This window comes from Rhizobium sp. N122, from assembly GCF_002211295.1.
Classification (GTDB): Bacteria; Pseudomonadota; Alphaproteobacteria; order Rhizobiales; family Rhizobiaceae; genus Rhizobium.
This window is the reverse complement of sequence record NZ_LOKU01000034.1, coordinates 55,454-110,113: the sequence shown is the minus strand read 5'-3', so window position 1 is coordinate 110,113 and position 54,660 is coordinate 55,454. Positions and strand designations below refer to the sequence as shown.

Genomic DNA, 54,660 nt, shown 5'->3' with positions numbered 1-54,660 from the left:
TGAGAGCCATGCTGGTTGTGCCGAGCATCCGCACCTCGCTTCGCCGCATCTCGGCCTGCTTATACTCGATGATATCGGTCACGTTTCAATGCACCGTAAATCTGGCCGCGTCGGCCCGGCGCCGCTGCAGGCTGCGGATCAGCATCGCGGCCTCCCTGACGATCGCCGCAAATGTCGTATCGTCGGCCTCGGCGATCCTGCCCGTCATGTCGCGGATGATTGTCGTCAAATGGATGATCGAATGGCGATGTTGCACTTCGTCCGGCCCAATTTCGGCATCTGCCATGGCAAGCAGCGTCTCTACCAAACGCTCCATGGTTTGCCGGCGCCGGCTCCTCGGGTCGGCATTCGGATCTTCGCTGAGCCGCAGGAGATCGTCGATGATATCGGACATTCGGCTTCCATTCACATCGCGAAAGCCGGCCGCGCGAAAACGTTGCGCCTTCGATCGCCGGCGCGCATCTTCAAGGCGTCCAGCAGCCGGTAGCCGGTTCGCCAGCGGCCAAAACCGCTGGCGATATTGATGTGGCCGGCAAGGCCGATATTCCTGGTCTCGGCCTTCCACAGGCGACCAAACAAGGTCAGCCGATCGACCGTCATATAGGCGTCGTTCATGCTGCCGACGACGATGCTCGGAAATGGCAGAGGCGCCGTCGGCATGCCACCGAAAGAGATATGCCCGGGATGCAGAATGTCCGTGGCCGGCAGATCGCAGGGAGCAACGAGCAATGCTCCCTTCACCCGACGGGCAACACTTCGCCCGGCCAGCCGGGCGGCGAGCAGGCATCCGAGACTATGGGCAACCAGATAGGCCTCACCGGCCTCTTCGAGCGCGCTTTCCAGGCGCGGCAGCCAGCTGTCGAGGTCGGGATGGCTCCAATCGTCCTGAGCAACATAACGGCTGCCCGGTTGATCCTGCAGCCAGTGCTGCTGCCAATGCCCCTCTCCCGAGCCGAACAATCCGGGAAGAATGAGGACGTCGCTCATTGGATCAGCCCGATCACCAGCGCGAACAGGAAGGTGAAGGAACCGACGACCGTGCAGATCCCGGCCGCATGCCTGAACTGCGACATGACGCTTGCCGTCGCTCTTTTCGTTTCGTGCCGGCGGAAGCCGGTCTCAATGACGATCGCCATCCCGCATCCTCCTCAATACCAAAGTCCGGGCATCGCGCCCCAATAATGGAGTTCGTATTCGCGCGCCGACCGGTCCCGCTCTTCGTCGCGGAGAAGCCGTCCGTTTACAGGCTGCCGCCTAGCCGGACTTTTCGGATCGAGAAAACGGCCGATCGCGCGTTTCAGCCGGAAATAGAAATCAAGCTTCATGCGAACCTCCTGTCAGGAAGCGATGGTTAGGAAATCAGGCAATGACGTCGGGCATTGGCAAGGAGATCGCGAAGCGATGCGGTCGGGCCGTAAAGCATCAGCAAGCGGTTCTCTTCCCGTTTGGCGAGGCGATATCGTCGCGCGAATTCGAAGACGCTCCACAATTGTTCGCCCGGCCCCGAGCCTTCCGTACCGTCTGCCGTTGTGTCCTGAGATAGAACCATGGCGATGTTCCTATTCGGCCGCCGCTATTGCCGGGCCTGCTCCGGGAAAGAAGGCCGCCAATTCGCCGACCACTTCGCTGATGCGGTTCGAAAGCTGATCGGATGAGACCGCGTAGTCCGTGAAATCGCGATCGGAGGCATAAACGGCCGTCGGCAATGTATGGGCCATGAAAAAGCCGAACAGCGGCCGAAGCTGATGCTCGACCATCAGCGCATGCCGATCGCCGCCGCCCGTCGCTGTAATGATGATGGGTTTCGCTCGCAGTTCCTGCGGGTCGATCAGATCGATGAGGTGCTTGAAATGACCGGGATAGGATCCCTTGTAGGTCGGCGAGCCGACGACCAGCACGTCGGCGCCCACGATCTCGTCGACGACACGCCGGGCCTGATCGTCGAGGTCCTTGCGCCACAAGGCGCTGCCCAGCGACGGACCGACATCGTGCAAATCATAGGTCTTGCTCGCAAAGCCGTATCGGATGCTTGCGCGTTCGGCGACGTGGCGGACCAGCGCCAATGTCTTCGATGGACGGTTGAAGCTGCCAGCTATGCCGACGAGTTTGAAACCTGACATGGTTTTTCCTCTCTGTAGTTGCTTCAAATATTGTCTATAAAATTACTGGATTAAAGGAATGTGTGTCTCTCCTTCCGCACTCGGTTGAAAAAAACATTCATCTCAGCGTCCGCGCGCATAGGCTGCGGCGATCGTCAATCGCCCAGTTGCGGGCTTGGCCTCTGGATGGCAGACGTCTTTGGGCGTGTGAAATCCGGCGACAAATGGCTTTGCCATAAGCCCGAGTATTTTTGGTATAAGATTTCCGGTTCGGCCGGACGATTGGATGACGCGCCCTGCCTTTTCCGCCGGAGAAAATATAGCTTTCTTATAGATTTTAGCGGGAGCTTTTCATGCCAATGCAGACGGCTGATGTCATCGACCTTCAGGCTTACCGGCAAGCGCGTAGCAAGCATGCGCCTGACGCGGCGAAGGTTGCCGCGCCGGTATCGTTTGCGATGCAGCCGGTTCTGATGTGGGTGCCCTATTGGGGCTTCGTCCCGGTCATGGCAATGGGCATTGCGGGACATGGCGTCTGATCAAGCGCTTCGTTCCGACGTCGAAGCGAAGGATGCCGCTGACGAGATTACGGTTCAGACGGGACAGAACTTGCGGCGTATCCGGACCCGCCGCGGCTATTCCCTGGACAGGCTGGCAAAGATCGCCGGCGTCAGCCGGGCGATGCTCGGCCAGATCGAAACGGGCAAGAGCAGCCCGACGTTAAGCATCCTGTCGAAGATCGCGCTTGCTCTCGGCATTCCCTGCGCCGCATTGATCGCCGAACGCGGCGAAACTCCGATCATTGCCGTGCCGAGGGCACGATCGAAAATCCTCGCGTCTTCCGAGGGGCGCTTCCAGACACGCGCACTCTTTCCCTTCGAGGGCGAGAGGAAGGTGGAATTCTACGAGCTCCGGATCGCTCCGCACCATACCGAAAACGCCGACGCCCATCAGCATGGAACGGTCGAAAATCTGGTCGTTGCTCAAGGCACCGTCGAAATTATCGCCGGCAAACAGCCGCTGCATATCCTGGGTGAAGGCGATGCCATCGTCTTCGATGCGGACGTTCCCCACGTCTATCGAAACATGACAGGCACGGAAGCGATCCTCTACCTCGTGACGACATATCTTGAGGACATCAGGGTCTGATGCAAGAAAGCCTCCGTCTCCGGAGGCTTTGTCGTCTCTTTCGGGATGTGAAAGGCTCAGGCGGCCATCGTGCAGCACATCATCATGCCGCCGCACATCATCATCATCGGCATGCCGCCCGACATCATCGACATCATGCGCTTGCAGCATTCCGTGAACATGTCCTTGTCCATGCCTTCCATCGGCTTCATTTCGCAGACCATGCCGTCAGCGGTCATGCTGCACTTCATCGAGCCCATCATCATCATCATCGGCATAGAGGCCATCATCGGCATCATCGCGCCGTTCATCATGGGCATGCCGCCCATCATCGGCATCATTCCACCACCCATCATCGGGTTCATCATGGCGGGCATGTTGTTCATCATCGGCATCATGTTCATGGCGGGGTTCATCGTCTTTCTCCGATCAATGCTGCGCGTTTCGCATTTTGATGAAACGGGAGATAAAAGACCCAATTGAAGCAAACAATGTAAAAAAATCTTCCCTTATCTTTTCCTCCAATAGAATGGAACGGTTTCGATGGGAATGCGCAAAACCGTCAGGATAACGGAATTTCCTCCGCTATAGCAGGTCGGACGCCGCTGGCTCCGAGCCGGTGACCTGCAGGCGCGGCTGTCGCCGCCGTCACGAATGACGGGGATGCGTAGGGTCGTCGTGCGGCTTAAGGAAAAACCGGCGTGCGACATCCCAATAACCGTCATAGACGAGCTCGCCGTTCGAACGGACCAGCATCTCGCGATTGTGGCGATAGACGGTGGACAGACGATACCAGGAGATGCCGGGACGGCGATGGTGGAGAACATGCAGATTGTTGTAGAGAAACAGCAGGCCGAAGAGATGGCTGTTTTCGACGATGGCGGTGCGCTCCTCATGGCTTTCCGCATATCGGTGCTCGGCATAGGATCTAAGCCGCGTCATCGCCGCACCGATATAGACGAAGGCGAAGAGATAGAGCCATAGCGGCATGCCTGAGATTACCGTCACCCAGAAAAGGACGAGGGCGACACCGATGCTGTGGACCGCCCATACCCGCCGTCTTCCCGGTTCGTTCGCCCGCACCAGCCGCCATTCCTGCCCGAGGAAACTCAAGAGCTTCACGGCAGGGCCGATCGTCAACCGGCCGAAAAGCGTCGTGTTCCACCGCGCCAGCAGCCTGCCGGCAGGGCCGAGCCGCTCCCAGGCGGCCCGGGTGACGTAGGAGGATTCCGGATGCTCGATCGGGTCGGTCAGATATTCGTCTCGATGGTGCTCCAGATGGCTTTCCCTGTAGATCGGGTAAGGCAGCCACAGCGACAGGGGCACCGATCCGATCAAGTCGTTCACCCACCGTCTTCCTGTCGGATGGCCGTGAATGACCTCATGCTGAAGCGACCCGTGCCAGGCAATCAGCCAGCCTCCGACGATCACGACCACGATCGTCGGCAATGATTGCCACCACCAGGTCAGCGCCAGAAACCCGCCATGGATGACGATCGCGAGAATAACGGTCGGCCATTCCGTCGGATACGGCGGAATAGCCGCGTCGTCAGATGTCCTGTCGAGCATGCGTGCGATTTCCCCTTCAATCACAGCAATCTAGCGAACGGCATCAAAGGCAAGAAATAATGTCTATCTATCTAGAGTTACTTGGAAAAATCCGTCTCAATCGAGGTGCCACTCGGCTTAAGGCCTGTCGCCGCCAAGATGGCGCTCCAGGAAAGGCAGATTGTCCTGTCCCCAGTAAATCTCGCCGTCATGGACATAGGTGGGGAAGCCGAAGACGCCGCTGTCGCGCGCATGCGTGCGGTCTGCCGACCATTTGTTCTGGACATCTTCATCGGCTTGCCGCCGGAGAAGCGCTGCGCCATCGAAACCGGCTGATGTCACGATCGCCTCGCGTATATCGGGCTTGCCGATATCCCTCGCCTCGGCCCAGAAGGCGTGCTGCAGGGTTCGGGCGACACCGATCCAGTCCTGTCCGTCGAGATAGGCGGCAATGACGAAGAGGGAGGCCGGCGCCGGATCGCTGAGCTCCGGGCGATGTTCGAGCCGCAATTCCTTGCCCCGCACGCGCGCCCAGCGTTTGAGGTCCCGCGTCCAGTAAGCACGCCGGATTTCGGGCCGGTTGCGCGAGAAGATCCCGCCATTTTCCTCGACCACCGTCGTCAGATAAGGCGTGACGACGACGTCGTTCTTCGCCGCCAGTTCGATGAAGGCGTCGAAACCGATGTAGGACCAGGGCGATCCAATCGAAAAGAAGTATTCTACCGTTCTCGTCACTGGTGATTGTTCCTCGTGAATGATTGTTCTGATGTCGAATGAGGGCTTGACCGGCGCGGCCTGCCTCAGGAAACGCTCCGAATTTCGGGCTGCGCTTTCCATCCGAGCTGCGGCGCGATCCTTGTCACGAAGTCGTGAAGGATCTGACGGTATTCCTCGTGCTCGAACTCGTAAGGAAGCTCCAGCCGCAGCTCGCCGACCTCAGGCAGGATCGGATCGGAAAAAAGCTGTTCCAAGATCTCCTCCGACGTGCCGACGATATCGCGGGCAAACAGGGTCCGCCGCTCGCCCTGGGGCGAAAGCGTCCGCTGATGGCGGCCATCGGCATAATCGCGATAGCGGCGGCGTGTCGCCGCATCGGCGCTGTCGAAAGGCACGATGACGCGGCCGAGCGCGACGCGGCGCTGAGGTCCGGCGGCACGGTAGGTTTCGATCAACCTGGATTGGGCGACGAAGAAGTCGTCGGTCCCCTCCCCCGTTATCACGTTGCCGGTCAGGAGATTGAAGCCGTTGCGCCCGGCCCACTCGGCCGAGCGCTGAGACCCGCCGCCATACCAGATCCGATCGATCAGGCCTTTGGCATAAGGTTGCAGCCGCGGCCGCTGCGGGCCGAAGGGCGTCTTGATCAAGGTCTCATCGTCGCCGAGATAGGCGCCGCGCAGATTGTCGGCGAAGCGCAGTACGCGGTCATGCGAGAAATCGTAGCGCGTCCAGTCGCCGTCGAAGGCGAGCGGGGCAATCAACTCGGCATGCAGCGGCCGGCCGGCGCTGACGCCGATATTCAGCCGCCCGCGTGAGAGGACATCGACCGTGGCGAGGTCTTCGGCCAGCCGGTAGGGGTTTTCATAGCCGATCGGAATGACCGCCGTTCCGAGCTGGATCCGGCTGGTCCGTTGCGTCGCCGCCGCCAGAAAGGCGCTCGCGGAAGAAATCCCGGGCTCCAGGTGTCGCTGGCGGACCCAGGCGCTGTCGAAACCCAGCTCTTCGCCATATTGCAGCTGCTGGAGCGTCTGCTCCAATCCTGACAGGGGATCGTCGTCGCGATAATTGCCGGGGGTGAGGAAACCGATATGGCTGATGGACATAATGCCGCTGCTCATGTCACGCCTTCCGCAGATCAGTATTTCGGCAGGCCGGGCGGATTGGTCTCGGATGCGGGCAAGGCCTCCTCGGAAAGATGCCAGTGGTCTAGGATTTTGCCGTAGGTACCGTTCTTGATCAGGCCGTTGGTGGCGACGGTCAGCGCATCGGCAAGCCCTCCTCCCTTGCGGGTGGCGATCGCAACGTCGGAACGATCAGGCCAGCCGGCGCTGAGCGTGCCGACGCGCTTGATGTTCTTGTCGCGCGCAGCGATGAAGACCAGCTGCGCATGCGGCTGGACGATGACATCGGCCCTGCCCGACTGCAGCGCGAGGAGGCTTGCCGCCTCGTCGTCGTAATATTGCAGCTCGATCGGCTTCAGGCCCGCGGCGACATCCTCGTCGCTCCACTTCACCAGGATGCGCTCCTGATTGGTTCCGGCCCCGACGATGATCCTCAAACCCGCCGCATCCTTCGGCTGTTTGATCGAGGTGACCGGGCTGTCGGACTTCACGAAGAAACCGTGCAGGCCCTGGCGATAGGTGGAGAAATCGAACTTCTCCTTGCGCTGCTCGGTGACCCCGACATTGGAGATGACGGCATCATACTTGCCCGAGGCCAGGCCAAGCGGCCAGTCGATCCAGGCGACGGGCACGATCTCCAGCGTCAGGCCGAGACTGTCGGCGATGGCATAGGCATAATCGGGATCCGCCCCGACCACGGTCTTGGCATCGGTGGCATAGGTGGAAAGCGGCGGCCCGCCCGGACTGACGGCGATGGTGAACTTGCCTGGCGTGACGAACTTGAATCCCTTGGGGATCGCCGCGATCGCCGCATCGTTTTTGGCGGCATGCAGCCTGCCCGGCTGCTGCGGGCTCAGGTCGAAATCGTCGGCCGCACGGGTCGCGCCGAAGGAAAGGCCGGACGCCATGGCGGCGATCAGCAGGGTCCGCAATGCCGGAAAGGCAATCATCGTCTTCAATCTCCGAAATGTCAGGCAGGAATGGCCGGCAGCATACTGCCGGCCGGATGGGATCAGGAGCCGCTCTTCGGCAGGCCGGGCGGGTTGGTCTGCGCCTTGTCGATCGCCTCCGGACCGAGATTCCACGCATCGAGGATCTTCTTGTAGGCGCCGCTGGCGATCAGGTCGTTGACGACGTCGGTCAGCGGAGCCGCCAGACCGCTGCCTTTGCGGGTGGTGACCGCAATCTCGGCGGTGATCGGCCAGCCGCCGCTGACAGTGCCGACGAGCTTGGTCTTGCCGTTTATCCCTGCCGAATAGGCCTGCGTCGCATTGACACTGAAGACGGCGTCGGCTCTGCCGGACTGCACGGCGAGATCCTTGACCGCGTCGTCGTCATAATATTGCACCTCGATCGGCTTCAAGCCGGCGGCGACATTCTCGCGGTCCCATTCCAGCAGGATCTTCTCCTGGTTGGTTCCGGCATCGGTGATGACCTTCAGGCCGGCAATATCCTTCGGCTGCTTGAGCGCTGCGATCGGGCTGTCAGCCTTGACGTAGAAACCAAGTTCATCCTTGCGATAGGTCGAGAAATCGAATTTCTCCTTGCGCTCTTCCGTGACGGTCACGTTCGAGATCACCGCGTCGAATTTGCCGGAGGTCAGCCCCAGCGGCCAATCGGCCCAGGCAACGGAGACGAGGTTGAGCTTCAGGCCGAGGCTGTCGGCAATGGCCTGCGCCAAATCGACGTCGTAACCAATGACCGTCTTGGAATCGGAGGCATAGTCATGCAGCGGCAGATTGCCGCTCGAGCTGATGCCGACGGTGAAGACGCCGTTTTCGACGAACTTGAAGTCCTTGATTTCAGCGATGCGTTTCTCGTTCTTTTCCACCCGCAGCCGGTTCGGCTGTTCGGGGCTGAGATCGAATTTCTGCTGCGCCTGAGCGGAACCGAAACCGATCGCGCCGATGGTGACGGCTCCCGCTATGAGAAGCCTTACTCTATCTGCAAATGCCATGCCCCTTCTCCATTTCATCTTCGGGTTGTGGTTATTGTCGTTCGACCGGAGCAGCCCGTCGCGGCCCGGCATTTCACCAGCGCCGATCGGCGCTAGAGAACCTTGGCAAGGAATTCGCGGGTTCGGGGATGCTCGGCCTGTGTGAAAATCCGGGCCGGCGGACCAACCTCCAGAATACGGCCGCTTTCCATGAAGACGACCGTGTCGGCGACTTCGCGGGCAAAGCCGACCTCATGGGTGACGATGACGAGCGTCGTGCCGGTGCGGGCGAGGTCCTTGATGAGGTCCAGCACTTCGCCAACAAGCTCCGGATCAAGTGCAGAGGTCGGCTCGTCGAAGAGCAGCACCTTGGGACGGAGCGCTAAGGCCCGGGCGATCGCCACACGCTGCTGCTGGCCGCCGGAGAGCTGGCGCGGATAGGCATTGATCTTGTCGCTGAGGCCGATACGGGCCAACAGCTCCTGCGCCAGTTGCACGGCTTCCTCGCGGCCGAGCCCACGAACCTGGATCGGCGCCTCGATGAGATTTTCGAGCACGGTCAGATGCGGGAACAGATTGAAGCTCTGGAAGACCATGCCGATATCGGCGCGGCGCTTGAGGATCTCTTTTTCCTTGAGTTCGTAGAGTGTGTCGCCCTTGCTGCTGTAGCCGACGAAATCGCCGTCGACGGAGATGAAACCCTCATCGACACGCTCCAGATGGTTGATGGCGCGCAGAAGCGTCGATTTGCCGGAGCCGGACGGACCAAGGATGGCGGTCACACTGCCCGAGGGCAGGCTGAGCTCGACCTTGTCGAGCACCTTCAGCGAGCCGAAACTCTTCGAAATCGTTTGCACGCGCACCGCCCCGCCCGCAGTCCGCAGCGAGGCCGCATCCCGGAAGCCGACCGTGCGCACGGGCTCGACCGTCGTATCGAAGGCAGGAAGCGGGCGACGGAAACGCTCGAAGAATGCCTGAAAGGGCAGCGGCGTCGGATTGCGCACGGCGCCCTTGGAGAAATAGCGCTCGATATAATGCTGGGCGACCGACAGCACCGTCATGATGATCAGGTACCAAACGGTGGCGACCATCAGCAGCGGAATGACTTCGAGATTGCGGCGGTAGATCACCTGCACCGTGTAGAACAGTTCCGGCAGCGCCAGCACATAGACCATGGATGTGCTTTTCGCCAATCCGATGAGTTCGTTGAAACCAGTCGGCAGGATCGAGCGCATCGCCTGCGGCAGCACGATGCGGAAAGCCTGGCGCCGGCGCGGCAGGCCGAGGGCGGCGGCGGCCTCCAGCTGGCCATGATCCACCGAAAGGATACCGCCGCGGACGATCTCGGCGAAGAAGGCCGACTGGTTGAGTGTCAGGCCGAGGAAGGCCGCGGCAAACGGCGTCAGCAACTGCACCGTGGGATAATCGATGAAGACCGTGTTGGTGAAGGGGATGCCGATCCTGATCGTTTCGTAGAGATAGCCGAGATTGTTCAGGATCAGCAGCAGCACGATCATCGGGATCGAGCGCAACAGCCAGATATAACCCCAGGAAAGACCTGACAGCAGCGGCGACTTGGAGACCCGGGCAAGCGCCAGGGCCGTCCCGAGAATGGACCCGGAAACGGCGGCAAGCGCGGTCAGCAGCAACGTCCTGCCGAGGCCGACGAGCACCGGCTCGGCAAAGAACCATTCGGCAAAGACGTTCCAACCCCAGCGCGGATTGGTGAAGGTCGAATAGAGCACGGCGACGATGACGACGGCGGCGAAGATCGTGCCGGCCAGACGACCGGGATGGCGTGCCGGCACGATGCGGTAACGGGAGTGATCCGGCTTCGATTCCACCGTCCTGCTGCCGGGCGCGATGCCGGCGAAATCCGTCGTCAGTGCCATTCTTGCTTCCCTTTTATGATTGTCGGTCTTTGCCGTTTTCAGTGATTTGCGCCGGCCACGCGCAGGCGCGGTTCGGCCTCTTCGAGAGCCGATTGCGCGAGATGGGTGATGTCCTTCTCGAAGGGCAGGCTCTTGTAGATTTCGGGATCGGCTGATGTGTCGAAGAGAGCCGTATAGCCGTCATTCAGATAGAGGCCGACGGCCTCAGGCTGGCGGAAACCGGTCGTCAGGTAAATGCGGGTATAACCCTGACGACCGGCCTGCGCCTCCAGCTCCACCAGCACCTTGCGGGCAAGACCCTGACGCCGCAGGTCGGAGCGCGTCCAGATGCGTTTGAATTCGGCGGTGCGCTCGTCGTAATGTTTGAAGGCGCCGCCGCCGATGGTTTCGCCATTGCGGAGCAGCAGCAGAAAATTGCCGTGAGGCGGCGCAAAGGCTTCGGGAGGATAGCGGTTGAGCTCTGCCGCAGCACCTTCGGCATTGAAATAGGTGCCGTAGCGGCTGTCATATTCATGGATCAACTCATCGATCAGCGGCTTGGCGCGGGGGTCGAGGGGGCTCGTATAGAGAAACGTGTCGCTCATATCGTTCGTCACCCATTGTCATCCGTGAGGAAGGTTTCGGTGAGCCGCACCCAGTAGCGGGCGGCCTGTGCAATGATCGCGTCGTTGAAATCGTAGTGGGCGCTGTGCAGAGGCGCGCTGTCGCCATTGCCGACGAAGAGGTAGCTGCCGGGATTGGCCTGCAGCATGAAGGCAAAATCCTCGCTCGCGGTGCGCGGGCGGAAATCCTTTTCGATCGCCGCAAGACCAAGCGCGTCATAAGCGACATCCCGGGCAAATGCCGTTTCCTTGGCGTGGTTGACCAGCGCCGGAAAACCGAGCCGGTAATTCACCTCCGCCACCGCGCCGAAGCTTTCGGCCTGGGCGCGGGCAAGGGCTGGAATGCGCTCCTGCAGCAGCTGACGAACCGTCTCGCTGAAGGCCCGCATGGTCAGCTTCATCTCCACACTCTCGGGGATGACATTCGAGGCGGAGCCGGCATGGATCGAGCCGACAGTGGCGACCGCCATGTCTTGCGGATCGACATTGCGGGAGACGACGCTCTGCAGGGCGGTGATGAAGGATGCGGACGCCAGCACCGGATCGACGGCGCGGTGCGGCTCGGCGCCGTGGCCGCCCTTGCCGACAATCTTGACGACCGCCTGATCGACCGAGGCCATGGCCGGGCCGGCGACGAAACCGAACTGGCCCGCCGGCACACCCGGCCAGTTGTGCAGGCCGAAGACCGCATCGACGGGAAACCGTTCGAACAGGCCTTCCGAGATCATCTTGCGGGCGCCCGCACCGATTTCCTCGGCGGGCTGAAAGATCAGCCTCAACGTGCCGCTGAAATTGCCGCTCTCTGCGAGATAGCGCGCAGCCGCCAGCAGGATCGAAGTATGGCCGTCATGACCACAGGCGTGCATGACGCCCGGATTGCTGCTCGCATAGGCAAGACCGGTCGCTTCCTCGATCGGCAGCCCATCCATATCGGCGCGAATACCGATCCGTTTCTTGCCTTCGCCGCGTCTCAAGGTGGCGACGATGCCGGTGCCGGCAATGCCCGTCGTCACCTCGTAGCCCCAGGAGGACAGGCGGGAGGCCACGAGCTTGCTGGTCCTGAGCTCCTGGAAGGCAAGCTCGGGATATTGGTGCAGATCGTGGCGAAGTGCGATGATCTCGTCGAGATAGGCGGCGATGCCCTTCTCGACCGGATCGTTGCTGCGCGGGTTCCGAGCGATAGTGTCCATGGCGGTTCGCCGACGCCTCAGGCGCCGACAGCCCTTCCCTGCTCGAGCTGATCGACGCCGGCCGCATAGCGGCTTTCCCGGAAGGGCAGGCCCAGATGATTGCGCAACGTCTCGCCCTTCAGGACCGGATCGAAATAACCGCGCTCGGTCAGGACCGGCAGGACGTATTCGGCGAAGTCGTCGAAGCCTTCGGCGATGACGGGAAAACCGAGGATGAAGCCGTCGGCGGCGCCATGGTCCACCCAGCGGATGATCTCGTCGGCGATATGTTCCGCCGTACCGATGAAGGCCGTGCGGGGTGTGGCGACGTCGAGCGCGGTTTCGCGCAGCGTCAGCCCTTTTTCGCGTGCCGTGCGCTTGATGCGGTCGGTGGTCGCCCGGAAGCTGTTCTTGCCGATATCACCAAGATCCGGGAAGGCCTCGTCGAGCGGATAGATGCTGAAATCGTGATGATCGAAGAAGCGGCCGAGATAGGCGAGCGCTTCCTCGATGGTCACGAGATTGCGGATCGCCTGGTACTTGGCTTCCGCTTCTTCGGCCGTCTTGCCGACGATCGGGCCGATGCCGGGATAGATGCCGACTTCGGCTGCCGGGCGCCCATGGGCGATGACGCTGTCCTTCAGCTGCCGATAGAAGGCCTGGGCCTCCTCGAACGGCCCGCCATTGGTGAAGACGGCATCGGCATGTTTGCCGGCGAGCCTGATGCCGGAGTCCGAGGCGCCGGCCTGGAAGATCACCGGTTGCCCCTGCTTCGAACGGCCAATGTTGAGCGGTCCCTCGATGCGGAAGAAGCGGCCCTTGTGGTCAAGGCGGTGCATCCTGGTCTTGTCGGCATAGACGCCGGTTTCGCGATCGCGCACGAAGGCGTTGTCATCCCAGGAATCCCAGAGGCCCTTTATCGCATCGATATAGTCCTCGGCGATCTCGTAGCGCAGCTCGTGTTCGGGATGTTGGCGACTGTAGTTGCGCCCGGAGCCTTCGAGCGGCGAGGTCACCGCATTCCACCCTGCCCTGCCGCCACTGATAAGATCTACCGAAGCAAACTGACGGGCGATGGTGAAGGGATCGCTGTAGGAGGTCGAGACCGTACCGACGAGGCCGATTTTCGAGGTCGAGGCCGCCAGCGCCGAAAGAATGGCGATCGGCTCGAAGCGGTTGAGGAAATGCGGGATCGACTGCTCGTTGATATAGAGCCCGTCGGCCACGAAGGCGAAGGCGATGCCGGCGGCCTCCGCCTTGCGCGCCGTCTTGACGAAGAAGTCGAAATTGACGCTGGCATCCGCCGGTCCGCTTGGATGCTTCCAGGCATTCATGTGACCGCCGGGACCCTGCAGCATGATGCCAAACGTGACGTGTTTCTGAGGCATGGGATTGATCTCCTTGAAAACGGTCAGGCGACGAGGGAAAGCCGCTCTTCGGCGAGCAACTCGATGGAGGCCAGGCGCTCGGCGACCGACAGCGCCGGCGTGTCGAGCACGAATTCTTTGACGCCGTAGCGGCGGTGAAGCTCGTCCAATTCCTTGCGGATCTGCTTTGCCGTGCCGTGCAGTACGCTCGGCACCTTCTCCTCGATGCGGTAATCGGTGACGCCGGCCTGGCGGGCAAATTCGGCCGCCTGCTCCTCGCTGCCGACATTGACGGTCTGGCCGTTCGGCAGGAACAGCTTGACGATGCGCAGATTGCCGATCCTCTCGCGGGCATAGTCCTCGCTTTCGGCGGCAAAGGCTGCGAGCGCCAGGATCGGCCGCTTGCCGCCGGACGCCCGCTCATAAGCCTCGAAGGTCCTGCGCAGATTGTCGGGATCGCCGTTCAGGTGACCGGCAAAGACCAGTTCCCAGCCCTTCTCGGCCGCCAGTTCGGCGCTTTCGACGCTGGCGCCGAGCAGGAAACGATCGGGCGCCGTCGGCGGGAAAGGGGTTGCCTGCGCACCGTCATAGTTCGGATTGGCAGCAAGATAGGTGTTGAGATCGGAAAGCTGGCTTGCAAAATCCGGCTTTCTCGCCGGATCGACGGCAAGCTGCAGGGCTCGCGTCGATAACGGAAAACCGCCCGGTGCCTTGCCGACACCGAGATCGACACGGCCGGGCGCTAGCGATGCCAGCAAATTGAACGTCTCGGCAACCTTATAGGCGCTGTAATGCTGCAGCATGACGCCGCCGGAGCCGATGCGGATCTTCGAGGTTCTGGCGAGGAGATAGGCGATCAGCACCTCCGGCGCGGAGCTTGCCAGATTGGACATGTTATGATGCTCGGCCACCCAGAAGCGGTGATAACCGAGTTCCTCGGCGCGCGCGGCAATCTTGACCGTTGCCCGCAACGCATCCGCGGCGGTGAAACCCTGTTCGATCGGGCTTTTGTCGAGAAGGCTGAGGAGATAGGTCATGACATCACGATCCGATCGCTGGTTGCAAAGTATAATCTATAAAATCAGTAGACAAACTTCATTATAAGAAATGGCTTTCTCTTTCGCGGAGGTTGCGTGAAAAAAAGCGGTGGTGCCAGAAATGGAAAATCGGAGGCTCGGGTCGGGCCGCCGCCGTTGGAAATATTCCGAAAGAGCTCACCGCTATCGGCCTCACCGAATATCGCGAACGGCACCATAAGCCCTGGCGCATGATCTATCGCATCATCGGCAGCGACGACGTCGTCTACTGTGCCGTAGACGGGCGCCGTGACATGCAGACCTTCCTGGAGCGAAGGCTGATCCGCTGACTTCAGCGGTTGCACAACCCTCGAACCTTATCCAGCTTTTCGGCCGGCCGGCGCATTTGCCCGCAAGAGCGCCATCAGCATCGGGCCGATCGCGAATTCTCCCCTTTCGCTTCGCCGCGTCAGGTCGCGGAGGTAACCACCGGCCGAATTGATATGGCCGCCGCGCTCCAGGATGCATGCCATCACTGTCGCGGCATTTTCCGGCCCCATCGCATTTGCGGCCTCCTCGTAGGCTGACGGACTGACGCCCAGCATCGACCGCACAGTTACGGCTGCACTCATCAAGTCACGCCAGTTGCGGATTTCACCATTCGGCCCGTAGGCGAGGATTTCGGGGCAGGCCTGCAGAACCAAGCCCAGCGGGAAGGATTTCAACCCGCCGCCATCCTCTCGACCGCCGGGCCGTCGACCCCGCTGTTCTGGCTGACTATCCGAACGGATCGCCTCACTCCTTCCCTCTCCCAGCGTCCCGGTCCCTCGCCCGTTGTCTTGCTCGGGCATCGCGCCCTGCTTCGTTTCGAAGCTTGGTTCAAGTTCAGAAATGGATTCGGGGTTTGAATTCTGTATGTGACGCTCGATATAAGCGGCATTGCCGCGCTCTTTTGTCGATTTAACTCGAATTTCCAGCCGGTTAAGAACGTCCGCCCTGAGCATCGTCAATTCGTCCAGCAATTGTTCGAGCTGTGCCGTCGTCGGCGACCGTGGCAGGCCTTCGATCATATCCCGAAACTCTTGGTGCAGGCCCTGCCAATCCGCTTGAACATCTTCTTCGATAGCCGCTTCGATCAGCTTGGCGATATCGCGGCGGCAAAGCGTGATGCGTTCGCGCAGACGCTGGACGTGCAGCCGCTCGGCCATCACTTCGGCGGCTAGCTGCTCGATCTCTTCGGCACGGGCAAGCAGCGGCGCCAGCGAGAAGCCGAAGGCCTCGTTGACCTCCCCTGCCCTGTCCCTGCGGACATAACGTTTGCCGTTCGGACTATCCTTGCGCAGCAGAAGTCCCGCCTCGACGAGTGCTGCAAGATGGCGCCGCACCGTCTGTTCGGCCATGCCATGCGTTCTCAGCGAAAGCTGGATATTCGAGGGGAATACGATCAGTCCGTTTTCCTGTGCCAGCTCGTTCTTGGGATAAAAGCTTAAGAGCGCATTAAGCACCGCAAGCGCCCGATCGCTGATGCCGAGCAGCGGCTTTGCTTCGCACAGCGCACGAAACAATTTCCATTTGTCGACCGACTGATCAGGCTTGATTTCGCCTGCCATCACCTGGCTGGCGAGCATGCCAAGCGTCATCGGCCGCCGCCCGAAGGGCGTCGTTACACTTCCGGTTTCCATCTCTTCCACCTCGACAAGGCAAAAGAAGTCTGCTCGCCAGAACGGCGCCAAAAACTCTTGACAGCGATTCTCGGAAGTGCGATTCTCGGAGGTGTTCAAGACTACGAGGAAAGCTTCCGCGACGGTGACGTTCGGGGGCTTTTTTCTTTTGCGCGTTATCTCCTATCCGAATTGTCAGCTGACAATCGGTCCAATTGGTTCATTTTCCCTCATTTTCCTCTTCAAACTCGGCGGCGAGACCAACCAACCGCCGGGCCAGGAATTCCGAAAACGCCGCCGATTTGACGGTGATGCGAAAGGTCTTTCCGGAGTGGGTCACCGAAGCAAGCGTCCCCCCGCTTTGGGTGCGAAGTGTCTGCTCGGCCCGCTGCGGCGCGCTCTTTTCCTCAAGCGCCTTCCAGATGAGATCGAAGCGACTATTGCTCTCCAGGGCCTGAAAAGCTGTGGCAGCAATTGCGGCCTGCGCCTTCTTCTGCCCGCCTGCATCTCTGAATTTCTCGGCGAAGGCCAGCCAGCGCGGCCGTCCGACCTTGGGCGCCGGTCCGATGGCGAGAATGATCTCGGGGTCGATCGTTTGCGCCACCTGCAGCAGCCTCGACGTTTCCGGCTTATCCGTCGCCAGCGCCTGGGCAATCATGTCGCGGCTGAAGCCGTGTTCATCCATGCGTCGTGCAAACAGCGCCCGCTCAATGAAGCTCAGGTCGACACGCGGGCCGTTCTCCTGACCCTGCGCGAGGATCAATTCCTCATCCGTAAGCTTGCGCACGACTGCCTTGATGGGAACGCCGATCTCCGCAGCCGCACGCAAACGCCTGTGGCCGTAGGCGGCCTGATAATGCCCGGCCTTGACGGGATCCGGCCGCACCAGGATCGGAACCTGCTGCCCGCTTTCCTGGATCGACTGCTTCAACCGCTCGAACTCGGGATCCTGATCAACGGGAATGCGGTCGCGGATAAAGGACATTTCGACGGCGGCCGGATCTAACTCCAGCACCTTGTCGCCGGAGGCAAGCGATTCACGCAGCGCCTTGGCCGCCGCCGCTTCCTCCCCCAGCCGTCCCAGCGACAGGTTCATCGCCTTGACCGCGCCCGATGGACGATGCGGCGGCGGCGCGCTCGGCGCATCCGGCCGTGCCGGCTCGACCGCGCCCACCATGCTCTTCAGGATATCGCGACCTTTTGGGCTCATGTCCTGCTCCATGCACTGCGAATGAGTTGCTCGACCTCGGCATTGACGTTGTCGACCGATTCGACGCCGCGGTCATAGGTTTGGCGATGCATTGTCTCGCGTCCCGCCTCGTAGATCGTCTGCTTGGACAGGCCCGCATCTGAAACCGCCGTCGACTTGACCATCATCGAGGTCAGCACCCGTTCACCGAACAGGCTGCGCAGGAAAGCGACGATCTGCGCCTGCGGGCCATCATTGGCCTCATAGCGGGTAACGAGATAGCGCATCCAGTCGTAATCGAGATTGCCGCCGGCCTCCTTGACCACGGACAGAAGGTCGGAGGTCATCGTCAGGAACTGGTTCATCGACGCGACGTCGAGCATCTGGGGATGAACGGTGATCAGCACGGCAGTGGCGGCGCAGAGAGCAGACAGCGTCAGGAAGCCGAGGGTAGGGGGGCAATCGATGATGACGACGTCGTAGCTCTCTTCCAGCGAATGCAGCGCATTGCCGACCCGCATGAAGAACATGTCCTTGTCGTCGCGGTTGGTGTCGGCCAGCGCCTTTGGAGTATCGTGTTCGAACTCGTGCAGTTCGAGATTGCCGGGGATGAGATCGAGGCCGGGGAAATAGGTCTGGCGCACGATGTCGGCGACGTCGCGGCGCGTCTCGTCATATTTGATGGCGCCGTAAAGCGTCTCGTTTTCCCCGACGTCGAATTCGGGTTGATAACCGAGCATCGCCGACATCGACGCCTGCGGATCGAGGTCCACGGCCAGCACGCGATAACCGCGTAGCGCCAGGAACTGCGCCAGATGGATGGATGTCGTCGTCTTGCCGGAGCCGCCCTTGAAGTTGGTGACGGCGATCACCTGGAGATGGTCGCCCGGCCGGCGCATCGGCAGATAGGAGGGTTTGGTGCGCCCGAGATGCTGGCGCATCGCATGGATTTCCTCGAGCGAGAACACCCGCCGGCCAGACGCCGTCTTTTCTGGATTGATGCTTTCCACCTGGGCGGCGAGGTGGCGAACATAGCTGTCGGTGACACCGAGCAGCTTGGCGGTCTCGGTGCTGCTGAAGCGCCGCAGCGATTTGCGGGCATCGGGCGAAAACAACCGCTCGAACAGCACCTGGAGCTGGCTGCTGAGCATCGTCGAGTCCTGCGCAATCGTCTCGTCGATCGAGACTTGACTCGCTCTCTTGGCTTTCTCAACAATCGCGGCCTTGGTCGGCATTCACGCAAATCCTGATAAATCGGGTAATTTTGCGCAAATGATCGTGAGTCTGGCAATGACGTCAAGCGATTTCTTGGTTAGCGAATGGATAACAAACCGGTTTCGCCGAAAAAATCATGTGTAATTCCGGAATCTTAGCGCTGTTGTCAGCTGACAACGGCGGTCGTCTCCAGCTTTGCCGACGCTAGACTTCACACATTGGATGCGACTCAGCATGGGCGCCGACTCGGCGAAGTGTTTCTGATCGCAGACCGGATGGAGCAATCCACCTGTCATTTATAGACGGACGAATGGTACAGGTTTTCGGCTTCCGGCCCGCGGACGGGGCCATTGCCTGAGGACTTGCCGTTTGCGTCCTGGGTTTCAGGATCGCGACGTGACGGGGCAAGGCCGAGCATTTGTTCGAGACGACCGGCATTGAGCGGAGCGCTTATTCCCTTGAAGTTCATAATCCATCTTTCGTCTACGCATGGTGTACGCCGCAGAGATAAGCGCAATTTGAACCCGCCGAGAACAACCCGCCGGGCGTTATCACCATCTTTTCCGACGCGAAGGAGAAAAGGGGAGGGCCTCCAACTTTCTGCCGCCGCCCCGCATGCGGCATCCGAAGGCGACGCTGAAGGTCCCGGATCATGTTCAGCGCCATATGCCGACAGTTGAGCGCGAGGCGACGCCGGGCCGTGATCACATCACAGATCGTATCGGTACAGGCTAGGCGAATCAGGTCTCGGTGGGTATCCTCGGCTGCGTTCGCACGATTGCGATGTCGCAGAGCTGCCGCCAGCCCGACCCGATTCTCATTTCCATCTGGAAAAGCCAACCGTTCCTAACGGAACTTATGGGTTGATTTGCTTCCGCCTGCGGAAATCCTTGTTGTTTACCTGTTATTTACCATAACGCGCCGCAACGCCGGCCGAGCCTATGATTGGCGGCGTAGCAGGAGGTGGCGCCGAGCCTTATCGCGCCTTCGTTGTCTCACGATTGGTAAAATGCGCATTGCCCAAACCCGTACCGATCGTCAGCACCGCCCACCGCGACACGTCGGTCATGAAAGGGATCTGCGACAATCCCTGCACGACGGCATCGTTGTGCATCATCACAAATGTGCTGTCGTCGCCAATTTCAGGAATGGCCTTCATCAGCGCGGCGGGAAGGTTGAAGCTGTCGCTCTCCCAGTTTCCCCCCGGCAAGTTCTGCCCGCCGCGTTCTATGGAACCATCGGCTTTGATGATGCCGGGGCAGGCGATGCCGATGATCGGCGCGGGCTTGAGATTGGCCTTCTCGGCTTTCCCGATCAGATCCTGCAATATCGCGGCCAGCCTCTCGACGGTTGCGGTACGACTTGGCTCGTCGTCGGCATGACGCCAGATCGCTGATTCCCAGACGCTTGCATCCGCGAAGTTCGGCACGTCGTCCTTGCCGAATTTGACGACGCCGGCGCGAACGTTGGTGCCGCCGATATCGACGGCCAGGATCGCCTCGTGGCCTTTAAACATCCAGCGCGGCATCAAATGGACCGAGCCGATCAGTCCGGCCTCATCAGGGTGGTGAACGATCGGCACGACCTCGACGTCGATGCCGGTGGCCTTGAGAATAACCATGGTCCTGGCGATCGTCAGCTCGCCAAAGCGGCTATGCCGGAAGCCGCCGCCGACGACGATGCGTTCCGTCTTCACCCAGCGCTTGTCCTTCAGAAACTTTCCAATCACATCCGCGAAGTCCTGAGCGAAGTCCTCCACCGCCCCCATGACCAATGCCGCTGCCTCCATATCGTCGCCTTTCAGAAAGGCGTCGATCTTTTTCTTGGAAAGCTTCGCCGTCGCGGTCTTGCCGATTGGGTCGTCTCCGACTTTGCGGATGCGCTTTCTCCAATCGTCGAGCTTCGTTTGAAAAGTCTTCTTGTTGGCGTTGTCGCCAACGAAGCCATCCTTGTCACGCAGTTCGTTGTTGTAGTCGTCGACGGTCACCAGGGGCAGGTTTAACGCGCCATGTGCCAACGGGGCATTGACCTCATCACGGGGCTCGGAACTGCTTTTGGCCATCAAACTACCTTCTGTGGCGCGAGGGGTCGAACGGGCGGCGAGATACAACGCGGACTGGCCCCGGATGTTCCGGCGCCTGAAAGGTCACCTTGCCCTCGTCGGCCGGTGACCTAGCTTCAATGATTGCAGAGTTTGGAGAATGCCGTGCAGGACGACGCCGCTACCCAGGAAATGCTTTCACTGGTCTTGGAAGAGCCGGAGCGCTGGGCGATGTTTCTTGACATCGACGGGACGCTGCTCAATCTCGCGCCGACGCCGGATGCGATCGAAGTCCCGAAGGCTCTTCCCGGACAGCTTCACCGCCTGTCGAACAAGCTCGGCGGCGCCTTGGCGCTGGTCACCGGGCGATCGCTTGCCTATGCGGACGCACTGTTCAAACCCTTTGCATTTCCGACGGCAGGCCTTCACGGCGCGGAAATCAGAAGCGCTGCCGGAATGCACACGCTTGAGGCCAGTCCAGAATTTCAGGCGCTGAAGCACGCCTTGACCGAGGAAGCCGAGCACTATCCGGGCGTGCTGATCGAGGATAAGGGCGCGGCCGTTGCCGCCCATTACCGGCTCGCGCCCGAATATGAAAAGGTGCTCGAAGAGCGCATGCATCACTATGCCAAGGTTGCCGGGCCGAACTGGGCGCTGCAGCTCGGCAAGATGGTCTTCGAGCTGCGGCCGGCACGCTCAAGCAAGGGCGATGCGCTGGAGCGGTTTTTTCAATCCGATCCTTTCAAGGACCGCTGCCCGATCACCATCGGCGATGATCTGACCGACGAGTCGATGTTTGCGATCGCCAACGCGCGCGGCGGCGTTTCGGTGCGTGTCGGGGCGATCGGCGCCCCGAGCTGTGCCACGAGCCGGCTATCCTCGGCTGCGTTGGTCCGGAACGTCATTGCCGCTCTGGCCGCCTGAGATCGGTTCCTGGATGATGCCGGATGCGGATTGCGGGTGTCTTTTGCATCGCCTGCGCAGCGTCAATCATCAAAAAAGTATCAGTTTTGACCGGGAATCGTGGTGGCGGGCGTGAAACGAGCCCACTACACTCCCCTTCAACAATAAAAGCCAAAAAGGGAATTTGGCGTGCGGGATTAGAACCCGTCCTCGGAGGAGGAAACAATGGAACCGGACTTGGAAGTCATTCAGATCAGGCCGGGCGAATCCTTCGCAGCGAAGGCGCATGGCTATCCCTATCATACGGTTCGCTGGCATTTTCATCCGGAATACGAACTGCATCTCGTCGTGGCGACGACCGGGCGCTATTTCGTCGGCGATTTCATCGGCGAATTCGAGCCGGGCAATCTCGTGCTTGCCGGCCCCAATCTTCCCCACAACTGGATCAGCGATGTTCCGAAGGGATCGAGCATTCCGCTGCGATGCCAGCTCATCCAGTTCAGCGAGAATTTCATCAGCGACACGATGAAAGTGCTGGCCGAACTCGGCCCCTTCGAGCCGGTACTCGAAGCCTCCCGCCGCGGTGTGCTCTTCGGCACGGAGACCAGCCGGGAGGTCGCGCCGCTGATGGACGAGGTGCAGCGGGCACAGGGTGTGCGGCGCATCGAGCTCTTCATGATGATTGTCGGCCTGCTCAGCCGGGCGCAGGATGCCCAGCTTCTCGCCAGCCCGAGCTATTTGCCTGATCCGTCGGGCTACATGTCGGCCGGCATCAACAAGGCGCTCGCCTATATTAGGGAGAACCTAACGAAATCCTTCGACGAAGCCGATCTCGCCCGGATTGCCGAACAGTCCACCGGCGCCTTTTCGCGCGCCTTCCGCCGCCATACCGGCATGTCGCTCGTGCAATATGTGAAACGCCTGCGTATCAATCTCGCCTGTCAGATCCTGATGAGCGACGACCACGCATCGATCACCGACATCTGCTTCGAAGTCGGCTTCAACAATCTGTCCAATTTCAACCGGCAATTTCTCGCGGAAAAGGGCATGACGCCGTCGCGATTCCGGCGACTGTTGGGCGACAATATCAACGTGGCGAAGGCGGCTTAAGCAAACCGGACGAGCACCGTTGTCGGCAATATGACGAAGGTCCGCCGAAGACGACGATAGGGAGGACGAGGAGGAGGAGCCAAAAACGGACATCGATTTGGACGCGAGCGCGCAACGGGCGGTTCGCGAGAGGAGACGCTTGTCCTCAGAAAACTGCAAACCGCCGGGACAGGCGTGGCTGTTCGCCAACCGCACGGCCGCAGCAGACCACTGCAATGACGAAGCTACACAATTTTTCCAATGGGAGGAGATGGAAATGACGAAATTCTCGACAAAAGCGGCAGGCGCGGCACTTGTCCTGTCCTTGCTCGGCGGTACTTCCGCCTTTGCGCAAACCGCCGTTGCGGATGCGACGGTCGCATTCCTCATGCCCGACCAGGGCTCGACACGCTATGAAGAGCACGATCATCCGGGCTTCGTCGCGGAAATGAAGAAGCTTTGCGCCTCGTGCAAAGTGCTCTATCAGAATGCCGACGCCGATATCGCCAAACAGCAGCAGCAGTTCAACTCCGCCATCACCCAGGGCGCCAAGGTCATCGTGCTCGACCCGGTGGATTCGGCAGCCGCCGCTTCCCTCGTCCAGCTGGCCCAGAGCCAGGGCGTCAAGGTCATCGCCTATGACCGGCCGATCCCGAAGGGCAAGGCCGATTTCTACGTCTCCTTCGACAATAAGGCGATCGGCAAGGCAATCGCGGAATCGCTCGTCCAGCATCTGAAGGCGAAGAATGTGCCGACCGATGGCGGCGGCATTCTACAGATCAACGGTTCGCCGACAGACGCGGCCGCCGGGCTGATCAAGGACGGCATTCACGAGGGTCTCGCCAGCGGCGGCTACAAGACGCTTGCCGAATTCGACACGCCGAACTGGCAGCCGGCTAATGCCCAGCAATGGGCGGCCGGCCAGATCACCCGTTTCAGTAAACAGATCGTCGGCGTCGTCGCCGCCAATGACGGCACCGGCGGTGGCGCCATCGCCGCCTTCAAGGCAGCCGGTGTCGATCCCGTGCCGCCGGTGACCGGCAATGATGCGACAATCGCCGCGCTGCAGCTGATCATATCGGGGGATCAATACAACACGATCTCCAAGCCGAGCGAAATCGTCGCCGCGGCCGCGGCCGACGTCGCCGTGAAGCTCCTGGCAGGAGAGACGATCAAGGCGGAAATGACGCTTTACGACACGCCGGCGCAGCTCTTCGTGCCAGCCGTCGTTACCGCCGAAAACCTTAAGGCCGAGATCATCGACAAGAAGATCAACACCGCCGAGGAGCTGTGCACCGGCCGTTATGCCGACGGCTGCAAGAAGCTCGGCATCACCAAGTAATCGAGCCAAGGGAGAGCGCGGCCGGATCGCCGGTCGCGCTTCCGGTTTCGCTTCGGAAAGGCTAGGCGATGTCTGACACCTCTCACATTCTTGACGGCGCCCGCCAGCCCGTCCTCAGCCTGCGCGGAATATCGAAGAACTTTGGGGCCGTGTCGGCGCTCACCGATATCGAACTCGACGTGCATGCAGGCGAGGTCGTGGCGCTCGTCGGCGATAACGGCGCCGGCAAATCGACGCTGGTCAAGATCCTGGCCGGCGTGCATCAGCCGAGCTCGGGAACGATCCTGTTCGAAGGCAAACAGGCAGACCTGTCGAGCCCGAGTGCCGCACTCGATCTTGGCATCGCAACCGTGTTTCAGGATCTGGCGCTTTGCGAAAATCTCGACGTCGTCGCCAATATCTTTCTCGGCAAGGAGCTCAACCCTTTCCAGCTCGACGAGGTCGCCATGGAGATTCGCGCCTGGAAGCTGCTGAACGAGCTTTCGGCCCGAATCCCAAGCGTGCGTGAGCCCGTTGCCTCGCTTTCCGGCGGCCAGCGCCAAACCGTGGCAATCGCCCGGTCGCTGCTGCTCGAGCCGAAGCTGATCATGCTCGACGAACCCACAGCCGCGCTGGGTGTCGCCCAGACGGCGGAAGTGCTGGACCTGATCGAGCGTGTGCGCGAACGCGGCCTCGCCGTTATCATGATCAGTCACAATATGGAGGATGTGCGTGCCGTCGCCGACCGCATTGTCGTCCTTCGGCTTGGACGCAACAACGGCACCTTCATGCCCGATGCCTCCAATGAAGAGCTGGTCAGCGCAATCACCGGCGCGTCCAACAATTCCGTCTCCCGCCGCGCCACGCGCCGCAAGGCGCAAAGCCGAGAGAATGAGGAGGGCAGGGCATGATGAAGACCTTGCAGAATGAACCGGCGGCACCCGCACTTCTCGACCGGCGTGACGAAAGAGTGCGCCATGACGACAGCCTTGCCGGCTCGATCCGCGCCTTTTGGGATCGCATCCGCTCCGGCGACCTCGGCTCGCTGCCTGTTATTGTCGGCCTGGCGATCATCTGGACGGTGTTCCAGGCGCTCAATCCGGTGTTTCTCTCCAGCGCCAATCTCGTCAACATGCTGTTCGACTGCTCGACGGTCGGCGTCATCTCGCTCGGCATCGTCTGCATCCTGATGGTGGGCGAGATTGATCTTTCCGTCGGCTCGGTCAGCGGTTTCGCCTCGGCGCTGGTCGGCGTCTTCTGGGTCAATCAGGGCTGGCCGGTGGTGCTCGCAGTCCTCGCCGCGATGATCGTCGGCGCCCTGATCGGCTCGCTCTACGCCTTCCTGTTCAACCGCTTCGGCATGCCGAGCTTCGTCTCCACGCTGTCGGGCCTGCTCGCGGTTCTCGGCCTGCAGCTCTATATTCTGGGAGCGACCGGCTCGATCAATCTCCCCTATGGCTCCTGGCTGGTGAATTTCGGGCAGATCATGGTCATGCCGGATCCGGTCGCCTATCTGCTGGTGGCGCTGGCCGGCATCGCCTTCTTCTTCGCAAGCTACCGCACATCGGCGCGCCGGCGGGCAGCCGGCCTGTCGTCGAAATCGACCGGCGGACTGTTACTGCGCGCCGTCGTCATCACGGTCGCCCTGGAAGCGGTTGCTTTCTATCTTAACCAGTCGCGCGGCATCCCCTGGATGTTCGGCCTCTTCGTCGGCCTCGTCGCCGCCATGAACTACGCGCTGACGCGCACCAAATGGGGACGCTCCATGCAAGCCGTCGGCGGCAACAGAGAGGCCGCACGGCGCTCGGGCATCAATGTGTCGCGCATCTATGCGAGCGCCTTCGTCGCCTGTGCCCTGCTTGCGGCGACCGGCGGCGTGCTTTCGGCTGCGCGGCTGGCGACTGCAAGCCAGCAGGCCGGCACCGGCGACGTCAATCTCAATGCCATCGCCGCGGCAGTCATCGGCGGCACGAGCCTCTTCGGCGGGCGCGGCAGCGCCTATTCGGCCCTTCTCGGCATCATCGTCATCCAGTCGATCGCCAGCGGGCTGACGCTCCTCGATCTGTCGTCATCGCTTCGATACATGATCACCGGCGCCGTCCTTGCCGTCGCCGTCATCGTCGACTCGCTGGCACGCCGATCGCGGATCTCGCACGGCCGGGCCTGAATCACTCAAGATAACAGAGGAAGAAAATGGGACAGGATCTGTCTGGAAAGGTCGCGGCCGTCACCGGAGCGGCATCGGGTATCGGCCTGGAATGCGCCAAGGCCTTGCTGGCCGCCGGCGCCCGGGTGGTGCTGGTCGACCGAAACGAGGAAGCATTGAAGCAGATCTGCTCGACACTCGGCGCCAATGCCATTGCGCTGGTCATCGATCTCACCGATCCGGAAAGCGTCGCGGGGATGATGCCGCAGATTCTGGCGAAGGCAGGCCAGCTGGATATTTTCCACGCCAATGCCGGCTCCTATATCGGCGGCGAAGTGCTGGGCGGCGATCCCGACGCCTGGGACCGCATGCTCAACCTGAACATCAATGCCGCATTCCGTTCGGTGCATGCCGTGCTGCCGCATATGGTCGAGCGCAAGACCGGGGATATCATCCTGACGAGTTCCGTCGCCGGGCTGGTTCCGGTCGTCTGGGAGCCGATCTATACCGCCTCGAAGCATGCGGTCCAGGCCTTCGTCCACACGCTGCGGCGGCAGGTGGCCAAACATGGCTTGCGGGTCGGGGCGGTCGCGCCGGGCCCCGTCGTGACCGCTCTTTTGAGCGATTGGCCACAGGAAAAGCTGGACGAGGCGCTCGCCGCCGGCGGCCTGATGGAGCCGAAGGAAGTGGCCGAGGCGGTGCTCTTCATGCTGACGCGCCCGCGCAACATCACCATCCGCGATCTCGTGATCCTACCGCAGAGCACCGACATCTGATCAGTCGCTTGCCGCCTCTCAAAACCAGGAAGGAACCGCCATGATCTTCGATAGATTTCGCCTGGACGGGCAGGTGGCGCTGGTGACCGGCGGCACGCGCGGCATCGGGCTTGCGATCGCCGAGGCACTCGGCGAGGCGGGCGCCAAAGTTGTCATCTCGGGAAGGACCCGCCATGCGGCGGCGGAAGACCGGCTCGCTAAGGCCGGCGTCGATTGCGATTTCATCGCCGCCGACCTGACGAAAGACGATGCCGCCGACGCGCTCGTCACCGAGGTCCTCTCACGGACAGGCCGGATCGACATCCTCGTCAACAATGCCGGCATCGCCATTCATGGCGACAGCGGCGAATTCTCCGATGCCATCTGGCGCGAGATCATGACCGTCAATGTCGACGCCGTCTTCCGCGCCTGCCGCGCGGCACTCGCTCCCATGCGCCGCCAGGGCGGCGGCGCCATTCTCAATATCGGCTCGATTTCGGGCATCGTCTCCAACATTCCGCAGAACCAGGTCGCCTACAACACCTCCAAGGCGGCGGTTCATATGATGACCAAGAGCCTGGCAAGCGAAGTCGCCGCCGAGAATATCCGCGTCAACGCCATCGCGCCCGGCTATATCGAGACCGATCTGTCGCGCGGCGGCATCGACAATCCCGATTGGTTCCCGATCTGGCGCAGCATGACCCCGATGGGACGCGTCGGGCAGCCGGAGGAGGTGGCGGGCGCTGCCTTGTTTCTCTGCTCGGCGGCGGCAAGCTACGTGACCGGCGAAGTGCTTGTCATCGATGGCGGCTATACCACGCGGTGACGAACGGACCCTGAGCGGGGAGGGCGTCCCCGCTGCACATGCTCACGCGAGACAATCGAGCATCCACTGGACGCCAAAACGATCGGTGAGCTTGCCGTAATAGCTCCCCCATGGCTGGACAGCCAGCGGCGTCGTGATCCTGCCGCCGTCGCCAAGCCGGGCGAAAAGCCTTTCGGTCCTGTCGCGATCATCCATGATCAGCATATGGGCGGAGCCTCGCATCGGCTCGGCATCGTGATTGTCGGAGGCGAAGAACATGATGCCTGGTCCTTCGAAACGCGCATGCATCACCTTGCCCCACATGGCTTCGCTGGCAACGGGCATTCCATCTGCGCCATGGCGCTTCAATAGCGTGACCCGGCCAAGCCCGCATTCGGCATAAAAGGCGAGCGCCTCCTCGCAGCCTTGGGAAAAGAACAGATAGTTGGCAAGCTGCATGGGCTGGCTCCGTCCGGACTGCGGCGCATTGCTGTGTCAGGTCTGAGGTTTCACAGATGTGCCGCAATCGTTACAACGCGGCGGCCGCGCCCTGGATGGCGCCGACGAAGTCGGCATTGCTGTAACTGTCGCCGGCAATTCCCCAGGCACCCTCGGGGGCATAGACGATGTTCGACCATATATGCTCTCGCTTGAGCCGGCCTTCGGCGGCTTGCTCGACGACATCGGCCGCTTTTTCGATGAAGGCCTGCTTCGCTTGCGCGCTCGCCAGCGCGACCTCCGGCAATTTAAGTTCGACGAACGCCGCAGCGATAGGCTTTCCCGCCGCCAACACGTGCTCGCGCGGCAGCACGTTGATGGTGCCGATGACATTGGCGGTCATGAAGGCATTGCCGGTCAAACCGGTGACATCAAGCAAGGCGTCCGTCAATCCGGCAAAGGCTCGCGCCTGCGCCTCCGGCGAGAGCAAGCCTTCTGGCACGGTAAGTGTGATAGGCATCGGATATCTCCCTCTTTGAATCGTGACCGCTTCTGATATACCGATCACTCTTTATGGATACACACCGGTCGCTCTCTTAGCAAGCAATAAAGAGAGATCGCTCTCTAAATGAGGTTTTCATGCGTTACAGCGCCGAACACAAACTGGAGACCCGGGCCCGCGTCATCACAGCCGCGGGCCAGGTGTTCCGCAAGGACGGTTATGGCGGCGCCGGAATCGACGCGCTGACGAAGGCTGCCGGCGTGACGAACGGCGCCTTCTACGGACATTTCAAATCGAAGGCCGAAGCCTTTCGTACAGCCGTGCTGGAGGGGCTCGAAGAGCTGCGGCAGGGAATCGCCGCGCTGAAGACCAATCAGCCGAAAGACTGGCTGCCGACGTTCGTCAGCTACTATCTCGGCTATAAAAGAACCTGTGATTTAGGCGAGAGCTGTGCTCTGCCGAGCCTTTCGCCCGACGTGATGCGCGCGGATGATGAAACGCGAAGCGCCTACACGGCTGAGATCAAACGCCTCGTCGAAGAAGTCGCCGCCGGCCTGCCGGAGCACAGGATCGAGGGCCGATCCGAAACAAGCCGGGAAGATCAGGCGATCCTGCTTCTCGCCATGCTGAGCGGCGGTGTCACCCTTGCGCGCGCTGTGTCCGACCCGGCGCTGTCCGAACGCATTGCAGATATCATCGCGCAGGCGGCGTTGACGGCAATAACACCGCACAACTGATCCGCTTGCAAGCAAGCGGTCGGCACCAGGTCCAGACGGTCAACTGGGAAAACCTTCGGACACAACGGAATCTCTTCCCAATCATATGAGAATTACACCGGTATGGTGATTTCGAACTCGGCTCCTGCGCCGCTCGTCTGCAGCAGGCGGATCGTACCGCCATGGGCGCTCAGCATGGCGCGAACGATGCCGAGACCCATGCCGGTGCCGCCTTGTTCGCGGCGGGTTGAAAAGAACGGCTGAAAGATACGTTGGCGATTTGCCTCGGAAATACCGCCGCCGTCGTCACGGACGAGAATAACGGTTGTGCGGGCATCGGCTGACACGCTGAGCTCCAATAGCGTGGCGCCATGCTGAAGGGCATTCTCGGCGAGGTTGGCAAAGATGATGCCGGCTGCTTCCCGGGGAAGAGCAACCGATATATCCGGCCCACCTTTGCCTGAGATATCAAGGGCCGGAAATTGCCCGCGCAGCGAGGACAGAATGTCGGTGATGCTGCTTCTGCCATCGGCGACAGGGATTTCCGCCTGCGCAAGTTCCCTCAGCCGCTGCAGCAATGCATCGAGCCGGGCTGCATCGGCGACGATATTGTCGAGAAAGTGCAACCGCTGCGCCTTTGTCATCGCCTTTTCGGCATCGTCGTCGCGCAAAAGCTCTGCAGCGCCGCGGATGGCCGTCAGCGGCGATTTCAGTTCGTGGGAGACATGGGCGGCAAAGGAGCGAACATATTCGGTGCGATCGACCAGTTTTCCGGCGAGATCGAGGAAGCTTTGCGACAGGACGGCGATCTCGCGCGTTCCATGGCTTTCAAGCTGCCGGATTGCCCTCTTGCCGCCGCGGGCGATCTCGTCCGTGCGGGCGATCAAGGCGTCGATCGGGCCGGTGATGGTGCGCGTCAGCACGTAGGCAATGCCGAGCGTCAGTACGGCGACGAAGGCAAGCGCCCCGATTTCCGCCGGCGCCATCCGGTTCGAACTCACCTCGACGGCGCGAAACCAGACGAGGATCAGGATCGGCAGCGCCATGACGGCGAGAAGCACGACATAGACGATCAGCGCCAGAGTCGGGCGCCATTTCGTCCTGACTTTCGGTGCCGGCATCAGGCCTTCCTTCCGATTTCACCGCCGAGTTTGAAGCCGATACCGTGAACGGTCGCGATGATCCCTCGGCCGCCGGCGGCCAGGAATTTGGCTCTGATGTTGCGGATATGGCTGTCGATCGTCCGGTCGGCGACATAGGTCCCGGCGCCATAGGCCGCCTCCATCAGTCGTTCGCGGCTGAAGACCATGTCGGGGCGCGACAATAATGCGTCCAGGATGGCGAATTCGAGCACCGTCGTCGTGATGGCGCTCTCGCCGAACGTGACCGTCCTGCCGTGGCGATCCAGGCTGAGCTCGCCCTCGACAAAGGTGGCGCGGCGCCTGTCAGGCACCGCGTCATTGCCGCTGCGCTTCAGGATCGCCTTGACTCTGGCAACGAGTTCGCGCGGGCTGAATGGTTTGGTGACGTAGTCGTCCCCACCGATTTCGAGCCCCAAGACCCTGTCGATCTCCTCGTCGCGCGCCGAAAGAAACAGGATCGGCAAAGCCGAAGTTTTGCGGATCTGGCGGCAGACCTCCAGACCATCCATATCGGGCATGCCGATATCGAGAGTGATGAGATCGATGTTGCCGCGGCGGAAGGCCATCATCGCCTCGGTGCCATTGCTGGCTGCCATCGGCATCATGCCGGCGCGCTCGAGGGCAAAGCAGATCACATCGCGGATATGAGGTTCGTCATCGACGACGAGAATGCGTGGTGCCATCACCGATCCTGCGTTGTTTGCCGTTTCTGTTGTTATCGTTCTCGTTCTATCTTGCAATGGCTGCAGGAGACAGAAGATAGGTCTCAAGCCGCGCAGATCGGAAGGTCCAGCTCCGCCAGTCGCGCCGGCGCATCTCAAAATTCCTAGCGAGGTAATCCCGAACGGTTACCGCTTCACTCCTTTGGCCGATCAGGTGGTCCGGCAATTTAAGGAGGTAGAGATCGAGCGCCGGAATGACGGACGGGCCGAGCGACGAGAGGTAAGAAAGGTCGAGCGGCGGGCCTTCCTGGCTGATCTCCTGGCTGTGGGCGACATTGAAGCGGGCGATGAAAGCCGGGAAATCGATGAAGGAGCTGATGTAGAAAACCATAAGGAGGGAGGCGAGATTCGTCGCGACCAGCCACGCGTTGGACCGGTTGAGCAGAATGCGCAGCAGGATCAAGACAAGGCCGATGGCGACGATACCCATCCAGAGACCGGCGGCAACGCGCAGTTCGGTCAGCGAATAAACCTCGACATAGAGAGCAAGCCGCAGCATCGACGACAGACATAGCAGGACGTTCTGAGCGATCCAGGCGTGAACGAGACCGCGGATCAGCGGGCTGCGATCGCCGGGGCCGCCGCGCCGCATCGCGACGAGAACAAAAGCTGCGGCAAGAAGCGCTGTGGCAATCAGCGGATAGGCCCCGCGATGGGCATACTCGGCATGGCTCATGTGCTCTGGCAGATCTGCGCCGCCCCAGAGATAGACGAGATCGAGAAGCGTCTGCACGGCAAAGAGCGCATTGAACAGGACGAGCGACCGCAACAGCGAAGCATGGCCGAACGGCGCATTTTTGACGGGCACGATCATGAACGCCCTGGCGGCCTGCGACCTCTTGGTCCAACGCTTCAGGCGCGGCCGCAGCATCGCCCAGACCACAACGGCAATCATCATCCAGAAGCCGATCCGCCAAAGATCGAGGAACTGAAGCAGAGCGGCAAAATTAATGCTGCGCAGCGCGATTTCGATAAGCGGGTTCGCCACGGCAAAGAGAGATACGAAGACCGCTGCAAGGATGAGCGGCATGATCCAGAGGCCGATGCCCTGTCGCACCGCGGTGAAAGAGACACGTTTTCCCGGTGTCGCAAGAGACTTCCTGATATCTTCGGCAAGCCGCAGGGGAATAACGAGAGCGAAACGGAAGAATACAAGAGGCAGGGCGGGCAGGCGGCGGGGCAGCAGCCCGGCGCTGATGAGCGCCACCGACATCAGCGCCCCGATGCAAAGAGAAACGCCCGTCAGCGAAGGCGATTCCATCAGGGGTGCCGACGCCAGAACCGAAAAGCTGAGCAGGAAAGCGGCGGCCGAAAACCGAGTTCTCCTCCTGGCCGAAAGCAGAATGCCGGCGCAGACGGCAAGCGCAAAAAGGAAAAGGTTTATCCCGAACTCCTGGCCAAAGATCAGAAAATCCGCAAGTGCCACGAGCGCAAGCAACGCGACGGTCCGGCCGCTGCCGCGTCTGATCGGCATCGGTTCTGTCAAAGTATCGGCTGTATCCATTGCTGCTCCTCTCGCAATTGCTGCGTTTCGATCACGATGAGCCTGCGTCCCAACCTCGCCGCGGCGGGGGCGTCTTCAGGCCCCTCCGCAAGCCACCACCCGTCATTGCGAAGGCGTTCCGGCAAAACGGAGGGTGCGGGACGGTGCTGGATGTCGTTTTTGCTCATGGCGGCAACATGCCGCGCCGGATTGCAGATTTTGTGCAGAAGGTGAGGAGCTATTCAGGAATCGTCCGCGGCTCGAAAGATACGGAAGAGGCTTGCGAAAGGCGCGCAGGCAGGCGCCACCCGATCAAGGGATATCTGGCGCAGCCTCGTTCAGCGACCGACCGGTTGGCATTTATGAGAAGATCAACGCGGTAATAGAGACGGGCTCATCTGAATCGTGGTGCGCGCTTGGCATTGTGGAGCAGTTCGCAGGCTGTCGCGAATGGCCCGAAAAGTTTGAGCAACAGTGCCTGTTCCTCTGCGTCTATCCGATGGCGCGCGCAGAACTCGGTCACTGACCAGACTTTCGTCAGATCATCGGTCTCAATTTGCTTGGGTTCGATGTGTTCGGTCAAGGGCGTGTCCTCCGAACTTCGAGACTACCCTTCCCCGGCATATATAAGAACTAGCTAAAAATAATTATTTTGCCGGTCCAGCCAGACTTTGCCTAAAGGCAGGCGGATAGACGAAGACGCCCGCCGATTGCGCGGCGGGCGCCGTATTCCCTGATCTATCGTTGTCGATCAAACGATATGGGACGAGTCAAAATCCGTGCCGGTGATGTTGAGCGTCACCTTGGCAGTGTCCGTGTGGCCTTCGCCGTCGGAGATCTTGTAGTAACGGAGAACTTCCGTGTAGGTCTGACCCGCAACCAGATCAGTATTCAGGTCGTAGGTGAATGTGCCATCCGACTTGACATGGAAAGTGCCGTAGGTGCCGGCAACGTCGGTAACGGCGTCAGTCTTGGCGTCGACCTGCGTGCTCAGGAACTGGCGGAGGAACATCTTGCCGTTGTCGCCGGCAATGTCGTTGTCCAGCACGTTGCCGCCGATGGCATGCCCTTCGGTGAAGCTGAAGACATCGTCGACAGCGACCGGCTTGATCTGGGTTACGCCCTGAATGTTCAGGGTGAACAGGCCGACATCGGTGTGACCGCTTCCGTCGGAGATCTTGTAGGAAACCTTTTCCTGGTACGATTCGCCGTTGGCGAAGCCGATCTTGGCGGCATCGCTCAGGACATAGGTGTAGCTGCCGTCCGGCTTGACGAAGAACGTGCCGTAGTCGCCCTGGATCTCGGTGATCTGGCTGTTGCCGCCCTTGGCGTTAACCGTCGCGCCGTCGAAGGCGCGCAGGAACAGGTGGCCGTTGTCGGATGAATCGTTGGAAAGCAGATTTCCTGAAATAACGTCGGTTTCTAGAAATGTTGCACTATCATCGGTTGCGTGTATCGGCGAAGCCATCGCTCTCTCCTTAAATTATTATGGCGGGTCAGTTTTGACCTCTGCAAGCGGCCCCTTTAACAACCTATTAATACTGCAAGTCAATAGGTTATTTAATGAAAGGTTAATGCCGTCCCCGATATTGTCATTGCTTCATTCCCGACGGAATATTTTCAATTTCAAGCCAAATTGAAGAAAATCCGACTAAATCTATACCCGGCTAACTTGAAGATCGGCAATGAATATATCTAAGGGCGATTCCCGGCGCCGAACCCGGCCATGCCGGGCTATACGTTGCAATCGCGTTCGCCGACGACTATTTTAGGGCTGAAGCGGAACTCGAAGCCGTCACGGCTTGGGAACGAGACGCTTGTACATCGGCTGAATCGACGCGCCCTTGAGGCAACGCGATGGTCAAACCCACAACGATCGATGATGCCGGCAATTGCCGGTAAAGGATTTTTTTTGAACGATACAAATACAGCCACCGCGGTTGCGGTGGCCAACCCGCGGGAGCGTGACGAAGCCGTCAGCCGCAAAAGGACTTGGAAGCCGTTTCCCTGCCTTCTTACCCGCCGCGAATTGCAGGCGCTGATCGCCGAGCAGCTCGGCTGATCGCTGGGCATATCTTACGAAAAGGAGAATTCGAAATGCAGGTACTCGTCAGAGACAACAACGTCGATCAAGCCCTCAGGGTTTTGAAAAAGAAAATGCAGCGCGAAGGCCTGTTCCGCGAAATGAAGGAACGGCGCGCCTATGAGAAACCCTCCGAACGGCGCGTCAGGGAAAGGGCGCAGGCGATCAGCCGGCAGCGCAAGGCGGCACGCAAGCAGTTGCAGCGTGAAGGCCTGATCGCCAGACCGAAGCGGGCGGCCACCCGTTAGAGCATTCCAGCCAAAGAGGGTACGACCGGCTTGCCAAGCTTCGACGGTTGCATTCCCTGGAAAGGACAGACAATGGACGAATTGAATAGCCTCACTGTTTCAGAAGAGCGCCTCGAGGATTGCCGCGATGTCGTGGAGCCGGATCTGCAGGATCTCATCCATCGCGCATTGACCTCAGGCTTTTCCCGCGAGGAAATCCTCATCGCCGTCAGCGAACTGGTCGCTGAAGACTTCGCCATGGTCATGGAAACCCCAAGCGTGCATTAAGGCACCAGCGCAGCGGATGTGTCCGTTGTCGAATATGCGGAACATTTGGCCCGGGCAAATGGTTACGTCGTCTCCTCTGGCACGAAGGGAGACGGCGATGGCCGAGCATGACGATGCGACACGGGTATGGGAACTGATCGACAAAATAGGGTTCTGCATGCTGACGACCCGCAGTGGTGACGATCTGCGCGCCCGCCCGATGTCCGCCTATAGTGCGCAGATCGAGAACGCGGTCTATTTTCTGACCGATGTGACCAGCCACAAGGACGATGAGATCGCCCGCTGGCCAAATGTGTGCCTTGCCTTTGCCGACACCAAGGGACAGAAATATGTTTCCGTGTCGGGCACTGCCGAGGTGCAGAACGATCGCGGGAAGATCCGCGAGTTATGGGCGACGCCGGCCAAGGCCTGGTGGGACAATCCCGACGATCCCTCCATCCGTGTCCTGAAGATGACACCGTCCTCGGCCGAATATTGGGACAGTCCGGGCACCATTATCAGCTATATCAAAATGGCGGCCGCAGCGGTTTCGAACAGCAAGCCTGATATGGGCGACAATGCCGAGGTCGAGCTTTGACATGCAAGCGCTATTCAAGCCTGCTTGGTCGAGGCTTTGACGAAATCGATGAATGCCCTGAGCGGCGCTGGCACCAGCCGCCGTCCGGGATAATAGAGGAACGGCCCGGAAAAGCGCTGCCACCACGGCTCAAGGATCGGCTCGAGGGCGCCGCTGTCGAAATGCGGGCGCAGCCAGTCCTCGAAAACGCAGACGACCCCTGTGCCCGCTATCGCTGCGTCGACGGTCAGATCGGTCGCCCCGCCAACCCTGACGATCAACGGTCCTGAAGGGTCGACCCGCACCATTTCGCCTTCTCGCTCGAACTCCCATGGCGTCGTCAGCGCACCGCTGGCAAAACGGCCGAGCAGACAGGCGTGGCGAAGAAGTTCGCCCGGATGCTGCGGCCGGCCATGGCGGTCGAGATAGTCAGGGGAGGCGGCGGTGGCAAAACGCTGGACGCGCGGCCCGATCGGCACGGCGATCATATCCTGCTCCAGCCGTTCGTCATAACGGATGCCGGCATCGCACCCGGCAGCAAGCACATCGACGAAGCTCTCCTCGGCGATCACCTCGAGGCGAATGTCGGGATAGGCGGCGAGGAACGGCGGAACGATGGCGGGCAGCACCAGCCGCGCGGCGCTGACCGGCACATTGAGCCGCAGCGAGCCGGCCGGCCTGTCGCGGAATCCGTTGACCACGTCGAGCGCAGACTCCACCTCCCTCAAAGCCGGGCCGAGCCGCTCCAGCAAACCCTTGCCTGCTTCGGTCGGGACGACGCTGCGTGTCGTGCGGTTGAAAAGCCTGACGCCGAGCTCGGCCTCCAGACGGCGCACCGCCTCACTGAGGAAGGAGGCGCTGCTGCCGCTTACGCGCGCGCCCTCGCGAAAACCGCCGGCTCGCGCCACCGCAAAAAAGGCGTTGAGATCCCCCAAATCGACTTTCACTGTTCGCCACTCCGCACGGCCTGTGCGGATTGTAGCGAATTATCACGCGCCCCGACAACGCCTATCTTGGGGTCACCTCTTGAAAGGAGTGAGATCATGTCCATCATCGATCAGTCCGGAACCTTCAAACTCGGTGACCGCAGCGTGAAGCGGCTCGGCTACGGCGCCATGCAGCTTGCCGGGCCTGGCGTGTTTGGTCCGCCCAAGGATCATGGCGCGGCCTTGGCCGTGCTGCGCGAAGCGGTTGCGAGCGGCGTCAACCACATCGATACCAGCGACTTCTACGGCCCGCACGTTACCAACCGGATCATCCGCGAAGCCCTTCATCCCTATCGCGACGATCTCGTCATCGTCACCAAGATCGGCGCACGGCGCGGCACGGACGGATCCTGGTTTCCGGCTTTCTCGCGCGAAGAGCTGACGGCGGCCGTGCACGACAATCTTCGTAATCTGGGCCTTGACGTGCTTGACGCCGTCAACCTCAGAATCATGTTCGACGTTCATGGCCCTGCCGAAGGGTCGATCGAAGCACCCCTAACGGTCCTTGCTGATCTCCAGCGACAGGGTCTCGTCCGTCACATCGGCTTGAGCAACGCCACATCGAAGCAGATCGCCGAAGGGCGCGGAATCACCGAGATCGTCTGCGTGCAGAACCAGTACAATCTTGCCCATCGGGCCGACGATCGCCTGATCGACGAACTCGCCCGCGAGGGCACCGCTTATGTGCCCTTCTTCCCGCTCGGCGGCTTCAGCCCGCTGCAGTCCTCCACCCTGTCCGATGTCGCCACGCGTCTTCATGCGACGCCCATGCAGATCGCGCTCGCCTGGCTGCTGCGGCGCGCTCCGAACATCCTGCTGATCCCCGGCACCTCGTCCGTCGCCCATCTGAGGGAGAATCTTGCCGCCGCCGCGCTGGTGCTGCCGGATGATGCCGTCGCGGAACTGGACCTTATGGCTGATATCGCTGCCTGACGACGTTCCAAGCCCAGGGGCATCGTTACACCGCGCTCACGCGTGGTGTAACGATGCCAGAAACGTCAGACAACCGGTATGATTATGCGCTCAATAGCGCTCCGGCACATGCATTTCAGGCGGAACCGGCGCCCTGTTGTAATCGGCATGGCGGATGCGGTCCGGCAGCTCGATGTCCGGCTTGGGAACATCCTCATAAGGAATCTGCTCGAGAAGATGGGCGATGCAGTTCAGCCGCGCCCGTTTCTTGTCCACGGCCTGTACCACCCACCAGGGTGCATCCTTGCTGTGCGTGCGCGCCAGCATTTCTTCCTTGGCCTTGGTATATTCCTCCCAATGGACACGGCTTTCCATATCCATCGGTGAGAGCTTCCACTGCTTCAGCGGATCGTGAATACGCATCTTGAAGCGGAATTCCTGTTCCTCGTCGGTGATCGAAAACCAGTATTTGATCAGCACGATGCCGGAACGGACCAGCATGCGTTCGAATTCCGGCACCGAGCGGAAGAATTCCTCGAGTTCGTCAGGGGTGCAGAACCCCATCACGCGCTCGACGCCGGCGCGGTTGTACCAGCTGCGGTCGAAGAGCACGATTTCGCCGGCTGTGGGAAGGTGTGGGACATAGCGCTGGAAATACCATTGATGGCGCTCCCGCTCGGTCGGGGCAGGCAGCGCGACGGTCCGGCAGACGCGCGGGTTGAGCCTCTGGGTGACGCGCTTGATCGCGCCGCCCTTGCCGGCCGAATCGCGGCCTTCGAAAAGCACCACCACCTTCAACTTCTTGTGCTGAACCCAATCCTGCAGCCGCACCAGCTCGTGCTGCAGCCGGAAGAGTTCCCGGAAGTAGATCTTTCGCTCGAGCGTCTGCTCGGCAGGTTCCGACATTCCCTCGGCGACCAGATCGTCCAGCCGGTCCTCCTCCATCTGCATTTCCAGCTCCTCATCGAAGCTGTCGGCGATTTCGGCCTTTATCCGGTTAAGCTGGTCCTGATGTGATTGCGACATGGGTTTTTCCTTCCTGCTTTTCTTGACAGGAGCATGTCAGTGCGAAGGTTATATGACGACCACTGATCGAGCTGAAACGGTTACCCCAGTCTCTCGTTCCAAGCGCGCCTTAAAACTGCCCCGCCCGGTACCGGTCGACCAGGTTTCGACAGGCGCGGAGCGTCAGAGCCATGACGGTGAGCGTCGTGCCGGCGATACCGCTGCCGGGAAAGGCGCTGGCGTCGGTGACGATGAGATTCGGGGCATCCCAGACCTGATTATAGGGATTGAGCACCGAAGCCTCCGGGCCCTCGCCCATGCGCGCGCCGCCGGTTTCATGGATCGCCGCACCCATGCACATGGTCTTGCGGAACCATGTGCGGAACATGAAGCGGCTGAAGGCATCGGCATCCGGGAAGGCGCCCTTGCCCATCTCCTTGAGGCCGGTGGGCGAGCCGATGAATTCGAGCTCGCCGCCGACTTCGCTGATCATGGCGATCAGCGTCTCCTCCTGCCGGCGAAGCAGCGCCTGCTCCTCCGCCTGCATGACGCAGCGGATATGCGGCACGGGAATGTTCCAGGCGTCCTTGCGCCTGACATCGAGCGTGATGCGATTGTCGGCATAGGGCAGCATGCGACCGAAGCCGAAGAAGGCGAGGCGCGCATCGGTGGCGCCTGAGACCGGCGCGCGGCCGACGCTGCCCTGGTAGTCGAAATCGCCGCGGGCGGCATCGCCCTCACCGAAGCGGGGGATGAAGATCCCACCCGACGGATTGTAGAACGGGTCGGTCGGAGCGGAATCGTCGGGCGCCCAGCCCTTCGCCTTCGAGAAGGAGCCGAAGGCGAGGCAGGGAAGCTGATCCATGAAATAGCGGCCGAGGACGCCGGAGCTGTTGCCGAGCCCGTCAGGATGTCTTGCCGAAGCCGAATTCAGGAGCAGCCGCACGCTCTCTATCGGCGAGGCGGAAAGAACCACCGTCGCGGCACGCGCCGGCGATACTTCTCCCGTATTGCGGTCGATGAATTCGGCGCCGGTGGCGCGGCCGGTTTTCTCGTCCGTGGTGATACGGCGAACGACGGCGTCGTAGCGGACTGTCAGCCGGCCGGTGGTCTTGGCATCCTTAAGCGGCCGCGGCATGCGTTCGACGTCCGGCGCAATGTAGCGCCAGGAAACGACGCGCCTCTCCGGCCAACGGCTTTCGACCGCCTGCTTGAAAATCTGTTCGGCCGGCGTCAGGCTGGCCCGTTTGGCATAGATGCCGTCGGGCAGGGTCGGCACATCATCCTTGTTGCCGTAAAGCCCGAGATAGGCCTCCACTTCCTCATAAAATGGCACCAGCTCGTCATAGGAGACCGGCCAGTCCACGCCCTTGCCCGTGCGCGACCGGATCTTGAAATCATCGTCGGTCCAGCGCAGCAGCACCCGGCCGAAACTGTGGAGACGCCCGCCGCCCTGGCGGCCGCGGATCCAGAGAAAGGGCTCGCCCTTTGGCGTCGTATAGGGATTTTTGCGGTCGTTGACGAAGAAGTGGCTGAAGCGCTCGGTAAAAAACGCCGCCCGCGCCTGGATCGGCTGGCCCTTGATTGTGGCCCGCGCCCGCTCCCAGATATTGATGCTGCTTGCAGGCGCCTTCTTGCGCGCCGGGTCGAAATCCCCAGGCCCGACAGCGGGACCGGCCTCCAGAAGCAGCACCGACAATCCTTGTGCCGTCAGTTCTTTGACCGCGAAGGAACCCGCCGCGCCGGAGCCGATCACCAGCGCATCATAGACGATCTCAGACATGTTTTTCCAAATCCTGTCCTGGAGCAATTGCTCAAAGCGACGCGCAGCGCGCCGGCAATTGCGAGAAAACAAAGGGGCGGCGCATCAGAGCCGCGATCCGTCAGCGCCGAAGAGCGACGCCTTGGCGATATCGAGCCCGGGAGCCAGGGCATCACCGGGCTGCAGGCTCACGTCGCCTATGAGCCTCAGCGAGAGGCTTTGATCGGCCCAGTCGAACCAGACGACCGCATCCGAACCCATCGGCTCGACGACGGAAACGCGGCCGGGAATGGTGGGCAGGCTGCCTGCCGCCCGGTCGAGCATCAGATGCTCAGGGCGAAAGCCGAGGGTTGCCGGTCCTTCCGCCGCGACTGCTTGAAAGGAATAGCCGGAGAGATCGACGACAAGCCCCTTGCTTCGAAAGACCAGCGCGCTATCGCCGCGCTCGATCCGGCCCTCGATGAAGTTCATCGCCGGCGCGCCGATGAAACCGGCAACGAAGAGGTTGGCCGGGCGGCGATAGATCTCGGCCGGCGAGGCAAGCTGCTGGATGACGCCGTCGCGCATGATGGCGATGCGGTCGGCAAGGGTCAGGGCCTCGACCTGATCATGGGTCACATAGATCATGGTGTTTCCGAGGCGCTGATGCAGCTTCTTGATCTCAACGCGCAATTCGTTGCGCAGCTTGGCGTCGAGGTTCGACAGCGGTTCGTCGAAGAGGAAGACATCGACTTCGCGCACCAGCGCCCGGCCGATGGCGACACGCTGGCGCTGCCCGCCGGACAGTTCAGCCGGGCGCCGGTCGAGCAGCGTGTCGAGATGGAGGAGAGCGGCCGTGCGGGCGACACGGGCCTCGATCTCGACCTTCGGCAGACCGGCGACGCGAAGGCCGAAGGAGAGGTTCTTGCGAACCGACATGCGCGGGTAGAGCGCATAGGACTGGAACACCATGCCGATGCCTCGGTCTTTCGGTTCCTCCCAGCTGACGTTCTTGCCTGAGATCCAGATCTCGCCGGCAACAATGTCCTGCAGCCCAGCAATAGCGTTCAGCAGAGTCGACTTGCCGCAGCCGGAAGGGCCGAGCAGCACCAGGAACTCCTGCGGGGCAATATCGATCGACATTTTTTCGATCACCGTATGGTGGCCATAGGCGATCTTTAGATTCTTGACGGAGACGGCGGATTGCATGGAAGCGTTACCCCTTGACTGCGCCGGCTGCGACGCCGCGCACGAACCAGCGGCCGGACAGGAAATAGATGGCAAGCGGAACGATGGCGGTCAGGATCGTCGCCGCCATGTTCACATTGTAGGTTCGCTCGCCCATCGTGGTGTTGACTATATTGTTGAGCTGGACGGTCATCGGCAGGTTGTCGCGCCCGGCGAAGACGAGGCCGAGCAGGAAGTCGTTCCAGATGCCGGTGAACTGCAGCATCGAGACCACGACCACCATCGGCACGGCGATCGGCAGCATGATCTCGAAAAAGATCCGCCAGAAGCCGGCGCCGTCGACGCGTGCCGCCTTGCAGAGGTCTTCCGGCACGCTGACGAAATAATTGCGGAAGAGCAGCGTCACCAGCGGCAGGCCGAAGATGACATGCACGAGAATGATGCCGGCAAGCGAATTGTAGAGTTCGACATTCGCCATCACCCGGACCATGGGATAGAGGAAGATCTGGTAGGGGATGAGACCGCCGGCCATCAGCAGGCCGAAGAGCAGATTGGCCCCGCGCGGCCGCCAGAGCGACAGCGCATAGCCGTTGACGGCGCCGATAAAGACCGAGAGTGCGACCGCGGGAAGGGTGATCGCCACCGAATTCCAGAAGCCGCTGCGAATGCCGACACAGACGGTCCCCATGCAGGCGCCCGACCAGGCAGTCACCCAGGCGGAGAAATCGAGCGTTGCCGGCAAGGCGAAGATCTGCCCGAGCCGGATTTCGTCCATCGACTTCAGCGAGGTGACGACCATGGTGTAGAGCGGCAGAAGAAAGAAAAGTGCAGCGACGACCAGGAAGGCATAAAGGCCGATGCGCCCGGCGGTGATCTGCGCCGGCTTGGGGCCATTCGGATGAGGACCAGCCATCATGCGGCTCCCTTCGCTCTGTCGCGCATGTGCATCGCGTAGCGAAACGGGGCGACTGCGATGATCACGCCGAGGACAAGCACCGTCGCGCCGGCGGTGGCGAGGCCGAGGTTCTGGCGCCCGAACAGGTTATCCATGATGAATTTCGCTGGCACCTCCGTCGCATTGCCGGGGCCGCCATTGGTCATGGCGACGACGATGTCGTAGGTCTTGATCACCCCCATGGCGAGCAGCATGCCGGCTGCAGCCAGCGCCGGCCCGAGCTGCGGCAGGACGATCGAGACATAGATCCGCCAGACGGGAATGCCGTCTATCCGCGCCGCCTTCCATTGCTCGGCCTCGATCCCGCGCATGCCGGCCAGCGCGATGACCATGACCAGGCCCGCGCCCTGCCATACGCCGGCAAGCACCAGCGCATAGATCGCCATGTCGCGATTGACCACCCAGTCGAGGACGAAGCTTTCCCAGCCGAGCGAACGCACGCTCGCCTGGATGCCGAGGGTCGGATTGAGCATCCATTGCCAGATCAGCCCGGTCACCACGAAGGACATGGCGTAAGGATAAAGAAATATGGTCCGGAAGGCGCTTTCGAAGCGGATCTTGCGGTCAAGTGCGGCGGCGAGCAAGAAGCCAAGCAAAAGGCAGCCCGCGACGTAGAGCACGCCGAAGATCAACACGTTTTGCAGCGATGCCAGCCATTTGGCGGAAGAGAACAGTTTCGAGTACTGCGCAAATCCGACATAGGTCGAGGATGGAAAAAGCGTCGAGTTGGTGAAGGACAGGCGGATCGACCAGCCCATGGTGCCGATGAAGACCACGACCGCGACGAACCAAGTCGGCAACAGGGCGATGGTGGCGGAAAGATTGGGTTTGCGTTTGATGGGCATCGGCCAGCTCGTTGACGGAAAAGCGGGGCACGCCGCCGCGCACTGCAGTCGGCATGCGGCGTCGGGATCAGGCCGACGCCGCAGGCACTATTCTACTCGAACACGGCGAAGAAATTCTCGGCCGCAGAGGCCGCATCGTTCGAGCCACCGCTCCAGTACTCGTCGACGAAATCGTCGAGCGCGCCGACTTGCTGGGGAGTAAGCACGATCGCCTGATCCGGGACGATCGCACCGGCGGCCATCAGCTCGGCACCCTTCTGGGCGCAGACATCAAGCTTCGACTTGTCGACGTCGGTGCGCATCGGAACCGAGCCTTTCTTCAAGGCGAATTCGACCTGCACTGCCGGATCCATGACGACTTCGGCGAGAAGTTTCTGCGCCTTGTCGGTCGCGGCATTGCCGGTCTTCGGGAACCAGAGGGAATCGGCGATATAGACCATGCCCTTGGACTCCGGCACGATCATGCAGCCATAATCCTTGCCCGGCTCTTTGCCGGCGACAGTAAATTCGCCCTTTGCCCAATCGCCCATGAACTGCACCCCGGCCTTGGCGGTGATCAGCATCGCCGTCGCGTCGTTCCAGTTGCGGCCAGAGGCACCCGCATCGACATAGCCGCGCAGCTTGCCGAGAATTTCGAGGGTCTTCTTCACGCCGTCAATGGAGGCCTGGCTCTTGTCCTTGTCGACATAGATCTTCAGGAAGCCCTCGATCCCGACCTGCGAGAGCAGGATCATGTTGAAGACCTTGGTCTGCTGCCAGGGCTGGCCGCCCCAGGCAACGGGAACGATTCCGGCAGCCTTCAGCTTGTCGAAGTCGGCGAAGAACTCGTCCCAGCTCTTGGGCTCCTCGGCGATGCCGGCCTTGCCGAAGGCCTCCTTGGAATAGAAGACCCAGCTTTCGCCATGGGCGCCGGTCGGCGCGAGATAGACCTTGCCGTCATAGGAAATGAGATCGGTGATCGATTTCGGCAGGACGTCGGCCCATTTGCCGGCACCGGCGACGTCGTCGATCGGGTTGAACAGGCCCTGGCTGACGAAATCCGCAGCCGCAAGACCGATGACGCCCTGTTTGGCGCCGGGCGCATCGCCGGCGACGATGCGGTTCTGGAAGGCGGCATCGGCGGCGCCGAAGCCGGCGATCGAGGAATCCTTCCAGACGCCGCCGCGCTTTTCGAACTCGGTCTTGATGACGTTGAGGGCTGCCGCTTCGCCGCCCGACGTCCAGGACGACATGATCTCGATTGTCGGTTTGTCCTCGGCATGCGCCGAAGCGAAGAGACCGGCGAATGCCACACCGGCAAGAAAAAGCTTCATCATTGTCTTCATTGTTCCACCTCGTGAAAATACCCTCTTTGCGGGGCGTTCGTTGTCTTGGGAATCATTGTCAGCGATAGATCGGCAGGAGCGCCTGCCGGACGAGCGTGAGCCCGTTGGCGATGTCGCGGACGGGATCCGGCGCGGCATCGAGTTCTAGAATTGCCCAACCTTCATAGGCCCGGTCGCGCAGCAGCCGGATCCAGGCCGGCCAGTCGACCCGCCCAAGGCCGAAGCCGCAGAAATAGGGGCGGTGGCGATCGTGGATGTGCTTGTCGATCGGCGTGTCGGCGGGCATGGGCCCGATCGCATCCTTCCAATGGGTGATGATCATGCGCTCGTGGTGGCGATCGACGAGTTGGACGGGATCGGAGCCGGCAACGATGATATGGGCCGTGTCCGGGCACATATGCACATAGGCCGGGTCGGTCAGAAGCATCAGCAGATCGACGTCACGCGCGGCGGCGAAAATCGAGTGCGCCTCGGTGTGCAGCGCCAGCCGCACGCCCCTGGCATAGAGGGTCGCGCCGAGCCGGTTCAGAAAATCGGCTATCACCTTGGCGCGGTCGAAATCATAAAACTGCACCGGCTGGGCGCCGAGCGTCTGGCGAAGCGGGGCGCCGATCACCATGATGTCGCTGCCGCAGGCTTTCAGGAAGTCGGCATAGCGTTCCGCCTTGTCGATCAGCGCGCGCTGGGCCTCGGGCTCGGCGAAGTCGCCGGCCGCCTCCAGTTCCGCGAAGAAGCCGCTGCAGAGCGTCAGGCCGCGTTTTGCCAGCTCGGCGGCGAAAGCGTCGACGGAACCATAGGTCTTGATGGCATCCTGCCAGTTGAAGGGAGAGAAGGTCAGTTCGACGCCTGTGACGCCGGAGGCCTGGACGCTGTCGAGAATCTTGTCCCAGAAGGCGCGCGGTTCGGCGCGCGCATAGTCGATGATTGCGTCATGGCTATCGACACTCCAGAAGCCGGGATCGAAGAACGTCACGAGATCGACGCCGAAGCGGAGCCTGTCGCCAGTAGCCATAATCCATCCATTTCTAAAGGCATGACCTACCCGTCTGCGGAAGAGCGGTTCCACATTCGATAAATCATGAATTTTCAACGCATTAAGGAATGGCAATCGTTTGCCATGACCCAGATGATAATCAAGCTGGTTTTTTACGCAAGCGATTTTTGGCAAACGTTTGCTATAGATCGCCGGCTGTCTTAGAGTTGCAAATCGAAGCATCCGGGAGAATGAAACAAACGTGAATAAAAACAAGGATGTGGCCGTCGAGGAGCAGTCGGGAGCGCTGATGGCCGATGTTGCGCGGCTCGCCGGTGTCGCCATCTCAACGGTCAGCCGTGCGCTCGCCAATCCCGGACGGGTCAACGAGAAGACGCGCGCCAAGATCAACGCGGCGGCCAAGCAGCTCGGCTATACTCCCAATGCGATGGCGCGCGGTCTCAGGGTCGGCAAATCCAACATCATCATGATCATCCTGCCCGGATCGCTCTATTACGGCGTCTCACAGATCATTCCTCAGGTTCTGCAGAGCATCAACAAGTCGCTGATCCAGGGCGGCTACAATCTGATGATCGCCAACCTCGATCGCGACGAGATTTCCGAGCGGCACATTCTCGACCTCGCCTTCGGAGGCAGCGTGCGCGGAGCCATCATCCTGTCGTCGAAACTTCCGGAGGTCGATGGGCGGTCGCTGGCAAACTCCGGCCTGCCGATCGTTTCGATGCTGCTCGACATGAGCGATGCGGGCCTGCAGAGCGTCGTCACCAACGACCGCGAGGCTGTGCGCGACGTCACGGCCGAACTGATCCGGCTGGGCCATCGCCGTTTCTTCTATCTTGCAGGACCTGAAGGCAATTACCATGACGTCGAGCGCTATGGCGGCGTGCTCGAGGCGCTTGAGGCAGCCGGCCTGTCGAAGGAGGCCGTACGTCGCTCGGGCGGTCGTCTCGATTATCAGCACGGTTTCGACATCGGCGTGCAGGCGGCAGACGATTTCGCTGGATTGGACGAGAAACCAACGGCGGTCATCGCCACCAGCGATGACATGGCCATCTCATTTGTCAGCTGCATCAAGCGCGCAGGCTTGAGTATTCCCGATGATCTGTCCGTCGTCTCCTTCGACGGTTCGCCCGTCTGCGAATTCTCCTCGCCACCGCTCTCGACGATCGAACAGCCGGTGGAAGAAATGGGCCGCGCCGCGGTGGAACTGCTGCTCGACGCCATTGGCCAGAGGCAAAACCCGGTCTCGGTGCGCACCATCATCCGCAGCAAGCTTATCCTGCGGGAAAGCATCGCCCCTCCGAAGGGTTGACGATGGCATAACCGGTTCGCACATCCCGTACAGAAACGCCGGGCCGAAGCGTCATGTGCAACTTCTCGCTGCCGTAATCCGCGACATCGAAGCTCTCCAGGAGTTCTTACGGACGAGAGGGAGATTTTAGTTGTCAGTAATACGATCGTCCGGCAACATTACTGGCTAGTTTCTCGAATTGAATAGTATTGCCACCAGCACGTTGGGGAGACGGGCATGTGCGCAGAGCTTGTCGAGCGTCGATTGACGGCTATTCTGGCTGCCGATGTAGTGGGGTACAGCCGTCTCCTGGAGGCAAACGAAGAGGAGACGCTTAATGCCCTTCGCCAGCATCGCCGCGAGCTCTTCGAACCTGCTGTCACGACCCACGACGGGCGTATAATCAAGGTCATGGGCGACGGTTTCCTGGTCGAGTTCGGTAGCGTGCTCAGTGCCGCACGATGCGCAGTCGAAATCCAGCGCGGCATGCTGGAGCGCAATATGGGGCTTCCAGCCGACAGGCACTTTGCGTTTCGAATAGGCTTGAATTTGGGCGACATCGTCTTCGATGCGGACGACTTTCATGGGGACGGCATTAATGTGGCGGTCCGGCTACAAGCCCTTGCAGCTCCGGGCGGCATTGCCTGTTCGGCGGCGGTGCGCCACGAAGTCGGAAACAAACTCGGCCTCGAGTTCGCAGACCAGGGCGAAAAGACCGTCAAGAACATCTCCCGTCCGGTGCATGTCTATTTTGCCGATTGGGGCAATGTCGCCTCCCGTGAAGGGGTGCCGTTTGCCGCAAACGGCCACACGCAGGCACCAGTCAACAAGCCATCCGTGGCAATCCTGCCATTTGCCAACATCAGCGACGATCCCGCCCAGGAGTTTTTCAGCGACGGCATCACCGAGGACATCATCACTGATCTATCGAATGTTTCAGGCCTGTTTGTACTGAGCCGCAATACTGTCTTTACATGGAAAGGCCGGAGCGAAAACCTGCAGCGCATCGCCAGGGAGCTCGGGGTTGCCTATGTCGTAGAGGGCAGCGTCCGCAAGGCCGGCAACCACGTCAGGATCAATGCCGAATTGATCGACGCAGCCAGCGACGGCCACGTCTGGGCCGCGCGTTACGACCGCGACCTCACCGATATCTTCGAAGTGCAGGACGAGATCACGAAGGCAATTGTCGAGCAGCTCAAGGTCAAGCTGCTCCCGGAGGAAAAGGAGGCAATCGAGCAAGCGCCGACAGAGAGCGTCGAAGCTTATACGCACTTCCTCAGAGGGCGCGAATACTACCATATTGCTTCGCGCTCGAACCATCTAATGGCCAGGCAGAGCTTCGCCAGAGCCATCGAATTGGATCCGAATTATGCCCGCGCCTATGCCGGCATCGCGGTTTGCGATGCGCGTCTGCGGTCTCAGTTCGGCGCCGAGATTCCGGTGGAGGACATTCTCGCGAATACGGCGACAGCGCTCGTGATCGATCCCAATCTGGCGGAGGCCCATGCGGCCAAGGGATTTGCGTTGGCGGTGGCCGGCGATCGCACTGACGCAGTTTCTGCCTTCGAACAGGCTTTGTCGCTTGACGCCAATTGTCATGAGGCAAATCGGTACTACGCCGAATTCTGCGTCACCGAAGGTCAATTCAAACTCGCGGCTACGCACTTTCAGCGTGCGATGGAAATCAAGCCCGCCGATTATGGTGCGCCGATCATGCTTGTGAACGTCCTTCGTTCGCTCGGACAAATAGACAAGGCCAGCAGCTATGCGCGGATCGCGTTGAAAAAGGCGGAGGAAGAACTGCGGCTGCATCCGGAGAATGCCAATGTTGCCTGCCTGGGAGCGACGGTGCTCGCCTTTCTCGGTGTTCGCGATCGGGCTCTGGAATGGTTGGCCCGCTCTCTGGCGACAGATCCCGACGATATAAACATTCAGTACAATGCCGCCTGCACCTATGCACTGCTTGGCGAGATTGAGCGGGCGATAGACTTGCTCGAGGTCTGGATGCCTCAAGTCGGCATCGAGATGCGGCTATGGTTCAAGAATGATTCCGACCTCGATCCCATTCGCAGTCACCCGCGTTATTCAAGCTTGGTTGAGCTGTCTGAATAACGCCTCGAACATTTGGTAGCCGGCTCTAATACTATTTCACTACTTGCTAAAATTCTCGCGAGCGCCGAGGATCAACTTAAAATGGCAATCATAAAAGTCTTTTGAGGGGGAGCGGATGGGCACCCGGTTCAGACTTTTTGTACAGCCTCCGTTTGAAGATGCTCGGTCCACTCCCGAGATTATCGAAGTGTCGTCTCCGCTGGCCAGCCTGACAGCTGGTCCGGCCGACGATCGCATGTTTGTGGTGGAGCCAGTCGGCAAGACCGGTCCCTACGGTGTAAACTGCGGGCCGCTCGGAACGCCGTACATGTATCTGCCGCCGTGGACCGGAAAAATCCTTGAGCCGGCCATCCCGGATCGGCGCGGCAATTTCGACTATCTCCGACCTTCGATGGCTGGCTTCGAAGCCGCGCATGTTTTTGGATGCGTGCGATTCACGCTGGATGTGTGGGAGCGCTATCTCGGCCAGCCGCTCACCTGGCATTTTCATGATCACTATGACCGTCTGGAGATCTCGATCCTGCCGCGCTGGGACAACGCACAGTACGGCTATGGTTTCCTCGAAGTCGGCAGCCAGTTCGAGGACGACGGCCACGTCCTTCCCTTCAGCCTGGATTTCGACGTCATCGCGCATGAGGTGGGGCACGCGATCATCTTCAGCGTCCTGGGCGTGCCGCGCCCCGGAGCCGAGTATCCCGAATATCTTGGTTTTCAGGAGGCCTTCTCCGACTGCGCGTCGCTGATCGCGGCCATGCATTTTCCGTCGGTGATCGCCAATGTTCTCGTGGAGACGCGCGGTAATCTCTACCGCGCAAACCGCCTGTCACGCTTTTCGGAATTTTCGCCGCATCGCCAGATACGGTCGGCAAACAACAAACGGACGATGGCTGAGTTCGCGCGTGGGTGGAAGGACGAGCACGAGCTTTCGCAGCCGCTCACCGGTGCGATTTTCGACATCCTCGTCGACATCTTTCATGAGAGTCTGGTGGCGCGCGGCTTGATCTCCCATGCGGTAGAAGATCTGGCAGATGTCGCCGAGTTCGATCCGGCTGCCGAGGCGCCGGTGCAGCATGCTTTCGACCGTGCTTTCGCGCTGGACTCGGATGGTTTTGTCGAAGCGCTGCTCGATGCACGCGACATCGTCGGCACATATCTGGCGGAAACCTTGTGGGCACTCGCTCCCGACTTTCTCGATTACGGCGACGTCGCGAGAACGATGCTCGCGATTGATCAGGACGAAAGTGGCGGCCAGTTCGCACGGATCATCAGTCGGAACTTCAGGCGACGGGCGATCGGTGAGATGCACGCTGGCCCGCACCTCAAAGGCGGCGAGCATCACAGTCATGTTCACTCCGCGCGGACGTTGCTGCCGATAGATTATCTGGCGCTTCCGAAGATGACCTTTCGCGAGAAAGTTCTGCTGTCGAGATCAGGCATCGGTCAATAATCAGGTAGATGGAGGCAGTCGTGGCAGACGAAGAAACCTTACTCGGAGTATCAGCGGTATATCTTTTTGGGCGTGAACTCAGCGATCTGATCATTAGAGGCAGCGTTTATCGGTCTCTTAAGATACCGAAAACAGGCAGAAACAATTTTCTGAGGCGTCAGCTTGGTTCGGACGAGGCCACTCTCGCGCGAATCTATGCCTTCTCTTTCGAGGGAGTTTTCGTTGAACTGGGGCGCCCAGCAATCTTCATTGTACACGGCTCCGGCGCGGATCCCGATGGCCCCCCTCCGAGCTCCCTCAGGTATGACAGCTTGTCTCGGTCCCCCGGTTCAAGTGCCCGAACGGGTCTCGGTTCCCAAATTGGAGCTCTCGCTAGGGAGATGAGGGTCTGGATCTATGACAAAGCCGATCTTTCGATGAGACTCGATGCCGAAACGGGAACCCTTGAGCAAATCCTGCTCTCGGCCGAGGTTTCGACCGATCCCAGGGGAATGGCGAGCGGCGGAATGTCCCGATCGGGCGGCGCTCTGTCCCGGTCCGGCGGCGTGATGTCAAGATCGGGCGGATTCATACCTCGCAGATCAGGCGATAGTGATTGATCTACAGATAGGCACGGACCAGGGAGGTCAACATGTCCGAGGATAAGGCTGAAGTAGAGGTTAAAATTGATAGTTTAGACCCGGATCCCGTGGAGGCTCCGTTATTTGCCAACAAGAATTTCAAAATCGTGGGCCATGGCTTTAGTAACAAAGATCTCGATGTATATATATCGAAGGATAAAAAAGGTAGTAATAAAATCTCAGAAATAAAGGTGTCGATTGATGGGCATACTACAATTACAGATGATTTTTTGATGGTGGTTGCCAAACCAGAGCTGGGCGCTCCGATGAAGACAGTCTTGTGGGTTGCCGTAGAATTGAACGGCAAGTTTCAAGACGCCAAAGAAGGATTCAAAGTCGTCTGATTTTCGAGCGATCGCCTCGATAGCTGATTGGCGGTCTACGACTTCGCCAGCTACAGCCTAATGCGTAATCCGTTTTTCGATCGCGCTATCCGATGCGACTGACAACAAACTGCGACGATGCTTGCGAGTTCTAATCCAATCGAGAGCGAGAATTACCGAACGATCCGTTCTCGTTGGAAGTTTCCGGCGGTCGCGCCCGCCGACGAGGGAAATTCGCGGGCTTTCGGCGACATGTCCCGATAGGGCGCGGATTGCGCTCCATCAAAACTTCGTCTGACCCCATCAGCCCATACGTCGTGCTACGAAAATCACAACGCCGGGCGATCTGAGACTTCAGCTATGCGCGGTGGAATTTGAAATTCCGAGCACGCACATGGACCTCTCGAAGATCAAGACGCTGATCGACTTTGTCGGACGATCGAATATTACCGAGCTGACCGTGACGGAAAAAGACGTGACGGTTCGGATTTTTCGCATGTCGCCGGCAGAGGCAGGCGTTGCCGAGACCTCGCAAAAGCCGGAATCGACGATAGACCTCGTCTCCGATGCGCCTTCGAGCACCGAGAAAACCTTCCATGCGGTGAAGGCGCCCGTCTTCGGCGTTCTGCATCGGGCGCCGGCGCCCGGCGAGCCGCCATTCGTGGCGATCGGCGACGCGGTGGCGGAGGGGCAGACCCTGTTCATCATCGAGGCAATGAAGGTCTTCAACACGATCGCCGCGCCGCGGTCGGGGCGCATCACGCATCTCACCGATATCGACAATGGCGAGGTCGAGACCGGCGACCTGCTGGCGGAGATTGCCTGATGCCGAAAACCTCGGAACAATCCGCCGCTTCAGGGCGCCGTTTCGACACCGTTCTCATCGCTAATCGCGGCGAGATCGCCGGCCGGATTCAGCGCGCCTGCCGCGAACTCGGCCTGAAGACGGTCGCCATCTGCTCCGACGCGGACCGGCAAGCGCCATACATCAAGACGGCAGACCATTTTCTGTGCATTGGCCCGTCGGCTGCGGGCAGGAGCTATCTCAATCAGGATGCCATTCTTCTCGCCGCACGCCTAACCGGCGCCGGCGCCATCCATCCCGGTTACGGTTTCCTGTCTGAGAACACCGCATTCGCCGACGCCGTCGAAAGGGCCGGACTGACTTTCATCGGTCCAACGGCGTCATCGATCGCGACCATGGGCGACAAGATCGCGGCAAAACGCGCGATGATGGTGGCCGGCGTCCCCTGCGTTCCCGGTCCCGACAGCGCGCTGCCCGACGACCCTGAAGCAATCGAGCGCATCGCGCTGGAGATCGGCTATCCGGTCATCGTCAAGGCGTCCGGCGGCGGCGGCGGACGCGGCATGCGCGTCGTGCTGAAGGCCGATCAACTGCATGAAGCGATCGCGCTGACGCGCGAAGAGGCGCGCAAGGCCTTCGGCTCACCCTCGCTCTACATGGAGAAATTCCTCCAGCATCCGCGCCACATCGAGATCCAGGTTCTTTGCGACGATCACGGCAATGCCGTGTGGCTGGGTCACCGGGATTGCTCGATGCAGCGCCGCCATCAGAAAGTGGTGGAAGAAGCGCCGGCGCCCGGGATCGCGCCCGATATCATTCAACCGGTCGGCATGGCTTGCGTCCAGGCCTGCCGTCAGATCGGCTACCGCGGCGTCGGCACCTTTGAATTCCTCTATGAGGACGGCGCTTTCTATTTCATCGAGATGAACACGCGGCTTCAGGTCGAGCATCCCGTCACCGAACTGACGAGCGGGGTCGATATCGTCCAGGCGCAGATAAAGGCGGCCCAAGGCGACGTTCTAAAGCTCGCCCAAGGCGATGTGAGTTGCGAAGGCCACTCTTTCGAATGCCGCATCAATGCCGAGAATCCCGACACCTTCCTGCCGTCGGCAGGCGTCGTCACTCATCTTGCTTTCCCCGAGGGGCCAGGCATCCGCGTCGATACGCATATTCATCCCGGTTACAGGGTCTCGCCCTATTACGACTCGCTGATCGCCAAGCTGATCGTTCACGCGCCGACGCGCGCGAAAGCAATGGCAAGAATGTGCGAGGCGCTTGCCGGCACCGAGATCGAGGGCATCGCCACCAATATCCCCCTCCTGCGCGCCCTGTTCGAGGATCACGCATTCGCGCGCGGTGAGACCGATATCCATTATCTCGAGCAATGGCTGAAGCTGCGGAGGACGGCGGCATGAGCGCCATCGACTTCAGCGATCCCGCAACCATCGCATTCCTCACCGACGCGCTGACGGCCGCCGGCGTGGCGGGCCTCGAAATCTCCCGGCCGAACGGGCAGCTTCGTATCCTCATGTCGGGGGAGGGCGGCGCCCGGATCGGTTCGAGCGAAGCCACACCCCGCGCTTCGAACTCTGCACCTTTCGTCGTGAAGGCGCCGCTGGCGGGGCATTTCTGCGCCGGACATCCGGCCGCCGCCGTCACGCCCCAAACTCTGCCGCGCTCCATATCCGATGCCGATGTCCTCGGCTTCGTCAGGGTAGCACATGTGCTGCTTCCCCTTCGCGCCGGCCATTCCGGTGTTTTGACCAGGCTGCTCGCCGAGCCCGGCGCCCTGGTCAGCTTCGGCGACCCTCTGTTCGAAATCGAGCTGCCATCATGATCGCCACGACGAACAGACATGCACCGCAACGCGAAATCGTTCCGGCCACCCAAAGCCGGGCGCGGGTTTCCGCAATCGGGGCCAGATCCTTCCTGCTCGAGGCGCCAGGCGATTTCGATCTTGTCGCACAGCGGCGGATCTGGGCTCTGTCCCGAACGGTGAAGGGCTGGCCTGATATTGCCGAAGACATTCCCGGGATGACCAATCTGCTGGTGATATTCAGGGAGACGCCCGAATATCCCGATGCGGTGGTCGCGCGGCTGCTGGACGCATGGGAGAATGCGCAGAGCATCGATCTCAACGGCAAGACCATCGAGATTCCCGTCCACTACGGCGGCGAATATGCGAGCGATCTTCCGGCCCTTTGCGATCTCTCGGGCTTAAGCGGCCGCGAGGT

At 60.8% G+C, this 54,660-nt stretch carries 61 protein-coding genes and 2 pseudogenes (2 of these 63 only partly in view); 26 read left to right on the top strand and 37 right to left on the bottom strand.

From position 1 onward, the window contains the following. The 7 genes and pseudogenes from ATY75_RS22160 to msuE form a co-directional block, all read right to left on the bottom strand. Positions 1-82, bottom strand: a pseudogene (locus ATY75_RS22160) (gamma-glutamylcyclotransferase); it reaches 688 nt to the left of the window's first position. A 3-nt stretch (positions 83-85) separates the two neighbouring features. Further along, complete coding sequence (locus tag ATY75_RS22155; RefSeq protein WP_088939224.1) at positions 86-394, bottom strand: hypothetical protein; 309 nt, start codon at positions 392-394, stop codon at positions 86-88. A gap of 11 nt (positions 395-405) precedes the next feature. Then, complete coding sequence (locus ATY75_RS22150) at positions 406-987, bottom strand: alpha/beta fold hydrolase (RefSeq protein ID WP_088939223.1); 582 nt, start codon at positions 985-987, stop codon at positions 406-408. After that, entirely contained in the window at positions 984-1,136 is a 153-nt protein-coding gene (locus ATY75_RS34695) for a hypothetical protein (protein ID WP_190241407.1), read from the bottom strand. The genes ATY75_RS22150 and ATY75_RS34695 overlap by 4 nt, the downstream gene beginning before the upstream one ends. A gap of 12 nt (positions 1,137-1,148) precedes the next feature. After that, entirely contained in the window at positions 1,149-1,325 is a 177-nt protein-coding gene (locus ATY75_RS34690; protein ID WP_190241406.1) for a hypothetical protein, read from the bottom strand. Positions 1,326-1,351: 26 nt separating this feature from the next. Next, a complete protein-coding gene (locus tag ATY75_RS22145; protein ID WP_088939222.1) occupies positions 1,352-1,549 on the bottom strand; it encodes a hypothetical protein in 198 nt (65 codons plus the stop codon). Between the two features lie 10 nt (positions 1,550-1,559). Further along, the gene (gene msuE, locus ATY75_RS22140; protein ID WP_088939221.1) at positions 1,560-2,120 is read right to left on the bottom strand and encodes an FMN reductase; all 561 of its coding nucleotides are present in this window, start codon (positions 2,118-2,120) and stop codon (positions 1,560-1,562) included. A 332-nt stretch (positions 2,121-2,452) separates the two neighbouring features. Between msuE and ATY75_RS22135 the strand changes: the two genes are divergently transcribed. The 3 genes from ATY75_RS22135 (at position 2,453) to ATY75_RS22125 (ending at position 3,710) form a co-directional block, all read left to right on the top strand. Beyond that, positions 2,453-2,638, top strand: coding sequence for a hypothetical protein (locus ATY75_RS22135; protein WP_088939220.1), 186 nt, complete (start codon positions 2,453-2,455; stop codon positions 2,636-2,638). After that, positions 2,628-3,248, top strand: coding sequence for an XRE family transcriptional regulator (locus tag ATY75_RS22130; protein ID WP_088939219.1), 621 nt, complete (start codon positions 2,628-2,630; stop codon positions 3,246-3,248). Before ATY75_RS22135 ends, ATY75_RS22130 begins: the two co-directional genes overlap by 11 nt. A gap of 84 nt (positions 3,249-3,332) precedes the next feature. Beyond that, positions 3,333-3,710 (top strand): hypothetical protein, encoded by a 378-nt coding sequence (locus tag ATY75_RS22125; RefSeq protein WP_088939366.1) that lies wholly within the window; start codon positions 3,333-3,335, stop codon positions 3,708-3,710. A gap of 165 nt (positions 3,711-3,875) precedes the next feature. Here ATY75_RS22125 and ATY75_RS22120 read toward each other — a convergent pair whose 3' ends face one another. From ATY75_RS22120 to ATY75_RS22075, 10 genes are all read right to left on the bottom strand, one after another. After that, positions 3,876-4,796, bottom strand: a complete 921-nt coding sequence (locus ATY75_RS22120) for a fatty acid desaturase (RefSeq protein ID WP_088939218.1) — start codon at positions 4,794-4,796, stop codon at positions 3,876-3,878. Between the two features lie 117 nt (positions 4,797-4,913). Further along, positions 4,914-5,510 carry a DsbA family protein gene (locus tag ATY75_RS22115; protein ID WP_088939217.1) on the bottom strand — a complete coding sequence of 199 codons (597 nt, stop codon included), beginning with the start codon at positions 5,508-5,510 and terminating at the stop codon, positions 4,914-4,916. 65 nt (positions 5,511-5,575) lie between these two features. Continuing rightward, positions 5,576-6,610 (bottom strand): LLM class flavin-dependent oxidoreductase, encoded by a 1,035-nt coding sequence (locus ATY75_RS22110; protein ID WP_088939216.1) that lies wholly within the window; start codon positions 6,608-6,610, stop codon positions 5,576-5,578. Between the two features lie 17 nt (positions 6,611-6,627). Then, positions 6,628-7,563 (bottom strand): ABC transporter substrate-binding protein, encoded by a 936-nt coding sequence (locus ATY75_RS22105; RefSeq protein WP_088939215.1) that lies wholly within the window; start codon positions 7,561-7,563, stop codon positions 6,628-6,630. A 62-nt stretch (positions 7,564-7,625) separates the two neighbouring features. Continuing rightward, positions 7,626-8,570: an ABC transporter substrate-binding protein gene (locus ATY75_RS22100; RefSeq protein WP_088939214.1), complete on the bottom strand. Its 945-nt coding sequence runs from the start codon at positions 8,568-8,570 to the stop codon at positions 7,626-7,628. A 92-nt stretch (positions 8,571-8,662) separates the two neighbouring features. After that, positions 8,663-10,441, bottom strand: coding sequence for an amino acid ABC transporter permease/ATP-binding protein (locus ATY75_RS35490; protein WP_088939213.1), 1,779 nt, complete (start codon positions 10,439-10,441; stop codon positions 8,663-8,665). 38 nt (positions 10,442-10,479) lie between these two features. After that, the gene (locus ATY75_RS22090) at positions 10,480-11,037 is read right to left on the bottom strand and encodes a GNAT family N-acetyltransferase (RefSeq protein WP_088939212.1); all 558 of its coding nucleotides are present in this window, start codon (positions 11,035-11,037) and stop codon (positions 10,480-10,482) included. Further along, entirely contained in the window at positions 11,034-12,233 is a 1,200-nt protein-coding gene (locus ATY75_RS22085; protein WP_088939211.1) for a M20 aminoacylase family protein, read from the bottom strand. Before ATY75_RS22085 ends, ATY75_RS22090 begins: the two co-directional genes overlap by 4 nt. A 17-nt stretch (positions 12,234-12,250) precedes the next feature. After that, on the bottom strand, positions 12,251-13,600 hold the full coding sequence (locus tag ATY75_RS22080; protein WP_088939210.1) for an LLM class flavin-dependent oxidoreductase: 1,350 nt from the start codon (positions 13,598-13,600) through the stop codon (positions 12,251-12,253). A gap of 23 nt (positions 13,601-13,623) precedes the next feature. After that, a complete protein-coding gene (locus ATY75_RS22075) occupies positions 13,624-14,616 on the bottom strand; it encodes an LLM class flavin-dependent oxidoreductase (protein WP_088939209.1) in 993 nt (330 codons plus the stop codon). A gap of 158 nt (positions 14,617-14,774) precedes the next feature. On the opposite strand from ATY75_RS22075, the pseudogene ATY75_RS22070 reads away from it, so the two are divergent. Then, positions 14,775-14,945: pseudogene (locus ATY75_RS22070) on the top strand (type II toxin-antitoxin system RelE/ParE family toxin); the annotation flags it as partial. Positions 14,946-14,972: 27 nt separating this feature from the next. Here ATY75_RS22070 and repC read toward each other — a convergent pair. From repC to ATY75_RS22050, 5 genes are all read right to left on the bottom strand, one after another. After that, entirely contained in the window at positions 14,973-16,277 is a 1,305-nt protein-coding gene (gene repC / locus ATY75_RS22065; RefSeq protein WP_088939208.1) for a plasmid replication protein RepC, read from the bottom strand. A 199-nt stretch (positions 16,278-16,476) separates the two neighbouring features. Further along, positions 16,477-17,466: a plasmid partitioning protein RepB gene (gene repB, locus ATY75_RS22060; RefSeq protein ID WP_088939207.1), complete on the bottom strand. Its 990-nt coding sequence runs from the start codon at positions 17,464-17,466 to the stop codon at positions 16,477-16,479. After that, complete coding sequence (repA, locus tag ATY75_RS22055) at positions 17,463-18,680, bottom strand: plasmid partitioning protein RepA (protein WP_064841757.1); 1,218 nt, start codon at positions 18,678-18,680, stop codon at positions 17,463-17,465. The genes repB and repA overlap by 4 nt, the downstream gene beginning before the upstream one ends. Before the next feature lie 272 nt (positions 18,681-18,952). Then, a complete protein-coding gene (locus ATY75_RS34685; protein WP_172605172.1) occupies positions 18,953-19,129 on the bottom strand; it encodes a hypothetical protein in 177 nt (58 codons plus the stop codon). A gap of 507 nt (positions 19,130-19,636) precedes the next feature. Then, the gene (locus ATY75_RS22050) at positions 19,637-20,722 is read right to left on the bottom strand and encodes an ROK family protein (protein ID WP_088939206.1); all 1,086 of its coding nucleotides are present in this window, start codon (positions 20,720-20,722) and stop codon (positions 19,637-19,639) included. Positions 20,723-20,845: 123 nt separating this feature from the next. On the opposite strand from ATY75_RS22050, the gene otsB reads away from it, so the two are divergent. The 7 genes from otsB (at position 20,846) to ATY75_RS22015 (ending at position 27,741) form a co-directional block, all read left to right on the top strand. Continuing rightward, positions 20,846-21,625 (top strand): trehalose-phosphatase, encoded by a 780-nt coding sequence (otsB, locus tag ATY75_RS22045; RefSeq protein ID WP_190241405.1) that lies wholly within the window; start codon positions 20,846-20,848, stop codon positions 21,623-21,625. A 204-nt stretch (positions 21,626-21,829) separates the two neighbouring features. Beyond that, positions 21,830-22,714: an AraC family transcriptional regulator gene (locus ATY75_RS22040; RefSeq protein WP_088939204.1), complete on the top strand. Its 885-nt coding sequence runs from the start codon at positions 21,830-21,832 to the stop codon at positions 22,712-22,714. Positions 22,715-22,964: 250 nt separating this feature from the next. Next, on the top strand, positions 22,965-24,035 hold the full coding sequence (locus ATY75_RS22035; protein ID WP_088939203.1) for a sugar ABC transporter substrate-binding protein: 1,071 nt from the start codon (positions 22,965-22,967) through the stop codon (positions 24,033-24,035). A 68-nt stretch (positions 24,036-24,103) separates the two neighbouring features. Further along, positions 24,104-24,925 carry an ATP-binding cassette domain-containing protein gene (locus tag ATY75_RS22030; protein ID WP_088939202.1) on the top strand — a complete coding sequence of 274 codons (822 nt, stop codon included), beginning with the start codon at positions 24,104-24,106 and terminating at the stop codon, positions 24,923-24,925. After that, on the top strand, positions 24,922-26,181 hold the full coding sequence (locus ATY75_RS22025) for an ABC transporter permease (protein ID WP_088939201.1): 1,260 nt from the start codon (positions 24,922-24,924) through the stop codon (positions 26,179-26,181). The genes ATY75_RS22030 and ATY75_RS22025 overlap by 4 nt, the downstream gene beginning before the upstream one ends. A gap of 26 nt (positions 26,182-26,207) precedes the next feature. Then, positions 26,208-26,936, top strand: coding sequence for an SDR family oxidoreductase (locus ATY75_RS22020; protein WP_088939200.1), 729 nt, complete (start codon positions 26,208-26,210; stop codon positions 26,934-26,936). Positions 26,937-26,976: 40 nt separating this feature from the next. Continuing rightward, positions 26,977-27,741, top strand: a complete 765-nt coding sequence (locus tag ATY75_RS22015) for an SDR family NAD(P)-dependent oxidoreductase (protein WP_088939199.1) — start codon at positions 26,977-26,979, stop codon at positions 27,739-27,741. 42 nt (positions 27,742-27,783) lie between these two features. Here the strand turns inward: ATY75_RS22015 and ATY75_RS22010 are convergent, their stop codons facing one another. Together ATY75_RS22010 and ATY75_RS22005 are read right to left on the bottom strand one after the other, a co-directional pair. Next, positions 27,784-28,179: a VOC family protein gene (locus tag ATY75_RS22010; RefSeq protein ID WP_088939198.1), complete on the bottom strand. Its 396-nt coding sequence runs from the start codon at positions 28,177-28,179 to the stop codon at positions 27,784-27,786. A 70-nt stretch (positions 28,180-28,249) separates the two neighbouring features. Further along, complete coding sequence (locus ATY75_RS22005) at positions 28,250-28,678, bottom strand: Tautomerase enzyme (RefSeq protein WP_088939197.1); 429 nt, start codon at positions 28,676-28,678, stop codon at positions 28,250-28,252. A gap of 119 nt (positions 28,679-28,797) precedes the next feature. Between ATY75_RS22005 and ATY75_RS22000 the strand changes: the two genes are divergently transcribed. After that, on the top strand, positions 28,798-29,397 hold the full coding sequence (locus ATY75_RS22000; protein ID WP_088939196.1) for a TetR/AcrR family transcriptional regulator: 600 nt from the start codon (positions 28,798-28,800) through the stop codon (positions 29,395-29,397). A gap of 92 nt (positions 29,398-29,489) precedes the next feature. Here ATY75_RS22000 and ATY75_RS21995 read toward each other — a convergent pair whose 3' ends face one another. From ATY75_RS21995 to ATY75_RS21970, 5 genes are all read right to left on the bottom strand, one after another. Beyond that, on the bottom strand, positions 29,490-30,497 hold the full coding sequence (locus ATY75_RS21995) for a HAMP domain-containing sensor histidine kinase (RefSeq protein WP_088939195.1): 1,008 nt from the start codon (positions 30,495-30,497) through the stop codon (positions 29,490-29,492). After that, the gene (locus ATY75_RS21990; RefSeq protein ID WP_088939194.1) at positions 30,497-31,201 is read right to left on the bottom strand and encodes a response regulator; all 705 of its coding nucleotides are present in this window, start codon (positions 31,199-31,201) and stop codon (positions 30,497-30,499) included. The genes ATY75_RS21995 and ATY75_RS21990 overlap by 1 nt, the downstream gene beginning before the upstream one ends. Before the next feature lie 46 nt (positions 31,202-31,247). Next, positions 31,248-32,744 carry a DUF4173 domain-containing protein gene (locus ATY75_RS21985; protein WP_088939193.1) on the bottom strand — a complete coding sequence of 499 codons (1,497 nt, stop codon included), beginning with the start codon at positions 32,742-32,744 and terminating at the stop codon, positions 31,248-31,250. Positions 32,745-33,117: 373 nt separating this feature from the next. Continuing rightward, the gene (locus tag ATY75_RS21975; protein WP_064841742.1) at positions 33,118-33,306 is read right to left on the bottom strand and encodes a hypothetical protein; all 189 of its coding nucleotides are present in this window, start codon (positions 33,304-33,306) and stop codon (positions 33,118-33,120) included. 168 nt (positions 33,307-33,474) lie between these two features. Beyond that, a complete protein-coding gene (locus ATY75_RS21970) occupies positions 33,475-34,191 on the bottom strand; it encodes an Ig-like domain-containing protein (RefSeq protein WP_064841741.1) in 717 nt (238 codons plus the stop codon). Between the two features lie 258 nt (positions 34,192-34,449). Here ATY75_RS21970 and ATY75_RS34115 point away from each other — a divergent pair, with 258 nt between their 5' ends. The 4 genes from ATY75_RS34115 to ATY75_RS21950 all read left to right on the top strand — a co-directional run bounded on the left by ATY75_RS34115 (position 34,450) and on the right by ATY75_RS21950 (position 35,898). Beyond that, positions 34,450-34,785, top strand: coding sequence for a hypothetical protein (locus ATY75_RS34115; RefSeq protein ID WP_143535334.1), 336 nt, complete (start codon positions 34,450-34,452; stop codon positions 34,783-34,785). Positions 34,786-34,820: 35 nt separating this feature from the next. Then, positions 34,821-35,054 (top strand): 30S ribosomal protein S21, encoded by a 234-nt coding sequence (gene rpsU / locus ATY75_RS21960; RefSeq protein ID WP_088939190.1) that lies wholly within the window; start codon positions 34,821-34,823, stop codon positions 35,052-35,054. Between the two features lie 72 nt (positions 35,055-35,126). Continuing rightward, entirely contained in the window at positions 35,127-35,321 is a 195-nt protein-coding gene (locus ATY75_RS21955; protein ID WP_064841738.1) for a hypothetical protein, read from the top strand. 97 nt (positions 35,322-35,418) lie between these two features. Next, complete coding sequence (locus tag ATY75_RS21950; RefSeq protein ID WP_088939189.1) at positions 35,419-35,898, top strand: pyridoxamine 5'-phosphate oxidase family protein; 480 nt, start codon at positions 35,419-35,421, stop codon at positions 35,896-35,898. A gap of 14 nt (positions 35,899-35,912) precedes the next feature. On the opposite strand, the gene ATY75_RS21945 is transcribed toward ATY75_RS21950, so the two are convergent. Next, on the bottom strand, positions 35,913-36,824 hold the full coding sequence (locus ATY75_RS21945; RefSeq protein ID WP_088939188.1) for a LysR family transcriptional regulator: 912 nt from the start codon (positions 36,822-36,824) through the stop codon (positions 35,913-35,915). Positions 36,825-36,920: 96 nt separating this feature from the next. Here ATY75_RS21945 and ATY75_RS21940 point away from each other — a divergent pair, with 96 nt between their 5' ends. Next, positions 36,921-37,796 (top strand): aldo/keto reductase family oxidoreductase, encoded by an 876-nt coding sequence (locus ATY75_RS21940; RefSeq protein ID WP_088939187.1) that lies wholly within the window; start codon positions 36,921-36,923, stop codon positions 37,794-37,796. 90 nt (positions 37,797-37,886) lie between these two features. Here the strand turns inward: ATY75_RS21940 and ppk2 are convergent, their stop codons facing one another. From ppk2 to ATY75_RS21905, 7 genes are all read right to left on the bottom strand, one after another. Continuing rightward, entirely contained in the window at positions 37,887-38,801 is a 915-nt protein-coding gene (ppk2, locus tag ATY75_RS21935; RefSeq protein ID WP_065092655.1) for a polyphosphate kinase 2, read from the bottom strand. Positions 38,802-38,910: 109 nt separating this feature from the next. Continuing rightward, on the bottom strand, positions 38,911-40,563 hold the full coding sequence (locus tag ATY75_RS21930) for a GMC family oxidoreductase (protein ID WP_088939186.1): 1,653 nt from the start codon (positions 40,561-40,563) through the stop codon (positions 38,911-38,913). 84 nt (positions 40,564-40,647) lie between these two features. Next, complete coding sequence (locus tag ATY75_RS21925) at positions 40,648-41,730, bottom strand: ATP-binding cassette domain-containing protein (protein WP_088939185.1); 1,083 nt, start codon at positions 41,728-41,730, stop codon at positions 40,648-40,650. 7 nt (positions 41,731-41,737) lie between these two features. Next, positions 41,738-42,622 carry a carbohydrate ABC transporter permease gene (locus tag ATY75_RS21920; protein ID WP_088939184.1) on the bottom strand — a complete coding sequence of 295 codons (885 nt, stop codon included), beginning with the start codon at positions 42,620-42,622 and terminating at the stop codon, positions 41,738-41,740. Further along, positions 42,622-43,509 (bottom strand): sugar ABC transporter permease, encoded by an 888-nt coding sequence (locus ATY75_RS21915; protein WP_088939183.1) that lies wholly within the window; start codon positions 43,507-43,509, stop codon positions 42,622-42,624. Before ATY75_RS21915 ends, ATY75_RS21920 begins: the two co-directional genes overlap by 1 nt. 92 nt (positions 43,510-43,601) lie before the next feature. Beyond that, positions 43,602-44,834, bottom strand: coding sequence for an ABC transporter substrate-binding protein (locus ATY75_RS21910; protein ID WP_088939182.1), 1,233 nt, complete (start codon positions 44,832-44,834; stop codon positions 43,602-43,604). A 58-nt stretch (positions 44,835-44,892) separates the two neighbouring features. Next, entirely contained in the window at positions 44,893-45,846 is a 954-nt protein-coding gene (locus tag ATY75_RS21905; RefSeq protein WP_088939181.1) for a sugar phosphate isomerase/epimerase, read from the bottom strand. 223 nt (positions 45,847-46,069) lie between these two features. Here ATY75_RS21905 and ATY75_RS21900 point away from each other — a divergent pair, with 223 nt between their 5' ends. The 9 genes from ATY75_RS21900 to pxpB form a co-directional block, all read left to right on the top strand. Beyond that, the gene (locus ATY75_RS21900) at positions 46,070-47,140 is read left to right on the top strand and encodes a LacI family DNA-binding transcriptional regulator (protein WP_088939180.1); all 1,071 of its coding nucleotides are present in this window, start codon (positions 46,070-46,072) and stop codon (positions 47,138-47,140) included. 216 nt (positions 47,141-47,356) lie between these two features. Next, a complete protein-coding gene (locus ATY75_RS21895) occupies positions 47,357-49,231 on the top strand; it encodes an adenylate/guanylate cyclase domain-containing protein (RefSeq protein WP_088939179.1) in 1,875 nt (624 codons plus the stop codon). Between the two features lie 115 nt (positions 49,232-49,346). Further along, entirely contained in the window at positions 49,347-50,678 is a 1,332-nt protein-coding gene (locus ATY75_RS21890) for a hypothetical protein (RefSeq protein WP_088939178.1), read from the top strand. An 8-nt stretch (positions 50,679-50,686) separates the two neighbouring features. Then, the gene (locus tag ATY75_RS35160) at positions 50,687-51,277 is read left to right on the top strand and encodes a hypothetical protein (RefSeq protein WP_088939177.1); all 591 of its coding nucleotides are present in this window, start codon (positions 50,687-50,689) and stop codon (positions 51,275-51,277) included. A 32-nt stretch (positions 51,278-51,309) separates the two neighbouring features. Continuing rightward, positions 51,310-51,642 (top strand): hypothetical protein, encoded by a 333-nt coding sequence (locus tag ATY75_RS21880; protein ID WP_088939176.1) that lies wholly within the window; start codon positions 51,310-51,312, stop codon positions 51,640-51,642. Positions 51,643-52,015: 373 nt separating this feature from the next. After that, positions 52,016-52,447, top strand: a complete 432-nt coding sequence (locus tag ATY75_RS21875; protein WP_088939175.1) for an acetyl-CoA carboxylase biotin carboxyl carrier protein subunit — start codon at positions 52,016-52,018, stop codon at positions 52,445-52,447. Beyond that, the gene (locus ATY75_RS21870) at positions 52,447-53,841 is read left to right on the top strand and encodes an acetyl-CoA carboxylase biotin carboxylase subunit (protein ID WP_088939174.1); all 1,395 of its coding nucleotides are present in this window, start codon (positions 52,447-52,449) and stop codon (positions 53,839-53,841) included. Before ATY75_RS21875 ends, ATY75_RS21870 begins: the two co-directional genes overlap by 1 nt. Further along, complete coding sequence (locus tag ATY75_RS21865; protein WP_088939173.1) at positions 53,838-54,263, top strand: acetyl-CoA carboxylase; 426 nt, start codon at positions 53,838-53,840, stop codon at positions 54,261-54,263. Before ATY75_RS21870 ends, ATY75_RS21865 begins: the two co-directional genes overlap by 4 nt. Further along, positions 54,260-54,660, top strand: the 5' portion of a protein-coding gene (pxpB, locus tag ATY75_RS21860) for a 5-oxoprolinase subunit PxpB (RefSeq protein WP_088939172.1). 307 nt of this gene lie beyond the right edge of the window; only the first 401 of its 708 coding nucleotides appear in the window; it begins with the start codon at positions 54,260-54,262; its stop codon lies beyond the right edge, outside the window. The genes ATY75_RS21865 and pxpB overlap by 4 nt, the downstream gene beginning before the upstream one ends.

Coding starts and splice junctions, on each gene's coding strand:
- ATY75_RS21950 (WP_088939189.1), top strand. CDS start 35,419: ATGGCCGAGCATGACGATGCGACACGGGTATGGGAACTGATCGACAAA.
- ATY75_RS22075 (WP_088939209.1), bottom strand. CDS start 14,616: ATGACCTATCTCCTCAGCCTTCTCGACAAAAGCCCGATCGAACAGGGT.
- ATY75_RS35160 (WP_088939177.1), top strand. CDS start 50,687: ATGGAGGCAGTCGTGGCAGACGAAGAAACCTTACTCGGAGTATCAGCG.
- ATY75_RS21910 (WP_088939182.1), bottom strand. CDS start 44,834: ATGAAGACAATGATGAAGCTTTTTCTTGCCGGTGTGGCATTCGCCGGT.
- ATY75_RS21875 (WP_088939175.1), top strand. CDS start 52,016: ATGGACCTCTCGAAGATCAAGACGCTGATCGACTTTGTCGGACGATCG.
- ATY75_RS22010 (WP_088939198.1), bottom strand. CDS start 28,179: ATGCAGCTTGCCAACTATCTGTTCTTTTCCCAAGGCTGCGAGGAGGCG.
- ATY75_RS22120 (WP_088939218.1), bottom strand. CDS start 4,796: ATGCTCGACAGGACATCTGACGACGCGGCTATTCCGCCGTATCCGACG.
- ATY75_RS35490 (WP_088939213.1), bottom strand. CDS start 10,441: ATGGCACTGACGACGGATTTCGCCGGCATCGCGCCCGGCAGCAGGACG.
- ATY75_RS34690 (WP_190241406.1), bottom strand. CDS start 1,325: ATGAAGCTTGATTTCTATTTCCGGCTGAAACGCGCGATCGGCCGTTTT.
- repC (WP_088939208.1), bottom strand. CDS start 16,277: ATGGAAACCGGAAGTGTAACGACGCCCTTCGGGCGGCGGCCGATGACG.
- ATY75_RS21895 (WP_088939179.1), top strand. CDS start 47,357: ATGTGCGCAGAGCTTGTCGAGCGTCGATTGACGGCTATTCTGGCTGCC.
- msuE (WP_088939221.1), bottom strand. CDS start 2,120: ATGTCAGGTTTCAAACTCGTCGGCATAGCTGGCAGCTTCAACCGTCCA.
- ATY75_RS22015 (WP_088939199.1), top strand. CDS start 26,977: ATGATCTTCGATAGATTTCGCCTGGACGGGCAGGTGGCGCTGGTGACC.
- ppk2 (WP_065092655.1), bottom strand. CDS start 38,801: ATGTCGCAATCACATCAGGACCAGCTTAACCGGATAAAGGCCGAAATC.
- ATY75_RS22025 (WP_088939201.1), top strand. CDS start 24,922: ATGATGAAGACCTTGCAGAATGAACCGGCGGCACCCGCACTTCTCGAC.
- ATY75_RS21925 (WP_088939185.1), bottom strand. CDS start 41,730: ATGCAATCCGCCGTCTCCGTCAAGAATCTAAAGATCGCCTATGGCCAC.
- ATY75_RS21970 (WP_064841741.1), bottom strand. CDS start 34,191: ATGGCTTCGCCGATACACGCAACCGATGATAGTGCAACATTTCTAGAA.
- repA (WP_064841757.1), bottom strand. CDS start 18,680: ATGCCGACCAAGGCCGCGATTGTTGAGAAAGCCAAGAGAGCGAGTCAA.
- ATY75_RS22030 (WP_088939202.1), top strand. CDS start 24,104: ATGTCTGACACCTCTCACATTCTTGACGGCGCCCGCCAGCCCGTCCTC.
- ATY75_RS22155 (WP_088939224.1), bottom strand. CDS start 394: ATGTCCGATATCATCGACGATCTCCTGCGGCTCAGCGAAGATCCGAAT.
- ATY75_RS21870 (WP_088939174.1), top strand. CDS start 52,447: ATGCCGAAAACCTCGGAACAATCCGCCGCTTCAGGGCGCCGTTTCGAC.
- ATY75_RS34685 (WP_172605172.1), bottom strand. CDS start 19,129: ATGAACTTCAAGGGAATAAGCGCTCCGCTCAATGCCGGTCGTCTCGAA.
- ATY75_RS22080 (WP_088939210.1), bottom strand. CDS start 13,600: ATGCCTCAGAAACACGTCACGTTTGGCATCATGCTGCAGGGTCCCGGC.
- ATY75_RS21930 (WP_088939186.1), bottom strand. CDS start 40,563: ATGTCTGAGATCGTCTATGATGCGCTGGTGATCGGCTCCGGCGCGGCG.
- ATY75_RS22145 (WP_088939222.1), bottom strand. CDS start 1,549: ATGGTTCTATCTCAGGACACAACGGCAGACGGTACGGAAGGCTCGGGG.
- ATY75_RS21955 (WP_064841738.1), top strand. CDS start 35,127: ATGGACGAATTGAATAGCCTCACTGTTTCAGAAGAGCGCCTCGAGGAT.
- ATY75_RS22150 (WP_088939223.1), bottom strand. CDS start 987: ATGAGCGACGTCCTCATTCTTCCCGGATTGTTCGGCTCGGGAGAGGGG.
- ATY75_RS21865 (WP_088939173.1), top strand. CDS start 53,838: ATGAGCGCCATCGACTTCAGCGATCCCGCAACCATCGCATTCCTCACC.
- ATY75_RS21985 (WP_088939193.1), bottom strand. CDS start 32,744: ATGGATACAGCCGATACTTTGACAGAACCGATGCCGATCAGACGCGGC.
- ATY75_RS22125 (WP_088939366.1), top strand. CDS start 3,333: ATGCCGCCGCACATCATCATCATCGGCATGCCGCCCGACATCATCGAC.
- ATY75_RS22085 (WP_088939211.1), bottom strand. CDS start 12,233: ATGGACACTATCGCTCGGAACCCGCGCAGCAACGATCCGGTCGAGAAG.
- ATY75_RS21940 (WP_088939187.1), top strand. CDS start 36,921: ATGTCCATCATCGATCAGTCCGGAACCTTCAAACTCGGTGACCGCAGC.
- repB (WP_088939207.1), bottom strand. CDS start 17,466: ATGAGCCCAAAAGGTCGCGATATCCTGAAGAGCATGGTGGGCGCGGTC.
- ATY75_RS22040 (WP_088939204.1), top strand. CDS start 21,830: ATGGAACCGGACTTGGAAGTCATTCAGATCAGGCCGGGCGAATCCTTC.
- ATY75_RS34695 (WP_190241407.1), bottom strand. CDS start 1,136: ATGGCGATCGTCATTGAGACCGGCTTCCGCCGGCACGAAACGAAAAGA.
- ATY75_RS22035 (WP_088939203.1), top strand. CDS start 22,965: ATGGAAATGACGAAATTCTCGACAAAAGCGGCAGGCGCGGCACTTGTC.
- ATY75_RS22135 (WP_088939220.1), top strand. CDS start 2,453: ATGCCAATGCAGACGGCTGATGTCATCGACCTTCAGGCTTACCGGCAA.
- ATY75_RS22005 (WP_088939197.1), bottom strand. CDS start 28,678: ATGCCTATCACACTTACCGTGCCAGAAGGCTTGCTCTCGCCGGAGGCG.
- ATY75_RS21990 (WP_088939194.1), bottom strand. CDS start 31,201: ATGGCACCACGCATTCTCGTCGTCGATGACGAACCTCATATCCGCGAT.
- ATY75_RS21915 (WP_088939183.1), bottom strand. CDS start 43,509: ATGCCCATCAAACGCAAACCCAATCTTTCCGCCACCATCGCCCTGTTG.
- ATY75_RS22105 (WP_088939215.1), bottom strand. CDS start 7,563: ATGATTGCCTTTCCGGCATTGCGGACCCTGCTGATCGCCGCCATGGCG.
- ATY75_RS21880 (WP_088939176.1), top strand. CDS start 51,310: ATGTCCGAGGATAAGGCTGAAGTAGAGGTTAAAATTGATAGTTTAGAC.
- ATY75_RS21890 (WP_088939178.1), top strand. CDS start 49,347: ATGGGCACCCGGTTCAGACTTTTTGTACAGCCTCCGTTTGAAGATGCT.
- ATY75_RS22020 (WP_088939200.1), top strand. CDS start 26,208: ATGGGACAGGATCTGTCTGGAAAGGTCGCGGCCGTCACCGGAGCGGCA.
- ATY75_RS22000 (WP_088939196.1), top strand. CDS start 28,798: ATGCGTTACAGCGCCGAACACAAACTGGAGACCCGGGCCCGCGTCATC.
- ATY75_RS22050 (WP_088939206.1), bottom strand. CDS start 20,722: ATGGCCAAAAGCAGTTCCGAGCCCCGTGATGAGGTCAATGCCCCGTTG.
- ATY75_RS34115 (WP_143535334.1), top strand. CDS start 34,450: ATGCCGGGCTATACGTTGCAATCGCGTTCGCCGACGACTATTTTAGGG.
- ATY75_RS21995 (WP_088939195.1), bottom strand. CDS start 30,497: ATGCCGGCACCGAAAGTCAGGACGAAATGGCGCCCGACTCTGGCGCTG.
- ATY75_RS21905 (WP_088939181.1), bottom strand. CDS start 45,846: ATGGCTACTGGCGACAGGCTCCGCTTCGGCGTCGATCTCGTGACGTTC.
- ATY75_RS22130 (WP_088939219.1), top strand. CDS start 2,628: ATGGCGTCTGATCAAGCGCTTCGTTCCGACGTCGAAGCGAAGGATGCC.
- ATY75_RS22110 (WP_088939216.1), bottom strand. CDS start 6,610: ATGAGCAGCGGCATTATGTCCATCAGCCATATCGGTTTCCTCACCCCC.
- ATY75_RS22100 (WP_088939214.1), bottom strand. CDS start 8,570: ATGGCATTTGCAGATAGAGTAAGGCTTCTCATAGCGGGAGCCGTCACC.
- rpsU (WP_088939190.1), top strand. CDS start 34,821: ATGCAGGTACTCGTCAGAGACAACAACGTCGATCAAGCCCTCAGGGTT.
- ATY75_RS21920 (WP_088939184.1), bottom strand. CDS start 42,622: ATGGCTGGTCCTCATCCGAATGGCCCCAAGCCGGCGCAGATCACCGCC.